The following is a 49,716-nucleotide window of genomic DNA, read 5'->3' on the forward strand; positions in this document are numbered from 1 at the left end:
GTGATTGGTGATTGGTGATTGGTGATTGGTGATTGGTGATTGGTGATTGGTGATTGGTGATTGGTGATTGGTGATTGGTGATTGGTGATTGGTGATTGGTGATTGGTGATTGGTGATTGGTGATTGGGTAAAATTAATTTACTTTTACCTCTTGCCTCTTACCTCTTACCTCTTACCTCTTACCTCTTACCTCTTACCTCTTACCTCTTACCTCTTACCTCTTACCTCTTACCTCTTACCTCTTACCTCTTGCCTTTTGCCTTTTGCCTTTTGCCTCTAATTCTTACCATTACCAGAAGTTTTACCATCATCTTCTTTAGTTACAGATTCAGCAATTAATTCTTGAAACATATCTGTAGAATTAGCTGGATCTACAAACACAATTTTAGCGTTATTACTTTCGCCCAATTTTTGGCTGGCTTGTACATAATCTTGAGCTACAAGATATCTTAAAATATCTTTGCTTTCGGGATGGGAACGTATAGCTTCAGAAATAATTTCCATTGAAGTCTTAGTTCCTTCGGCTTTCTTAATAGCTGCTTGTCTCTCACCTTCAGCAGCAGCGATTACCGCCCGTTTTCTAATTTCTGCTGCTCTTTCCTCTTCCATTGACTTCTGTACACTTTCAGGGGGTGTAATTCGCTGAAAATCCAACCGCAGAATTTCGACTCCCCAAGTCCGTGAAGTTGGATTTAATTGATCTAATATGCTTTTGTCCATATCTGCCCTAGACATATTAGCTTCCTCTACAGTTTTCTGGGCTATAATTTCCCGCACTGTAGTTGTAGCTAAATTTGAAAGTGCCTGTTGCAAATCATCAACTGCATAAAAGCTTTTTTCTATCTCGACAATGCGCCAGTAAACGACTGCATCTATTTCCATGTAAATACCATCTTTAGTAATGACATTCTGGGGCTTAACATCTAAAATCTGTTCCCTGGTGGTATCTTCCATAACAATTTGATCAAGAAAGGGAACAATGAAATTAAGTCCTGGTTTTAGTTTTCGATGATATTTTCCCAAGCGTTCAACTAGAGCTTCATTACCTTGATTAACCAGTTTTGCAGATCCTAAAGCATAACCTATGAGTGCTAAAACTATAGCAATAATTGGCTCCATATATACTCCTATTTAGGGCTGGAGAGAATTGAGTATAAAACAGTATGGTAAGAAGTCAGGAATCAGAATTCAGGAATCCTGTATTCTGTATCCTGAATTCTTACACAGCATGATATTTTACAATATTTGTTGATGCTTGTTGGAACTATTATCCGATGAGTAGCTGCTATATAAAACCTAGACAAAACTAGACTTTACTTTCTACTTCAACGGGAGCATGGGAGCAGTTATCCCTCAGTAGACTTTCACGCCTTAGCCAGACGCGATTGTGTTCCAATTAAGTTTCTGAAAAAGACTACCACCATCATTACTTGGTTTTCGCGTCGGCAATAGTCTCAATTCAATACTTGATATCACCGTATTATATATCAAGTAGTTGATTTTTTCCTAAAAATATATTGATTTTTGTCAATACAAGTATAGTTTTGTCTATGAAATTGTCAACTTAGGACTTGCTCATTTCTCTAATCCCAACCGGGGACGAATCCCATAATTCCGATACCGGAAATAATCCCGCAAAATCCGGTCATGGTCAAAACATAAGTTAATCGGTACACACCAAGGCTCAAAAACACCTACACCCTTAGCATCATCACCCGCAACAGGTTCACCCGTCGCAGTTGCCAAAAATACAATACTAATTGTATGTTGACGAGGATCACGACTAGGATCAGAATAAACCAAAAACTGTTCAATTAACTCTATTTTTAAACCTATTTCTTCCTCGGCTTCCCTGCGTGCTGACACTTCCACAGGTTCACCATAATCTACAAACCCTCCGGGAATAGCCCATCCTAAAGGTTCATTATGTCTTTCAATCAGAATGATCGGGCGATGAGGTCGATCAATTAATTCAATAATAATATCAACGGTAGGAGCAGGATTTCTGTTGTTATTGTTAAGAATCAACATATTTTTAATTTAGTGTCCCTAAAAAATCAATTAAATGTAACATTTGTGTAAGTCCTCATCAACAATCTACTCACATTCACCATTAACTATGCCTTTTCCTAGATCAAGCGGAATTTTACTGCATCCAACTTGTTTCCCCAGTCGTTTCGGCATTGGGGATTTAGGGGATAAAGCTTATCGTTTTATTGATTTTCTCAAAGATAGCTACCAGCAATATTGGCAAGTTTTACCTTTAGGACCTACTGGTTATGGTAATTCTCCTTATATGTGCTACTCAGCAATGGCAGGAAATCACCTGCTGATTAGTCCAGATAAGCTGGTAGATGAGGGTTTGTTATCTGAAGCAGATTTTGCGAATTTACCAGCATTTCCGGCTGATAAAGTGGATTTTGAGCGAGTTATTCCCATTAAAACCAATCTGCTCAAAAAAGCTTGCGAAAATTTTAAACATCACGCCACCGCTATCCAAAGAAAAGCTTTTCACACTTTTTGCAACACCAGAGGCTATTGGCTGGATAACTATGCTTTGTTTATGGCGCTCAAAGATGCCCACAATGGAGCTAGTTGGTACACTTGGGAACTAGAACTGGCAAAAAGAGAACCCGCAGCATTGGCCCGGATGGAACAAGGGTTAACACAAGAAATATTTTATTACAAGTTCATCCAATATGAGTTTTTCCGTCAATGGTCAGAACTCAAGAATTACGCTAATCAAAATGGTGTAGATATTATTGGTGATATCCCCATTTACGTAGCTCATGATAGTGCTGATGTATGGGCAAATCCTGAATTTTTTGCTTTGGATGAAGAAACAGGTGCAGCGGCTTTAATGGCAGGAGTTCCACCAGATTATTTTAGCGCCACTGGTCAATTATGGGGCAACCCGGTTTACAACTGGGAAAAGTTGCAAAAGCAGGACTTTAAATGGTGGGTGCAACGTTTTGAGGCTATGCTGGATTATGTTGATATAATTCGGATTGACCATTTCCGAGGGTTTGAGGCTTATTGGGCTGTACCCCAAGGAGAAGAAACCGCCATCAATGGAGAATGGATCAAAGCGCCAGGGGTAGAATTTTTTGCAGTTATTAAACAAAAACTGGGCAAATTACCGATTTTAGCCGAAGATTTGGGGATTATTACAGAAGAAGTGGAAGCACTACGAGATCAATTTGAGTTTCCGGGGATGAAGGTATTACAATTTGCCTTTGGTTCAGATCCTGGTAATCCGTTTTTACCTTTTAATTACCCACGTAATGCAGTAGTTTACACTGGCACTCACGACAATGATACGACTCTAGGCTGGTTCAATACTACGAATGATTACGAAAAGCAAAATTTATTGTTATATTTGGGAAATATCAGCCCTGATGGTATACACTGGGATTTAATTCGTTTAGCTTTGAGTTCCATCGCTAATCAAGCGATTATTCCTTTACAGGATGTTTTGGGATTGGGAACTCAAGCCAGAATGAATTATCCCAGTACGGCTGAGGGTAATTGGGAATGGCGTTATCAGCAAGAGGTTTTGACCAAGGAATTAAGCGATCGCTTGAAAATTCTCACCAATCTTTATGGACGCGCTCCCATAAGTTGATGATTAACTTTTCCTGATTAACTTTTTCTGGGTGCGTAGTATAAAGCTGAAACCTGCATTCCGTACTCAAAACTTCATAGTTAGTAGGGGTTGGTTTAACCTAATTAGCAGTCTCAAGGAAACATAGCTATTTTTAGTTATGTGTAGTAGATGATATTGGCAGATAACAGCAATGTTTTCTATATTGTGTTGTATGCCACTGATAAATTTAATACTTGGTTAACCTATCCCTACTGGCGCACGACGTTTCAAGACCTGACCTTAGCGGCAATCCTGACTTCCTGAAATTTCCCCGGTTGTCCCATTTGTTTAGGTTGTTGCTGATTAACGCTCATCAACACACCCCCAGCATTGTCAGTTTTTACGGTCAGTTCTTCAGCAGCTTTCCATTTGCGGTGAGATCCTTTTGGTAGAACTCCCTCAAACTCGGTTTTACCATCAGCGACAATACGAACCCAAGATGAGGACTGCAAGGTAACATCAATTTCTACAGTTTCAGTTTCTGAACTGTTGATATCAAATGGAATTGCCTTTAAATCCTGGGCTTGCAGTTTCTGAGGCTTTAAATCGTCATTTTTCTCCGCCTTTAGTTGATTTTGGCTATTGTTTGCTTCTAAAGCGGTTTGATTCAATAACTGAGATAAACTAGTTACAGAGCATACTATGACGACAATGTAAAGCAAGTACAGATGAAAAGGACGCAGTTGAAAAAAGGGTTGGGGTTGCCAATTGCGTTGAAAACTGACTTTTTGAGAACCGAGAGGAAAATGGCTGGCAAATTCAGCACCCTTCACCCCTAGTGCATCAGCAAATTGCCTGATTAAACCCTGAGTGTAAATAGGTTCTGGTAAATCGCTTAAATCACCTACTTCAATGGCGTTTAATAGTCGGCGAGGAATTCTGGTGATTAACACAATTTCATCCATAGATAAACCCTTTTGTTGACGCAAAACCGCGAGTTTAGCGCCCATTTGTGCTAATTTTTCCGCCTGTTGTTCTTCTATTGATGGTTTGCTGGGTTTTTCATCTTTTTTTCTTAGCCATTTCAATTTCATAATTTTTATTCCACTCCTTAACTCAACTTAATCATTAATTAGGTATCCGTTTTATCAATTGATAATTAACAATTGACAATTGATAATTGTGTTATTCAAGGTTGAAAATCCCCGATTTCCAGGTAAAAAAAGCCAAAAATTCCGGTTTTTCAAGATTCTAACTCTTAGGAAGAGGCAATGGTCAATTGTTCATTGTTAGTTGTCTATTACTGAACTGATTCTTTAAAAAAATAATTTCTTCTGGGGTGAGATGACGATAGTCACCAACACCGAGAAAACCAGCTTTTGGTGTTTGTATTTGAATTGAACCGATGGCAGTGCGATGCAGTTGGATCACAGGATATCCTAACTGTTCAGCTACACGGCGAATCTGACGATTTCTGCCCTCCTGTAAAATTATTTCTAATTTGCTTTGGTTGTCCAAACGTTCAATTAAGCGTACTTTAGCAGGTCGTGTTTTTTTACCTTCTAGTACAACACCTTCACGCCACATCTTCAGAACTGTTTCTGGGGGATGTCCTTTAACCACAACATGATATGTCTTAGAGATATTATGGCTGGGATGAGTTAGCGAAAATGTCAAGTCTCCATCATTTGTTAATATTAATGCTCCGGTAGAGTCAGCATCTAAACGCCCCACTGGGTGAATACCAGTACCCTTGTGTAAATTTTCGGGTAATAGATCCAAAACCGTAGTTCTACCGTGGGGATCATCACAAGTAGAAACTACTCCAGCGGGTTTGTTGAGTAACAAATAGATTAAAGCTGGGCGATCGCTGTGAGAAATAGGTTTACCATCAATGCAAATAGTGTCTCGTTGGGGATCGACTTTTTGACCTAAATGTGCCACAATCCCATTTATCTGCACTCGTGATTGCTTAATCATCTCCTCAGCTTCACGACGTGAGGCTATACCCCATTGAGAAATAATTTTTTGTACTCGTGCCTCCATGTATAAATTTTGTATATTTTGTTAATTCAGACTTATTATTAATTGTTCCAAGTTTTGTGGAGTTGATACCTAAAAGTGAATCTTGCCATTTCTCAGTTAATAGCAATCACCATTACAGTTAAGAACTGTTTAATATCTCGTGATTTTTGAGCAAATATCAAATACTAAGCAATAACCTTGTTCAATGACAGATAAAAACCCCCCATCCGCCAATAGTAAGAAAATAAGGTTAATTACTCAAGCACTAACCACGGCAATTAAGCTATGGCTAAAAACACAATTAACTCAAGTATCACAGATTGAGATAGAGATTGGAGCAAGCGATCGCCAACTCCTTTCTGGCTGTATTCCTATGGTATCTATTTTTACTACTAATGCAGTTTATCAGGGTATCCATGTTACACGCATTCAACTTTCAGCTGAAAATATACAGATAAACATTGGTTCCATAGTCAGGGGTAAACCCCTTAAATTATTGGAAATAGTTCCCGTAGTTGGTGAACTGGTGGTAGATGAAGGGGATCTGAATAAATCTCTTTCATCGCAATTATTGTCAACTGGCTTAAATGATGTACTGTTTAAACTATTACCAGAATCATGGGAAAAATACAAGCCTATTTGTTGGCAGAAAATTACACTTGACAATCAGCATTTAATACTGTATGGACTTGTAGCAACTGACAGAGAACCTATATCTTTAGAAATTTCTTTAGGTCTAGAACTGCTGAACAGTCAAGAACTACAATTAACACAGATTAAAATTCTGTATAATCAAGAACCAATTTTAGAAAATAATCCTGGATACAATTTAGACCTTGGTTCAGACGTTGACCTCCAAGAATTAACTTTGGAATCTAGCCAAATCTTATGTCGTGGACGCATCAACGTCAACCCATAATAGATAATTGACAATTGATAATTGACAATTGATAAGTGGTGATTGGTGATTGGTGATTGGTGATTGGTGACTGGTGATTGGTGATTGGTGACTGGTGATTGGTGATTGGTGATTGGTGATTGGGTAATAAATTTGATGTTTCCCTATCAACTATCAACTGTCAACTATCAACTATCACTTTAACAAAGGTAAAATGAGTGTGACAAAATAGTAAACTAAAGGGGCGGTAAAAATATAACTATCAGTCCGGTCTAATATACCACCATGACCGGGTATCAATTGTCCTGAATCTTTTACTCCTGCATCTCGTTTTAACATAGATTCAGTTAAATCGCCTAAAAGACTAGCAACACCTATCAATAAACCCAAAGTTAAACCAGAGATCACAGAGTAAGGAAAATGGAGAAAATAAGCACCGGCTAGTGCTACTATGAGACTGCCGCTAATACCAAAAATTGCCCCTTCTACAGTTTTTTTCGGACTGATATTTGATAAAGGAGTTTTACCGAAAAACTTACCAAAAAAATAAGCACCAATATCAGCAGCCCAAATACATAAAAAAGTTAAAACTGTAAATGTTAAACCTTCGGGTAAACCAGTGATATTTTCTGGGGTAAAAATTTGATTCCAGTTTTCAGGCCAGTAGCCACCAAAGGGAAGATTACTAATAATATTTGTACTATTGAGATTTCGCAAACGTACCCAGTAACTCGGTAAATAACCGACATAAAACAGCCCCATAATAGAAGCGGAAATATCAGCAATGGTAGCAAATTTGGGTTGAAAAAGCAGGTAAAAACAAATAAAAGTTCCTGCTATGGGCATGATAGCATCCGCTAAACTGGCATTGAGAGTACAAATAGCCAGTAAAATTAAACTGACAACTATAGTAGTTTTAGCTGCGGGAGCAATACCTCTGGATCTAACTAAATTAAAATATTCTTGTTGACCTAAAAAGACAACGATCGCCATAGCTATGGTAAAGTACCAACCACCTAATAAGGTTGAAGATAAAGCTAGAGCGATCGCAATAATTCCACTAATAATTCTTGACCAAGGCATAATAATAGTATTTTAGGGGTTGCTGAGAAAGTCTTTCCGTGAGGGCATAGGAGTCAGGAGTCAGGAGTCAGGAGTCAGGAGTCAGGAGGAGATTTGAAAATTTCTTTGCCATCTCTTGAAATCCCAAAAAATGCACACTTTTTCCGGTATACCCTTCAAAACCCTTGCACTAATTTCTGTGTTTATCAGCCTCTAACCTTTGATATATCAAGGTTTTAGGTTTATTCAGCAAACCCTATTTTAGATTTTAGATTTTGGATTTTGGATTGAATCCAAAACCGAAAACCGAATAGATTCAATCTAGTTTTTCACCACTGAGAATAAAAATCGGATCAGCGGCGACAAAGGTTTGGGAAAAACCGCGAGTTTCTAAGCGGTTAACAGCAGACTGTACAACCTCGATATTTCTGGCTCTTAACTGAGAAAAGCTTTGAGAAATAGCATACAGACTTTCTAGATTAGCAGCTGTGGCGACAACTCGACCGGATAAAGGCAAATAAAGCCAGACAGCTTGTAAAATTTCCTGGATAGCTTTTGCCCCTGTTATACAAACACGATCAGGGGTGGGTTGTATATCATGTAAACATTCTGGGGCGCTGCCTTCAATTACTTTGACATTTTTCACATTAAAGCGATGGCAGTTACGTTTAATCAAATTAGCCACTTCTTCATCTCGTTCTACCGCAATAACTCTTCCTTGGGGACACAATAACCCCACCTCTACAGGAATTGTACCTGTTCCTGCACCAATATCCCATAATACCGAATCTGGTTTTAATCGTAGTTGGGAAATTAACAATAATCTTAATTCTCGCTGAGTTAGGGGTATACCTGGTAAGTTCTCAAATAAGTCATCGGGAATACCAGGAGTAACATAAGGCCAAAGTTGGGAAGGCATAAGCAATTAAAAATTCAAAGTTTAAAATTCAAAGTTTAAAATTCAAAGTTTAAAATTCAAAGTTTAAATTCAAACTTAAAAATTACAGCGGATTCCTGTGTTATAAAGTACATAATAGCGCCCTCATCGGTTGCGGGGAGGGGGTTGGGGATGGGGTTTTTGTACCTGATGACACTGGGAAGTGCTGCATCAGCGGAAGTAGGAAGTAGTAACAATTAGTAAAACTATTCACCGAAAACTTTTAAAACATCCTGACAGTCAACAGGAATAAAAATAAAATAGAGAAAGTTTAACAACATAATTTTCTAAGTGATCTAGGTGATGCTGATGAATAGGGAAATATTAGGCGATCGCTACGAAGTTCAACAGCAGTTAGGTAAAAAGTCAGCCCGAAGGACTTTTTTAGCTCGTGACACCATAAACAATAACTTAGTAATTGTCAAGTTACTTGCTTTTAATAGTGACTTTGAATGGGATGATTTGAAACTGTTTGAACGGGAGGCGGAAACCTTACAATCTTTATCCCATCCCTCTATACCCCGCTATCTTGACTATTTTGAAGTAAAAGAATCAAATTATCAAGGATTTGCCCTAGTACAAACTTACATCCCAGCGAAAACCCTAAAACAATACTTACAAACTGGGAGAAAATTTGCAGAAAATGAAGTTCAAGAGATAGCTAAAGCAGTTTTAGAGATATTGGTTTATCTTCATGAGTTACACCCACCTGTGATCCACCGTGATATTAAGCCTAGCAATATTTTATTAGGAGAGCGATCGGGGAATAGTGTGGGAAAAGTTTATTTAGTAGATTTTGGTTCTGTGCAAACTGTTTTAGCCTCAGAAACAGGTACTAGAACCATTGTAGGAAGCTATGGTTATATGCCACAAGAACAATTTGGGGGGCGTACAGTTCCCGCTTCTGACCTTTATAGCTTAGGTGCAACTTTAATTTATTTAATCACAGGTACTCAACCGGCAGATTTACCACAAAAGAATTTTCGCATTCAATTTGAACAAGTGGCAAATCTGAGTCCGGGCTTAACTAACTGGTTAAAAAAGATGATAGAACCAGATTTAGCAAAGCGGTTTACATCTGCAAAAACAGCACTACAAGCTTTAGAAACACCGGAAAAAACTGATATTACAAATTCAACAATTGCTAAACCAGCAGGTAGTCAAATTCGACTAATTAAAAATGAGGAATATTTAAAAACTACCCTTCCTGCTAAGGGATTAACATTAACTTTGAATAGTTTATTGGGAATTTCAGTTATGATATTTTGGAATTCCATGACTTGGTTGTTTATCGTTGGCACGTTTAATACCTTTATTTCTAATCCTTTTGATTGGGGAACAATAATAAATGCTATATTCTTAGCTTTCTTTCTATCACCTTTTCTTTTCACTGGTTTAGCTATGATATATGGTATATTAAGTTCATTTTTTGAATGTAAAATTAGCATAAATCAGCAACAAATATCCCATAGTCTTTATCTTTGGGGACTGAAAATTAAACATACCTCTGCACCGAGAGAAAACATTAATCACTTAGTTTATATACCTCAACATTTGACACAAGATATGAATGGTGAGTCTGTAGTCAACGCAAAGTTAGTAATTTGGATAGGGGTAGAAAAATTGGAAATAAAAGTTGGTGACTATATCATCAAGTCTGAATATGAATTAAAATGGTTAGCTGATGAGTTAAGTAATTGGTTAGGGATAGAACTTGAAATAACCAAAAACTCAAATTAATGCTTCAGATATCTGTTGAAAATGATCCTGGGGACAACCAGAAATAGGTTTAAGTTTTCTCCTTACTAGTCTCTGACTCCGAATGGAGTTGTTGAAGCCCTGATTCCAATACTACTCTATATTCTTATAGACTGATTAACCAATGGCAAATGCAGTCAAGTTGAGTATCATTTGTCATATTAGCAGCATTGCTCAATTTACCACATTCTAAATCATGCCATATTTCTTCAGCCATACGTTTTTCAATAGCAGCACCAATAAAAAATGTATGTGGGGACAAATTAACTTGAGAAAATGCTTTCCATATTCGAGATAAAGCAGTTCTCGCTGTTTTCCAATGTTCATCAGCACCAGCAGGATCAATTCCTCCTTTTAATTCCCCCAGTGCAATATAAAGATTGGGATTTTTATAAATTTTTTTATAAATTTCAGGGGAAATTTGTGGATAATCACAATTAAAGAGGCAAACATCAATATTGCTTTTGACTAAAGAGACTTTCAGATTATAAATGATTGTTCTATTTTTCTTGCCAATAGACCAACTTAAACCTTTAACATATAAATCTATTCCTGCATCTTCTTCTGTCATTGGAATCCACATTTTAGTTGTAGAATGTAACCAATAATAAGGAATATTAGCGAGTGCAAGATTAGCCAAAATTGCGCGAGTAAATTTACGCTGTGCTAACACCCCACCCACATTTCTCATTGAACCACCTAGCGTATCTCCTCTGGTTAACAAAAATCTATAAACTAATTCTTCTACAAAATCTGAACCTGCTGGTTCTAAAAACTCTTTAATTAATCCTTGAATAGCTTGTATTTTATCCTCTAGTTGTAAGTAGGGGTTGCTGAGAAAGTCTTTCCGTGATGGCATAGGAGTCAGGAGTCAGGAGTCAGGAGTCAGGAGGAGATTTGAAAATTTCTTTGCCATCTCTTGAAATCCCAAAAAATGCACACTTTTTCCGGTATACCCTTCAAAACCCTTGCACTAATTTCTGTGTTTATCAGCCTCTAACCTTTGATATATCAAGGTTTTAGGTTTATTCAGCAAACCCTAAGTAACTTGCTGCTTTATCAGAAACTCCAGATGCAGCTAATAAAGCAGGTTGTATTTCTGTCATATTGATTAAATCAGTAGGATTATTAACTTGAGATACAACATTTTTTAAGGCCCTTGCTTGATCGATAAATGGTGTAGCTCGACGGTTTCTTTCAATTGCTAAAGCAACAAAACCAGCCCTAGTTTTTTCATAAGCTGTTACTAAATCAAGACTTGTATTTAAATGATTTTTAGATGCCAATTTTAGTTACCTGAATTTGATTAAATTAATATGATTAAATTACAATTTTCTCCAAACATAAACGCATTTTCGCAGTGCATCGCGTCCATGTATGCCCATTTGTTGACTACTATTACCTTTAGTGTTAGGTAAAACTAAAATATTTTCTACTTTAAATCCAAGATGTTCAGCTATATTCGATAAAATCATATCTACGGAAATGCTCACGCCAGCATAACGCACATTATCATTAATCATAAACATCAGTCCTTGTGGTTTCATGACTCGATAACATTCATAAATTATGCCAGCCATTTCATAAAAATAACCTTTAACCATTCTCGGAATACCATTATTATTTAATTGTTTTTTTGATTTTTGTGCTTCTAAATATTGTAAAATAGCTTGGAGTAATTTATGGTTATCTGTAGCAAAAATAGCATCTGACCATTGAGAATTAATGGCTAATAAATCTTTTGGTCTATTTTCCACTGTACAACTTAACATTTGTTGTCTAAGATTAATTATTCCTTCTTGTCCTATTCCTAACAAAGCCAGTTCTAAAGCATAAGTTCTAGTATAGTCATAGCGATTACAATAAGGAGGAGATGTGAGAATTACATCATAATAAGAATCGGGACATTGTGGCATTATATCTAAGCTAGAACCTGTAAATAAACGAATTTTACCTTGTTTATTTTGGCTGGGGAAAAGTTCACTTTGTTGACTACCAGTTTGAATATCTGTTAAAATTTCCGTAATTTTAAGATTAATTGCTTGTTGAAAATTGAGGATTTTTCCTTTATTAAAAGGTATGTTACCTTGCTGACGACTAGAACGATAATCCCATCGTAAATATTGCCCATCTTTGCGAGTGTAACTAATTGATTCTAAAACACATAATAGGGAAAATTGTAATACTTGCTTAACTTTATAATTTTCATGTTGGTAACTAGCGATATATTTTTGAATTTCTGCTAATGTTTCTGGAGGATATGCACCTTGAGTAATTTTGATTTCGGTAATATTTTGTTGAATTGTTGATTTTTCCCAAGGAGAATTTGTTACCCAGTAAGAAAGTCTTTGAAAATCATCTGTTGTAAATTCTTTTTCTAAGATTAATCTACTATTGATAATTTCCTTACCAATAGATAGTAATTCAATACCATCTGCATTTAATCCCATATTACTAGCTGCAAATAAGGTGGTGCCACTACCTGCAAATGGGTCTAATATTTCTCCAGATTTGATAATATATTTATTTAGTAAATATTCCACTAATGAAGCAGAAAACGCCTCTTTATATTTGTACCATCGGTAAATAGGTTTAAGTTTGTTAGCCTGAAAACTCACAATTTTACGGCTGAGAACATCTTCTATCAAGAATTTATCAGCAAAGTGTTTGTAGAGTTCACCGTCAAGATATTCGATTTCAATATTTTGTGAGTCATTACTGTCTATTTGAGTTTCTAATTGTTGAAAATCAAGCATTATTTAAATGAATAAAAAATAATAAAAATATTGGCAGATATTTTTGATTATAGCCTAAATAAATTACCCCTCTATTTAATGTTAGAACTTACGCAAGATGTGACTGAAAACCTTATTCTTGCGTAGGGGTAATTCATGTAGCTTGCTTCCCGAAGGATATTACCCCTACTTTCGTTCCCTTTTGCGTAAGTCCTGAATGTTAGAGGGGTTAATGTATGGGGTGCTTAATAATAACTCGCTGATTTACGATGATGCACAGCAGTCACACCATCTTGGTTTAACACTTTCCCATCATCCACTGTGGCATAAACTAACCAATGATCGCCTACTTCCATCCGGTTCTTCACCGTACATTCTAGGTAAGCTAAAGCACCATTTAAAATCACGCCACCATTATTAGCTTCAGAGATATCTAAACCTGCAAATCTATCTTGTCCAGGGGCGTAAACCTTCATAAATTGTTTGCGTATTTCTCGCCCCTCTGCTAAGATATTAACAACAAAGTTACTACCTGTATAAGTCATGTTTTCCATTGCCCGATCTTTAGCAACTGCAATGGTTAACCCAGGAGGACTAAAGCTGGCTTGTGCAACCCAAGATGCTAACATTCCGGTTTTTACTTCGCCTTGAGTTGCTGTAACGACACACAAAGATCCGACAATTCGCCCTACTGCTTGTTCAACATTACTTGCAGGTTGTCTAGCAACCACGGCTTTTTTAGCAGCGCGTTTTAATGCTTGAGCAAAATCTGTACCCGCTTCCTCACAGGTTTGTAAGGTGACTTCATTAGGTTTGAACTTAACGCGGATGGTTTCAAAACCAAAACGATAACCTGCATCTTTTAGTTTACCTTCAATTAAATCAACTGCTTCCCCACTCCAGCCAAAAGAACCAAAGACACCAGCTAATTTATTATTAGTTGCAGTTGATAAAACAATACCTAAAGCTGTTTGTACGGGTGTGGGTGCATGACCGCCTAAAGTGGGCGAACCGATTACAAAACCAGCGGATTTTTCGATCGCCGTTTTAATTTCTTCAGGATCAGCAAATTCGCAGTTAATAGATTCTACGCTAACACCTGCTTTAGTAATACCACGAGCGATCGCACTAGCTAAAGTTGCAGTATTTCCATAGGCAGAAGCATAGATCAAAGCTACACTCATTTCCGCGTTAGTTTGTTGCTTGATCCATTCTCGGTAAGAGTGGGTAAGTTCCTGTAAAGCATATCTTACCAAGGGACCATGACCAGTAGCATACAACCTCACTGGCAAATCTGCCAACTTATCCAAAGCTGTTTCTACTTGTTTAGCATGGGGAGCCATAATACAATCGAAATAATAACGGCGATCTTCGTTAAAAACTTCCCAACCTTCATCAAATACTTGATCACCACAAATGTGCGCCCCAAATAACTTATCAGTAAACAAGATATTTGTTTGCGGATCGAAAGTACAAAGTTCATCAGCGTAACGGGGGTTAGGAGTAGGAATAAATTGTAAATGATGTCCTTTACCTAAATCTAAAGTTTCATCACCCCGCATTACCACAATCGGTAAATCTTCATTTTCTAAAGCTGCACGTAAATTTATCGCCCCTGGGTTAGAACAAACAAAAGTAATTTGAGGCGCAATTTCTGTTAATATTTTTAATGTTGCTGCCCGGTTAGGATTGACATGACCAAGAATTACATAATCAATATTTTTGATATCTATTCTTTTTTGTAAAGCCTCTAAATAAATTTCCGTAAAAGTTTCCCCAGGTGGATCAATTAAAGCGATTTTATCACCTTGAATAATAAAAGAATTAGCTGTTGTTCCCTTAGCTAAAGCATATTCAATTTCAAATCTTAACCTTGCCCAACTGCGCGATCTGATGATTGTTGTATCAGTACCAATAGGCAATATTTGGACATCACGGGGTTTAGTATTTGACATAACTGACATAAATTTAAGCTCCTGTTTTTAAATAAATTCTTTTTTGTTCCCCAGGGGAAACGCATCTAAATTTTATTGACAAAACACCATTTTTATGTATAAACGAAGAAATCCTTATTTATCGTTTGATTGATTTTTTCAGAGTCATCGTGATGGTTTAAATTATTGTCAATAAGTAGACGTTAATGCGAATTTTCAGGTCATTATTGAGATTAAATTGTCCTTATTGATAAGATGCGTTTCCCCTGTCTTGTTCCCCTCCTCGCTTGCGGGGAGGGGGAAAAGAGATTTTAATAATGGTTTCCTACTTTGCGATGGTGTACTGCTGTTAATGATTCAGGTTTAGATACTCTACCTGCATAAACCGTACTATACACCGCCCAATGATCGCCGCAGTCCATCCGGCTAACTACTTCACATTCCATGTAAGCTAAAGCATCACCCAAAATAGGCGCTCCATTTTCCGCTGGTTGGGTTTTCACTCCTTCAAAACGATCCGCACCGGGACTAAAACGTTTTAAGAAGTGTTTCATCAATGCTTGATAGTTGCCCTCTTCTAAAACATTGAGAACAAAGCGATCGCCTACTTGCATCAATGATTCTATCGCCCGATCCTTAGCTACTGCAATAGAAAAACCCAAAGGTTTAAAACTCGCTTGACTTACCCAAGACGCTAACATGGCGCTGGAAACATCGCCTTTTTTGGCTGTGATGATATACAAACCGCCGCTAATTCTTCCTAGTGCTTTATCTAAATCAGCACCTAAAGATTTCATAGCTTTGATACTTTTTTCTTTTGTCACCAACTGTCCCAAATCTGTTCCCGCTTCTTCACATTTTTTATAGGTGTTTTCTGTGGGTGTTTCCCGAATCTCAATCACAGGAAAAGCTACAGTTAAACCCGCAGAGCGGAATTTATTTAACAGTGGATAGGTAGGTTCATCATCTCCACCACCGGTTTCAAAAATACCAATGGCTTGTTTTTCCGTAGCAGATCCTAGAACTGTACTCAATGCTGTTTGAATGCTTGTATTACTAGATATGGGATTCATCCCCACTACCAAGCCTTTACAGCGTCCTACAAGCTCCCGTAACTCTTGTAAATCAACTGATCCAGATAAATCAACTACTTCCACAGCTACCCCGGTTTTTACGATACCGTTGGTAATAGATTGAGCTAGGCGATCGCTATAACCATATTCAGAAACGTAAAATATACCCACAGTGGTTTCTGCTTTGGTTTGGTTTTGACTCCAATTGAGGTAACGTCCTGTTAATTCTTGGAGATTGTGGTATAGTAAGGGTCCGTGACCTGTAGCGATCATTTTGATGGTTTTTAATTCTGCCATGCGCTTCATTGCAGAAAGCACAGAACGGGCATTAGGACCCATCAAGCATTCATAGTAATATTGAAAATCTTTTTCAATGGCAGATAAATCATCATCAAAAGTGCTATCTGTACAGTAATGCATTCCAAAAGCATCACAGGTGTAAAGAATTTGGGTTTTGTGGTCAAAACTGAAAATAGTATCAGGCCAGTGTAAATTAGGAGCAATCACAAATTCAAACTCATGGCCATTACCGAGATCCAGGCGATCGCCATTTTTCACAATACGACGTTTAAAAGGCTGATGTACCAAATCTTCTAAAAATTGAATTGCTACCTTAGAACCAACAACGGTAATATCAGGAGCTTTTTGTAGTAAATCTTTAACTAAACCACTGTGGTCTGGTTCTGTGTGGCTAATAATTAAGTAATCTATATCTTGCGGATTAATTAAACCAGTCAGTGTATCAAAATATAGCTGACGGAACTTTTCATGGGAAGTATCAACCAGGGCAGTTTGTTCACCGCGGATCAGAAAGGAGTTGTAAGTTGTACCATTTTGCAAACCAAACTCAATATCAAAGCGATCGCGATTCCAGTCTAAAGAACGAATAGCCGTGGTATCCTGATCAATTTCTACCGTTTGTATAGTCAGCCGTTTTACTGGGGTTGTACCTTCCTGACCTTGATTTTTATCGGTGAGCAATACCATAACTCCCCTCCTTAACTTTTATTGAGTATTTATTCCTCTGCCTTATATTGTGACACGGGTTGAATATAACGTTTTCTTAAAAAACCTATCATTCAATTAAGAAAATTAAAACTGTGAAACAAACTGTGAAACAGAATATCCCACCGCAACAGACAAACAACCCTTGGTTAGCCTTAATGGTTGGTAACTCCCGGCTACATTGGGCTTTATTTATAGATCACACTCTCAACTCTACCTGGGATACACAACATTTATCAGAGTCTGATATAGAACAATTAGCAAAAACAAATTCTTTTCCCCTTCCTCCATCTTATGCTCGTTCTATCTTCCTTTCTCCTAACCTGCCTATCACTCTCGTTTTAGCCTCCGTAGTTCCCAGTCAAACACAACTATGGCAAACTTACCCTAATCATCGTTTAATCACCTTAAATCAAGTCCCTATCCGGGGAATGTATCCCACATTGGGCATTGATCGCGCTTTAGCTTTATTTGGCGCAGGTAAATCCTATGGTTTTCCCATGTTAGTAATTGATGCAGGAACAGCATTAACTTTTACAGGGGCAGACTCCAATCAGCGTCTTATTGGTGGTGCTATTTTACCAGGTTTGGGTTTACAATTTACCAGTTTAGGACAAAAAACCGCACAATTACCATTGTTAAAAATTAGGGAGATCATAGATTTACCGCCACGTTTTGCTATGGATACACCACAAGCAATTCAAAGTGGTATCATTTACACTTTATTGGCGGGAATAAAAGAGTTTATTGATGAGTGGTTATCGTTGTTTCCTGATAGTAAAATTGCTATTACTGGGGGAGATGGTGAGTTATTGATAATTTATTTAAAACAACAGTTTTCAGAAATAGGAGAAAAGATAATTTTAGATAATAATTTGATATTTTGGGGAATGAGAGAAGTTAATATTGTCTGAATCAGGACACCCTTCGGGAAGTCAAAAGTCAAAAGTCAAAAGTCAAAAATTGGATTTTTGTCTGAATCAGGACACCCTTCGGGAAGTCAAAAGTCAAAAGTCAAAAGTCAAAAATTGGATTTTTGTCAGAATCAGGACACCCTTCGGGAAGTCAAAAGTCAAAAGTCAAAAGTCAAAAATTGGATTTTTGTCAGAATCAGGACACCCTTCGGGAAGTCAAAAGTCAAAAGTCAAAAGTCAAAAGTCAAAAGTCAAAAATTGGATTTTTGTCAGAATCAGGATGTCCAGGATTTGAGGATTTACAGGATTTTTTGGTAATTTTAATAATTGGGATTTGGCGATCGCTACTTTTACGAAAGATATCACATGATTTACAAAACCTTTGAAAATGTGATATAATAAGTATACTATTTTCTATACAATGAAATAAACTATGACTAAAATATTAATGATTGATGTTATTCAACATCTAGACTCTCTTTCTGTTGAAGAACTACTGGCAGTTAAAACAAAAGTAGATTTTTTAATTCAAATTAAATCATACTCTCACAGTATCGAAATTCCAATTACAACAGAATCTTTAAGCGAATTAAAACCAGAAAATAATAATTCTTTAGAAAAAATTATCGCACTTGTAGACGAATGGATAGCTGATGAATCAGGCTATGATCAAGAAACTTATCCTCAAATTGAAGCAGCTTTGAATAAAAACAAGTTGTCAATATAAATGAGTAGAGTAATATTGTTAGATTGTTCTATTTTAAAATAAAAATATTGCCAAAAATTGTTTATAATTACATCATAACTATTGGAATATAGGAAAAAAATTAATGATGCACAGTATGAGAGTGCGATCGCGCATTGGTAAAGATGGACTATTGCAGATTCATTTACCCGAAGCACAAGAAGGAACAGAACTAGATATTGTTCTTGTCTATGAAACAACAGCAACAGTTCAAAATAAAACTCAAAACACAATCAAAATCAGTGATTTTTATGGATGTATTCAGGATGAAACATTTATCAGACATCCACAAACAGAACAACCAGAGAGAGAAACATTTTAATGATTTACTTACTAGACACTAATACCTGTATTGTTTATCTCAAAGGTAAAAATCTCTATTTAAAGAAAAAACTTGAGAACATACCACTTTCAGAAATCGCTGTTTGTTCAGTTGTCAAAGGTGAACTATTTTATGGTGCAATGCGTAGTGCTTATCCAGAACGTAATTTGAAATTACAGCAAGATTTTCTCAATCAGTTTGTCTCTTTACCTTTTAAGGATCAAGCTGCCACTATTTTCGGAAACATTCGCGCTCAACTGACTGCACAAGGAACACCTATCGGTGGTTATGATTTACAAATTGCGGCTATTGCTTTAACCAACAATTTAATTTTAGTCACTCACAACACCAGAGAATTTTCACGTATACCCGAATTAAAATTAGAAGATTGGGAAATTGTCTGAATCAGGATGTCCAGGATTTAAGGATTTACAGGATTGTCTTTGAGAGGTTATTTGTGAGATGCAATGATTTTTATTTGTCTGAATCAGGATGTCCAGGATTTAAGGATTTACAGGATTTTTTGGTAATTTTAATAATTGGGATTTGGCGATCGCTACTTTTATGAAAGATATCGCACAATCTACAATCTGCTAAACTGTTCCAAAATCCCTAAATTATCATACTTTTAAATAACCAAACACCAGAAATCACCAATCCCCATCCTGTACATCCTTAAATCCTGGATATCCTGATTCTGACAAAAATCCAATTTTTGACTTTTGACTTTTGACTTTTGACTTCCCGAAGGGTGTCCTGATTCTGACAAAAAAAAGATCAACTAACCCCCTGATTCTCAAAAAAAATAGCTTTTTCTCAATAACTATTGAGAATCATGTCAATAAGCCAAAATCAACCAACGAATTTTCAAGGTTCTTGACATCTCCACAGCTTATGTTATGATAAAAAAGACAGACCCAAGGGATTACTATGTCTTTATATCTCCTATTCCCAACTTAATAAAAAGGGTTTTCTTACTTCCCATAACTAAACCCAAGAAATCAAAAATCCCCATCCTGTAAATCCTCAAATCCTGTACTTTGACTTACTTCGACTGCGCCCTTCGACACCGCCCTTCGACACCGCTCAGGACAGGCTCAGGACAGGCTCAGGACAGGCTCAGGACAGGCTCAGGACAAGTCGCTCAGTAACCAGATATCCTGATTCGGACATATTAAAAACCGTAAAAAAACTTGATCGCCTGACGGCGAGGAAAGAGGGAAAAAAGAAAAAGTGTAGAGGGTAAAAGGGTAAGAGAGTAGAGAACTAAAGAGTCCTTGCGCCGGAAACTACCAACCGAAACCCGTAGCTGCCGTACCTGTCGTCTGGGTCGAGGTTGTTACGATCCGCAGAACGGCAAGCCCTGAGGTGGCTGATCCAAGAACCACCGCGCAGCACTTTATATTCGCTTTGGCTTGTCACAGCACTGCCATCTGTAGGCGTGTTATTATAGTTATCAACATAATCATCCAAACACCACTCCCAAACATTGCCGTGCATATCATACAAACCAAAGGCGTTAGGGGGAAAAGAACCTACATCTGTGGTTCTTTCACGATACTCACCTTTAGGAGCAGAACCATAAGGAAAATTACCATTATAGTTTACCAAATCTGGGGTAATACTTTCACCAAAATAAAATGGTGTGGTAGTTCCGGCTCTACAAGCATACTCCCATTGTGCTTCGCTGGGTAATGTGTAGTTTTTTCCTGTTCTTTGGCTTAACCGTTGACAGAAATTAACCGCATCATTCCAACTAACGGTTTCTACAGGACGTTGGTTGGTGAGCGAAGTCGAACCACGGTTGGTGAGCGAAGTCGAACCACGGTTGGTGAGCGAAGTCGAACCACGGTTGGTGAGCGAAGTCGAACCACGGTTGGTGAGCGAAGTCGAACCACGGTTGGTGAGCGAAGTCGAACCACGGTTGGTGAGCGAAGTCGAACCACGGTTGGTGAGCGAAGTCGAACCACGGTTGGTGAGCGAAGTCGAACCACGGTTGGTGAGCGAAGTCGAACGATTACCTTTAAAATAAGAAGGATTATTCCCCATAATCGCTTGATATTGTTCTTGTGTTACCGGATATTTACCCATGAAGAAACTGGGAACAGTTACTTGATGCTGGGGACTTTCATCTGAATCTCTACCCTCTTCGCTCTCTGGTGAACCCATGAGGAATGTTCCTCCTGGTATTTCCACCATTTCCAAAATTACACCGTTTCCTAAATCCTCTTCATAGTATCTTGCAGAAGCATTGCTTTTATTAATCATGCTTCCTTGTGAGTTGGTTTTCACAACTTCAAAATTAAAGGTTTTCAGGTTGGAATTATTTGATGTTGTAAAAATTGAAGTTATTTTTTCCCCACTCCCAGAAAATAACTTATTACCAATAACAGCTAAACCAAAACTCCCCACAGCAACACTAGCAAGTTGTAAAAAATGACGACGATCTGTTTTTGGAGGAGGAAGTGATGGAGGTGGTGCTGGTGCTGGTGGAGGTGGTGCTGGTGCTGGTGCTGGTGCAGGAGTTAAAGCTGTGAGTGCTTCCTGTGCATCTTGATAACGTTCGCTGAAGTGATAACGCACCATTTTAGTTAAAATCTTGGCAAAATCTTCACTGACATTTGCCCAATTGCGCCAAATTACCTCTTCAGTGGTAGGATCTTTAGGTAATTGGTGGGGTTGTATTCCCGTCAAAGCATAAATTCCCAACATTCCCACCGCATAAATATCACTTGCTAATTTTGGACTTCCTGCGGTTTGTTCACTAGGCATATAACCAGGAGTACCAATAGCAACAGTTAAAATAGTTTGACCTTGGGAGTTTACCGTCATGGTTTCCTTCACTGCACCAAAGTCAATCAACATAATCTTACCATCCCCACTGCGACGCATGATATTTTGAGGTTTCAGATCGCGGTGAATCATATTTTGTTGATGAACAAAATTTAAAACTTCTAAAATTTCGATCAGTAACTTTTTCACCTGATTTTCAGGTAACTTATTTTGAGGATAAACTTCCTTACTTAAATCTTCACCTTTAACAAATTCCTGAACTAAATAAAATTCACCGTTTTCTTCAAAATAAGCAAAGAGTTGCGGAATTTGATCATGAGTTCCCAACTTCTGTAATGTTTCTGCTTCCTGTGTAAATAACCTTCTAGCGATAGGTAAAGCTGCTGCGGTGTTGGGTGGTTTGATTTGTAGATGTTTTACCACACACTGAGGATGGTTAGGTAAATCTAAATCTTGCGCTAGGTAAGTATCACCAAATGCACCGCTACCTAAAACGCGGCTGATTTCATAGCGTTGACGTAGTTTCACACCTATCACCATCTGATTTACAGAGAAAAAACAGATACGGTAATGATTGTGTCACATTTTTTGGATAAAGGCAATATGGTTTAATGGCGAATAGGACATGGTGCTGATTTCACCAAAGTTAAGCTGTTGTGCATTTAATTTGTATAAGTGGAACAGGCATCTTGCCTGTTAAACAAGAGTTCAGAATATTAGGATTATACAATTTAGCTGTGTAACAGCTTATTTCTCCTGACGAAATTTTAGTTACATTTCATTAACGCACCCTACAGAATTGGCGATCGCACTATCATAAATTCTCACCTTTAAGACTCTCATAAATACTAGCCAATAACTTCTCAAACACCACCGCTTTAAATTCTTCGTTATTCATCACCTCCATAAAGATTTTCTCATTCCCGTCCATGCGTTCAATAAACAACGCTTCCAGATGCTTTTCTAGGACAGGGGCGAAGTTTTCTTTGCTGTTGACTTGGGCAGCTTGTTTGATATCATCTTTACTAATAGCTGTTTCGGTGATTTGTTCAAAAAATAACTGATCTGCTAGGGTAAAATTAGTCCCAAACCGTTCATTAAGAGAGTCTATAAGCTGGGATAGGGGAACTTCTCTATCTGGTTGACGAGTTCCGACTGCTGTAGCACCTGTTAATGGTTCTGCTGTACCTGATTTTAAATCAATTTTGCCTTCACTGATTTTTTCTAAGCGATAATATTTAATTTCTATATCCCTAGATAAATCAATTTGGGGAGCGTTTTTACTTTTGGGTAATTTCTTGAGTAAAAATCGTCCGTAAGCATAAAGTTTTTCAAGTTCTGAATCTTGATAAGGAATAATTTGCGCTAGGAATAAATACAAATTACGAAAGCTGGTTAATTGATTTTTAAATTGTTCTTGTTCTGGTTCTGCTAATTCTTGATATTTGTCTACAATTGGATCTAATAAACTATTTAATTTTTGATGTTCACCGCCAGTCAAGGAAGTTTTGGGACGAAACCAAATTTCACACCATTGGTTAACATCATCTAGGCTAAAAAGTTGCCATTGATAAAGTTGATAGGATAAATCATTTAATTGTTGGGGGTCTGCTGTTTCTCCTACGGGGGTTTCTTCGTAGTAAGGTTTAAAAGCTTGGTAAATGTCCTCTGGTTTGTTGACAAAATCCAGTACAAAGGTGTCTTCTTTCCCTGTGGTGGTACGATTGAGGCGAGATAAAGTTTGCACTGCTTGGACTCCATCTAGCCTTTTATCTACAAACATTGTATGTAATAATGGTTGGTCAAATCCAGTTTGAAATTTATTCGCTACTAATAATACTTGGTAAGCATCACTGGTAAATTTATCGGCAATTTCTTGAGATTTAATGCCTCCATTCATGTTGACTTCTGTAAATGTTTCATCTGGTAATTCATCTAAGGTGATAGAACCAGAGAAAGCGACTAAAGATTTAATATCACTATAACCTTTTGCTTTAATATATTTATCAAATTCCCGTTTATATCTCACTGCGTGTTCACGGGAACGGGTGACAACCATTGCTTTAGCTTTACCGCCAATTTTATGACGGGTATGGTTGCGGAAATGTTCGATGATAATTTCTACTTTTTGGGCGATGTTATGGGGGTGAAATTCGATAAATCTGGCAATGGCTTTGGCTGCTTGGCGACGGGGTAAGTCGGGGTTATTTTGGGAAAGCTGCACCAATTCATAATATCTTTCATAGCAGGTATAATTGGCTAGTACATCTTTAATATATCCCTCTTCAATTGCTTGCCGCATGGTGTAAAGATGAAAGGGAGATTGACCGTTTTCTCCTGGTTCATCAAATACCAGCAGGGTTTTTTGTTTGGGTGTAGCTGTAAAGGCGAAATAACTCAAGTTAGGTTGTTTGGTGCGGGCAATTTGTTCTTTTAATAGTTCTTGTTTGGCTTGGTCTGTTAAGTCTTCTTCTGTTTCATCTGCTAAAATTTGGGCAGCAATGGCTGATTCAATGCCATCTTTATTGAGAATTTGCCGCAGTTCATTGGCGGTTTCTCCACTTTGGGAACTATGTGCCTCATCTACTATAATAGCAAAGCGTTTATCTTTGGTGGTGATGTCTATGGTTTTACCTTTTTTAGCTAAGGTTTCGATGGCTTTATTAATAAAGGGGAATTTTTGAATGGTGGAAATAATAATTGGTACACCATCATTTAAAGCTGTGGCTAGTTGTTGGGTGTTTTCATCTATTTTTTGCACCACTCCGGCTTTATGGTCAAATTGATAAATGGTGTTTTGTAATTGTTGGTCTAAGATGGTTCTATCGGTGATAACGACGACGGTATGAAAGATTTTTTCATCTTGGTTATCGTGGAGGTTGGCTAACCGATGTGCCAACCATGCAATAGAGTTTGATTTTCCTGAACCTGCGGAATGTTGAATTAAATAATTATGTCCGGCTTTATATTTTTTGGTATGTGCAATTAATTGACGAACTACATTAAGTTGATGATAGCGGGGGAAAATTAAAGTTTCTTTTTTTTGATAGTTAATTCCTGTGGCTGTGGGTGTTTTGATTTCTTCAATTTTTATGTGTAAAAATCGGGCTAATATATCTAATAAACTATCTTTTTGTAATACTTCTCGCCAAAAGTAACTGGTGCGATATTCGCCATTTTCCCCCGGTGGGTTGCCAGCACCGTGGTTATGGCCTTTGTTGAAGGGGAGGAAGTAAGTATTTTCTCCTGCTAGTTTGGTGGTCATCCATACTTCTTCTGTGTCTAGGGCAAAGTGGACTAAGCACCGTTGTTTAAAGACAAATAGGGGGTCTTTGGGGTCTCTATCCTGTTTGTATTGGTGGATGGCGTTGAGGTAGGTTTGCTGGGTGAGGGGGTTTTTCAGTTCGATGGTGGCGATGGGTAGGCCGTTGAGACTGAGGAGGATATCAGGTATACGTCCGGTTTTAATTGTCACTTGGCGGGTGATGGTGAGGCGATTTTTTTGATACTGTGCCAAGGTGTCCGGGTTCATGGCGGTGTTAGGTTGGAAGTAGGCGACTCGTAAGGTTTTACCGTAGCATTTGAAACCATTACGGAGGACATCTAGCATTCCCCGGCTTTTGAGTTCTTTGGTGAGGCTATCTATGAGGATTTTTTGGGGGTCTTTATTGGTGGCTAGGCGTTGCCATTGTTTAGGTTGGGTGGTTTGGATGAAATTGATGATTTCTGTGGGGAAAAGGGCGGTTTCTGGGTCGTATTCTGCGGGGTTACTTTGGTGGTAGCCACTGTGTTGCAGTAGTTCCCGTTCGATGGTGTGTTCAAATTCTTTTTCTGTGTGCATTGGTGTATGACCAAATATTGTAAATATTTTCAGTATAATTCAGTATAAAAGGTTAGTTGGGTTAAGGAACGCAACCCAACATTTAATTTACATATAAATATTTTAATTTTGTTGAGGTTTACTGTTTTAAAATTATGAATTGGGGTTGAGCCAATTTTCTACTTTTAAATTAGGAACGCGAGCAAATTCACGAACATTGGCGGTAATAACTGTTAGATTTAATGTCAACGCATGGGCAGCAATTAATAAGTCATTACCACCAATAGGAGTTCCTTGTTGTTCTAAATCAGTGCGAATTTCTGCGTAGTATTGTTCTACAGGATGATTAAGGGGTAGGATTTCTATGCTATTTAAGATAATTTCCAGTTTTTCTATCAGTTTTGGTGAGTTCTTTTTTTTCGCTCCAAATCTTGATTCACAAGCGACAATAATACTTGTGCAAACTTTGTCTTCTCCGACTTCTTGAATTTTTGAAAATATCACTCCTCTAGGGTTTTTAATTAGTTCGGAAATGATGTTTGTATCTAACAAGTATAAATAAGTCATTTTTACAATTCAATATCATCTAAGGGTAATAATCCTGCGTCAACATCTGCAAAGTCTTCGTCCAGTGGTTCAAGGGTGGAAAGGGCTTGCAGGAGGGATTTTTTATGGATGGGGGAAATAATGGCCAAGGGGATACCATTTTGGATAATGGTCAGGGGTTCTCCTGTTTTTTGGGCTTGGTTAATTAGGGTTTGTAGGTTTTGAGGAAGTTCTGCAAGGGTGATTTGTGTCATGGTGGTTTCTGGGGTTAGGGAATATCAATTTGGCGTACATCTATTTTACCTGTGACGGCGTTGGTGATCAAGGCTGTGCGGTATTCTTTTAATAGGTCTATGGCTTGTTGAATTTTGGCTTTTTGTTCTTCTATTTCGGCGGTTTTTTGGTCTAGATATTCAGCTATTTTTTGTTGTTCATGTAGTGGTGGATCAGCTAATTTAATACTTCCTAAATTATCTTTTGTAAGTTTTGGTTGTGCTGAACCAGTTATCCAGTAGTCATATTCAATAATACAAAGAAGATTTGCCCAGTATTTAAAATTTCCGGAAAAAGGTTTCAAAATATGAGCATGATTATTAACCCAGTATTTACCTTCTGCGATGAATGCTAAGGGAGTTGATCTAGAAAGTAAATTTGCACCATCTTCAGCAATTAAGATTGTTGGTTCATCAAAAATAAAGTTTTCTACATAATCAATAATTCCTGATGCACCATAATAAGAATATATTTTATCAGACATTGATCCTCTTTCTTCAGAACTTAGAGGAATTCTTCTTTTGTTGAGAAATTCACAAATATAACGAAGATTTTTAACATCCCAATGCTGCGGAATTTCCCCCAACCACTCAATACCAGAATCTTTCATCGGGACATTTACATCTAGTCCTTTGGTGACTGCGTGAGTAATAAGGGCGGTGCGTTTTTCGTCCAGTTTTTCTATCAGGGTTTCTTTCTTCGCTATCAGTTCATCTATTTGTTTGGTTTTATAGTCTAAAAATCGGGCTATCTTTTCTTGTTCATCTAATGGGGGAAAACCTAAAAGGTAGTTAGATAAAAAACTCTCTGGCACTCTTTTTTGTCCTGCAACACCGTAGAGTTCAGCAGTCCCTAAACTACTAAATGTAGTAGATTGAGTTAAATAATATATCAGTTCAGGTAATAATTTTTTAGGAAATGCTCTTAACACATGAAACTCTGTCGATCCAAATCCAATCTTGTTATAAAGATTTTTACATAAAGCACCTTTACCATTTTCAAAACAAGGTGTTATTTTAGCTATAATTACATCTCTATCTTCAAAATAAGTGTATCCCTGCCAAACTTCTTCTATTTTCTTTGTTTCTTCTAAGTTAATATTACCATTATTATCAACATACTCCATTGGTACAAAGGAAACTTCGGTATTTTTAGAAAAATTAGAGATACAAGATTTAGATGGATTAATAACACAAACATATTTTAATCGTTTTACTTCCCAATGATCTGGAATTTCCCCCAACCACTCAACCCCAGAATCTTTATACTTATCATAACCCTGATACTTACCCATTTAACTAACTTCCCAATCTTCAAACTTTAACCCGTCAATTCTGCTAAACTCTCTCACATTATGAGTTACCAATATTAAATTATTCGCTAAAGCAATAGCAGCAATTTGTATATCATTGGAACTAATAGGAGTACCAATTTTAGCTAAATCAGCCCGAATTTGTCCATAAACTTCCGCACAATTATCATCAAAAGGTAAAGATACAAACTGATATAAAAATGATTTTTGAATCTTCAAAGCTTTTTCAGGGTTATTACTTCGCTTTGACCCATAAAATAACTCAGCCTTGACCACAGAACAAACCGCAACTTTTTCAGGTTCTAGATTATCGAGATGATAATTAATACTCAATGACCTCCCCTTGAGATACATAATACAAACATTTGTATCTAATAAATAAACTAAAGAATTTTTATTCATTAAACACCCCAACTAAATCATCATCCCTATCTTCATAAATTCCTAGTTCATCAACATTAAAATCAATATCCGCACAAGCACCAGATAAATTGAGTATTCCTTTAGTATGCAGCATATTCTTTTGTTTTAAAAATTCCTGTAATTCAGCCTCAGAGAAAAAATTAAGCATCTCCTTCATTTCCTGAAAATCAATTAAACCTTCCCGCAAAGCATCTAAGACAAGATTAGCAATGATTTTTTGTGGTAAATTACCCCATTCATTTTGAATCTTATCTGTTAAATTATCTGGTAAATCTATGGTGATTTGCATAATTATAAAATCTCCCTAATCTATTTTTTATTTTACCTGAACAAATACCCTACTTCTTTTTTATTCTTAATCCTGTTCCTGTGCCAAAGTCAAAACTTGTACATAAAGTCTGTCAGAAATTCTCATTCCCTGTGCTTGCATCTCATCTAAAACACCTTGAATACTAGCCAACAAACCCCGACGCTTTGCTAATAATAATACCCCTACAGTACCAATTAAAGGCAACTTGCGAGCTATAGCAACTTTCCGTGCTGCTTTTTCATCTATTAACAACTGAGAAGCTCCTATTTCCTCCGCTAAAGCAATGGCTTCTGACTCCCCTAAATCTAATTTCAACGACTCTTGTAAGCTGTTACACAGCTAAATTGTATAACCCTAATGTTTTGAACTCTTGTTTAACAGGCAAGATGCCTGTTCCACTTGTAAGCTGTTACACAGCTAAATTGTATAATCCTAATATTCTTAACTCTTGTTTAACAGGCAAGATGCCTGTTCCACTTATACACATTAAATGCACAACAGCTTATCAGAAACGATTATCATTTAATAATTATGTTGATTTAAAACTAATTCTGCTTGTTCTACCTCTTGACGTAATTCATCCAAGGTTTGAGAATCATCAAAAAGAGAAATACCCCATTTTTTCATCATTTCTATGACTTCTGAACGAGAAATGCCAAGAATTTTACCAGCCCTACCACTGGTAATTTCTCCTACTTCTAATAATGTCATTACATAACCTTCCTTGGCTTTTTGTAAAGCCTTTTGTCTGACTGCTTCTGAAAGCTGCATACTTTCTAATTGCTCATCTAAAATCACTAATGCCATTACTAAAATCTCCCCAATCTATCTTTTAATTTTACAGCATATTCTAGGGACAAGATGAAAACTTTTATTAACAATCTTGCCATCATACCCAAATCCCCGACTTCTATCATCAATTGATATTTTATTGATAAATTGATTAAAAAGGTAATATTATCAACCAATTTATTAACGTGGTAATAAAAGAAATCGGGGATATTATCATTAAACCACTTCCCCTAACATCGCCATAATATCCGCTTCTAAAGATTTAATATCATCCTCAATTGCATCTAAATTTCTGGGTGGTTGATATACATAAAAATGGCGATTTAAAGGAATTTCATAACCTACCTTAGTTTTATCAAAATCAATCCAAGCATCTGGAACATGGGGTAAAACTTCCTTTTCTAAATATTCTTGACAGTGGTTTTCTACTAACTTAATCAATTCGTTGACACTCGCTTTATCTCCATATTCCAAGGGTAAAGGTAAAGGAATATCATCTGGTAAAGGCACAATTTCTGTATCACGTAAATTACTATCAGGTTCAGGATTTCCTTTAGCATCTGTACAAATTTCTGCTTCTGGGTCAGTTTCTCCTAATGCTGCTAAAATGGCTTTTTTTACAGGTGCTTTTAATGTTAATCCTGCCTTTTTTAACACCTTGTTTAAATCTGTTTCCAACTCTGTACGGGATAAATACAGTTTATCAGCTTGCATATTTTGTAAAGCATCAATAATCTGTGATTGGAGATTTTTACCCTCTAATATTTCTAACTGTTGTACTTTTTCATCTTTGCGCTTTTTAGTAGTAGCTAAATTTTGAAACGCTGTTTGTTCCCATAATCTCCCTAAACGTTCCTCGCTTACCTGAAAATTTAATCTTAATGGACGTTCCACAGTAATCTTTAAAAAGCCAAATTCCCGATTATCAAATATTTTAGAACATACTCGCTGTTCTATTTGTCCATCTGTTTCCACTTCACTAATACCATTGTGGTGAAAATCTCCATATAATCGCACCAGTTCGGTAATATGTGCGGGGGATAATTCATTGCGCTTATTACCAAGACTTTTTTTCATTTTCTGGTAATGTTTTGTACCATCAATAAGCTGTACTTTACCTTTTCTATGATCCGCTTTTTTATTAGTAACTAACCAAATATAAGTGAAAATTCCGGTGTTATAAAACATCTGGTCAGGTAATGCAACTACCGCTTCTAACCAGTCATTTTCAATGATCCACCTTCTAATATTACTTTCACCACTGCCCGCATCTCCTGTAAATAAAGGAGAACCATTAAAGACAATGGCAATTCTTGAACCGTCTCCCTCTTCCTCTGGTGGTTTGTGCATTTTTGATATTTTATGTTGCAGGAACAACAATGAACCATCATTAATGCGTGGTAAACCTGCGCCAAATCTGCCATTAAATCCTAAGCTTTCATATTCATCTTTAACAAAATCTTCCTCTGGTTTCCATTCTACTCCAAAGGGAGGATTGGCAAACATATAATGAAATTTTTTATCAGGGTGTCCGTCATGGGGTACGAAGTTATTACTTTTAGCTTTGGCGTTTTTGACTCCCAATGTATCGCCATAAATAATATTATCAATGGGTTCATCTTTAATCAGTAAATCTGCACAACAAATAGCATAGGATTCGGGGTTATATTCTTGCCCAAATAATCCTAAGTTAGCTTGAGGATTCTGATTTTTAATATGTTCTTCTGCTACTGATAACATTCCCCCTGTTCCGGCTGTGGGGTCATAAATAGAACGATAAATACCTTGTTTAAAGACATCTTGTTCATCACAGAAAACCAGATTTACCATCAAGCGAATTACTTCACGGGGTGTAAAGTGGTCTCCCGCTTCTTCGTTTGCTTGTTCATTAAATTTTCTCACCAATTCTTCAAATAAATAACCCATTTGTAGGTTAGAAAGTTTCTCTGGTGATACATCTATTTCTGGTTTACAAAGTTCTTTAATCACTAAATATAAGCGATTACTTTCATCGAGTTTTTCTATTTCACTTTCAAATTCAAACTTTTCAAAAATTTCTTTGGCTTTCGGGGAAAAACTATGAAGATACTTAATTAAATTACTAGCAATACCATCTGCATCACCTAATAATTTTTTAAGTGTAAATTCGCTTAAATTATATAATTCTTGTGTTCTAGTAATACCAGTTTCTTTTTCTATGTGATCTTTAACATCCTTGGCGATCGCTTTATCTAATGCGTTATCTTTTAATCCTATAGCCTCATATTTCGCTTTAGAATCAATAACGATTTTTTTGCTTGGTTCTAATACCGCATCTAATCGCCGCAACACTATCAAAGGTAACATCACCCGCCGATATTGGGGAGGGCGATAAGGTCCCCGGAGTTTGTCGGCTATACTCCAAATCAAACCGACTAACTCTTGATGATTTGTATTTCCTGTATTTGTCACTATAGTAATTGAGTAATTGAGTAATTGAGTAATTGAGTAATTGAGTAATTGAGCAAGTCCTAAGTTGACAATTTCATAGACAAAACTATACTTATATTGACAAAAATCAATATATTTTTAGGAAAAAATCAACTACTTGATATATAATACAGTGATATCAAGTATTGAATTGAGACTATTGCCGACGCGAAAACCAAGCAATGATGGTGGTAGTCTTTTTCAGAAACTTAATTGGAACACAATCGCGTCTGGCTAAGGCGTGAAAGTCTACTGAGGGATAACTGCTCCCATGCTCCCGTTGAAGTAGAAAGTAAAGTCTAGTTTTGTCTAGGTTTTATATAGCAGTAATAAAATTAGAGCGAAGTTAAGCTGTTGTGCCTTTAACTTGAATAATTAATACAAGCAAGATGCTTGTGCTACTGTAAGTTCAGGTTTTTCGATTATACAGTTTAGCTAGTTTTAGGGATAGTTTGTTGGGTTTTGTTCCTTAACCCAACCTACAAGATCAGCGATCGCATTTCAGATTGAAGTTAAGCTGTCATGCAGCTAAACTGTATAATCTTAATATTCTTAAGTCTTGTGGAACAGGCATCTTGCCTGTTAACCTTATATAAATTAAATGCACAACAGCTTATTTATTAATTGGTGATGGGGGATGGGTGATTGGGTAAAGAAAATTAATGACTAATGACTAATTACCAATTATGCCAAAGTTGTTAAACCTTGTAAATAATCTTCTAACTGTCTAGCGTGATCATGAGACATTTGAGGTTGAGGTAAAGAACTAGGATCAAAAGCTTGAATTTCTAACACTTCTAAATTATCTTCAACTTTCATTTCTCCTTGTACTTCTGCTTCCACCACAACACAAATAGAATGAATTCTCGGATCTCGATCTGGTGCAGAATACACCCCTACCAAACGCCGAATTTTTAATAATTCTAGTCCAGTTTCTTCCTTTAATTCTCGACAAACTGCACTAGCAATATCCTCTCCCCAGTCTATCATTCCTCCCGGTAAAGACCAACAACCATCATCACTGCGACGAATCAAAACAATTCTACCATCAGGTAAAATGGGAATCACGCTAGTACCAGTAATGGGATGGCGGAAAATAATACCCAATACTGTTTTTCCAACGTGCCATAAGCTACCAATAGATTTAATTAATGAACTAAAAAAAGCCAGAATGTTCAATCTTCAAATTCTTATTTTGTAATTGTTAATTGGCGAACACTTGATAGAAATGTAACTCACAAAAGATGATTTTCGTTTTTTTTATACAACTCTATCAAGTATTAGGTTTATTATTCTGCTATATAAAACCTAGACAAAACTAGACTTTACTTTCTACTTCAACGGGAGCATGGGAGCAGTTATCCCTCAGTAGACTTTCACGCCTTAGCCAGACGCGATTGTGTTCCAATTAAGTTTCTGAAAAAGACTACCACCATCATTGCTTGGTTTTCGCGTCGGCAATAGTCTCAATTCAATACTTGATATCACCGTATTATATATCAAGTAGTTGATTTTTTCCTAAAAATATATTGATTTTTGTCAATAAATATAAGTATAGTTTTGTCTATGAAATTGTCAACTTAGGACTTGCTCATGGTCATTCTGAGAATCAGTCAATTTTAACATCTGCTGTCAGTAATTGCCTAACTCCTTAAACTCCTTAAACTCCTTAAACTCCTTAAACTCCTTAAACTCCTAACTCCTTGAACTCCTAACTCCTTGAACTCCTGACTCCTTGAACTCCTGACTCCTTGAACTCCTGACTCCTTAAACTCCTAACTCCTTGAACTCCTGACTCCTTAAACTCCTGACTCCTTAAACTCCTGACTCATAAGAAAAATTATGATCAATCCGGCTTGACATACCTCCATTAAATAAGGTAGACTAGGATACTGTTTCAACTATTTTGATTTCTACACTAGGCTGAAAGTGTATCAATAACATCGGTAACTGGATATTGCCTGAGTGTAGGTTTTTTGTTGTTTATTCATGAGGTGAATATGGCCAAGCGCCGTAACCCGAAAAAAGAAAAGGCGCTACGGAACCAGGCTTATGCCAGGAAGTTTCGTAAACGGACTACGACAGGAAGAATGCAAAGACGGTTCCAACAAAGACCACCTAAGAGTGAAGATGAAGAAACAGGGGCAGCAGCAATGGACGCTGCTGATTAATTTTACTGTTTGAATATTTACTCTTTGAATATTTACTCTGGAATTAATTTGCTATGTTTGGGCGTACATTTATTTTTATCTGTACGCCCTTGTTTTTAGGAGGCAGAAGGCAGAAGGCAGAAGACAGAAGGCAGAAGGCAGAAGGCAGAAGGCAACAGTTTATTTTTTTCCCAATCACCCATCACCAATCACCAATCACCAATTACCTATTTAGGGGTTGCTGAATAAACCTAAAACCTTGATATATCAAAGGTTAGAGGCTGATAAACACAGAAATTAGTGCAAGGGTTTTGAAGGGTATACCGGAAAAAGTGTGCATTTTTTGGGATTTCAAGAGATAGCAAAGAAATTTTCAAATCTCCTCCTGACTCCTGACTCCTGACTCCTGACTCCTATGCCCTCACGGAAAGACTTTCTCAGCAACCCCTATTTATTGTTATACAATTTGAGTACGTGCAGCAATGAGCGCCTGTTTAACTTGCTCAAAGCCTGTACCACCGTAACTATTACGGGCTGCAACTACTTGACGGGGTGATATGGCTTCATAAATATCTTCTGCAAAGGCGGGGTGTATTTGTTGCCATTCTTGCAAGGTTAAATCTTTCAGCAGTTTACCAGCAGCGATACTGGTTTTCACGACTTTACCAACGATATTATAAGCTTCCCTAAAAGGTACTCCCCGCGCTGCTAAATAGTCTGCGACATCGGTAGCATTGGAAAAGTCTTCTGCTACTGCTTCTGCTAGGCGTTGGGGTCGAAATTCTAAACCTTCTTGCATTAAAATAGTCATAGCCTCTAAACAGGCTTTAACTGTGTTCACAGCATCAAAAATACCTTCTTTGTCTTCTTGCAAGTCTTTGTTATATGCCAGGGGTAAACCTTTCATAATTACTAACATGGCCTGAAGATGACCAAAAACCCGCCCGGTTTTCCCTCTTACCAACTCTGGTACGTCGGGGTTTTTCTTTTGGGGCATGATGCTAGAACCTGTAGCACAGCTATCTTTGAGGGTGACAAAGCGAAATTCTTCTGATGCCCACAGGATCACTTCTTCCGAAAGACGGCTGAGGTGAACCATGATCATACTCGCTGCACAGAGAAATTCTATGGCAAAATCGCGATCGCTGACTCCATCTAAGCTATTAGCATAAATATCATCAAAATGCAATAGTTTTGCTGTGTAATGTCTATCAATGGGAAAAGTCGTTCCCGCTAAAGCACCACAACCCAAGGGGGAAATATTCACTCGTTTGTAAACATCTCCTAAACGTTCCCAGTCCCGTTGTGCCATCTGCAAGTATGCTAAGAGGTGATGGGCTAAACTCAGCGGTTGGGCGCGTTGGAGGTGGGTATAGCCAGGAATGAGGGTTTCAACGTTGTTTTCCGCAATATCTAGTAATACTTTTTGAAATTCCCTTAAATACTGACGAATTTGTTGAATTTGGTCGCGCAGATAAAGTCTTGTATCTGTTCCTACTTGGTCATTACGAGAACGGGCGGTATGTAGCTTTTTACCGACATCGCCAATAATTTCTGTAAGTCGCTTTTCTACAGCAAAATGCACATCTTCGGCATCAATACCAGGTTGAAATTTACCTTCTCGGTATTCTTGCCTAATTTGTTCTAAACCTGTAACTAATTTCTCTCCTTCTTCTGGGGAAATAATTCCTGTGTGAGCCAGCATTTGAGCATGAGCTTGAGAACCAGTGATGTCATATTCTATGAGTTCAATGTCAAAACTGATACTGGCATTAAAACGAGCGATCGCTGGATGTAGAGCGGTTTCAAACCGCTGGCTCCAAGTTTGTTTTTCGGTCATAAATTAGAAAGGAGAGGTAATAACAATTTGTGATTTTAGACTTTGAATGAATATCAATTCCAAATTTAAAATCTAAAATCTAAAATTTAAAATCTAAAATCTAAAATCTAAAATCTAAAATCTAAAATCTAAAATCTAAAATTCATTCAACCGTAACTTGTTAAACTCTTAAACATATAGCCGATAACCATCCCAATTAACATTGCCCAAACTTGACCTGTTTTAACAAAGTTATTCCAAGCATTTTGCATCTATCCTAAAACATCTGGGTCTTGTATCTTAGTAGCTACAAAGTAGCTACAAGGTTAATATCAATGTGTATATTTCCCAAAAGGGAAAACAGTGTATCATGAAAATGCAAATATTCCATAATCTCTTTACCAAACGGGTGATCAGCTTATTGAATTAGCAGTAATTGATCCAATCAGCAGTTACCGAAATTATACGCAGTTTTCACTGTATTAACCTAACTCTTGATCCGATGCCAAGCGTAATTTCTCGGAAGTTCGCAAAATTTGTCCTGCTAACACCGCTGCACCAAAGCCATTATCAATATTAACCACACCAATACCTGCTGCACAAGAATTAAGCATTGTTAACAAAGGAGCTAAACCGCCAAAACTTGCACCATAACCGATGCTAGTAGGAACAGCAATCACTGGACAATCTGCTAAACCTGCAACCACACTTGGTAAAGCGCCTTCCATACCTGCCACAACAATTAATACAGATGCAGAATTAAGCAAATGACGATTATTTAATAAACGGTGAATACCTGCCACCCCCACATCCCAAAGACGCTGCACACGGAAACCATACAATTGGGCAGTCATAGCAGCTTCTTCAGCGACGGGTAAATCAGCAGTACCAGCAGAAACTATACCTATTTCTCCGGGAAAACGCGGTTGAATTTCATGGGGAATAATCGCACAAATCCTTGCTAATTCAAAGTATTGTAAACCTCTGACTTTTTTTTGCAGGATAGAATATACATCTGGTTGAATACGAGTGGCCATGACTACGGAAGTACGATGACGCATCACTTCCATAATTTGAGCAATTTGCTCAGGAGTTTTACCAGGACCCCAAATAACTTCGGGGAAACCGGTTCTTAAATGACGATGATGATCGATTTTGGCAAACTCACCCACAGATTCATAAGCTAAATCTTTGAGAGATTCAAAAGCTGTATCTGGGGAAATTGTACCATTAGCAACAGATTCTAATAGAGATTTTAAATTTTCAGGTTGACTCACAGCAGTTTTTTGGGGAATGGGGAATAGGGAATAGGGAATGGGGAATGGGGAATAGGGAATAGGGAATAGGGAATAGGGAATAGGGAATAGGGAATAGGGAATGGGATAATAGATAATTATTTATCACCAATCACCAATCACCCATCACCCATCACCCATCACCTACTTTGTAATTTTAATTTCATGAATGTTCCAGAAAGCACCACCCAAAGCAGAATATTTAATTCCTGCAAACTTATTTCTTACCGCTCCTAGAGAATAGGGATTTACCAAATAAATAAAGGGTAAATTCTCCTGTGTTATTTTTTGACTTTCAGCATAAATTTCTTTCACCTTCGCTTCATCAAATTCTTGAGCGCCTTGAATATAAAGTTGATGTATTTTTGCTTCCCAAGGTGCAACTTCCCAACCTTGAATTGGTTTTTGTCCTGGTTGGGGTTTTTGATTAAACATATGTAAAGCACCTTCAGGAGACCAAACACTTGCACCTTCATTGGGTTCTAAACCACCTGTTAAACCTAACAACGATGCTTCCCAATCTAAAGTATTAGAAAGTTTATCTAAAAAAGTATTCCATGCTAAAGGTGTGAAATCAACTTGGATACCTATTTTACTCAAATCTTGTTTAATTTGTGAACCCATTGCTTCACGGATTTTATTACCTGCATTGGTAAGTAAAGCAAATCTCACCCGGTTTCCTTGTGCATCTTCTAATTGATTTTGTGCATTGTATTTAAAACCAGCTTTGAGTAGTAATTCCTTAGCTTTTTCAGGATTGTAATTATAAACTTTTAATCCTTGTTCTGGAGTGAGATAATAAGGACTTTGGACAGAAATCGGTGAATTTTGCATTTGTCCCAAACCACGAAAAGTATTGTTAATCATGGTTTTTCGATCAATTGCGTAAGCTATAGCTTGACGAAATTCCACACTATTAAACCAACGTGATTTAATCGGATTAACAAGGGGTTTACCATTTCTTTTACCTTTATTCAAATTGAAAGAAATGAAACTTGTACTTGATGAAAGACCTCCATTATAAATTTGGAAATTACCTTGTTTTTCTTGTGCTTTGAGCAAAGAAAAATAATCAGGTGTCACTCCTACAAAGTCTAACCCACCAGAACGAAATTGCAGTAAAGATGTATCTGTAGATTCAACAATTTGCCAAATAATACGCTCAATATAAGGTTGGGGTTGACCTTGTGCATCTTTACGCCAATAATAGGGATTACGACGGAAAATTATCCGTTGACTGGTATCGTAACGTTCTAGTTTATAAGGTCCATTAACAATAATTTGCTCAGGTGGAGTATCTACACCCCACATTGTTAGAAATTTCGGTTTACCATCTTGATCTTTTGTTTTTACCGATTCTCTTAATACATGAGCAGGTAAAATAGCAGCACCAGCACTTTGTAAGAATGGTCTAAAAGGTTCGGGTACACTAAATTCTACTCTTTTCTTATCAACTTTTCTCACGGTTGGTAATTTGCGATCTTTTCCAATTCTCAAAATATCTCTCACATTAGTGGGGATGTCTTTATTCAGATAAATATCGTTATAGGTAAAGACGACATCATCAACGGTTAATGGTTTACCATCTGACCATTTTAAATTATCCTTTAAAGTGAAGGTAATTTTGAGTTTATCTTCGGAAACTTCCCAGGATTCAGCTAAATTTGGTTCTAGTTCACCCGTAATAGGATTTTGGCTAATTAGTCCCTCATAAGTATAACCGAAAATATTAGGTGATTCGGAACTGAGGGCATAGTTAAAGGTTTTGGGATCGCTGAGAATGCTAGTTACTAATTGTGGTACTTGCTGACTTGCATTACTTTTGAAGTTGCTGGGGTTACAACCTGTGATTGATAATGCTGTAAATGACAGGATGGTGATGAGTAATAAAAGGCGTGTTGTGTGATTGAGAATGTTTTTATTGAATTTCATAATTTTTTTCACAAAATATAACCACAAAATCTAAATACTATTTAGGTTGATGAACGGGAATTATTAAACGAGTCGAGAAAATGCTGTGTCATTGTCAAATATCTGATTCCTGCTGGTTCTAAAGCATTTTTTACTTCTGATGTACCAAAGTCTTTACTATTATTACTAATAAATTCTTTATTTTCTTGAGGATATAATTGATCATGATCTAGGATAGATTGTAATATTAAATTATCCATAATGTCATTTTTAATTAGTAATGTTTCTGGCTGTATCAATATTGATTGACAAATATTCTTAAGGTTATTAAAATTTACATTGATGATTTTTCAGAATTTCTTGCGTTGTGATATCTACTAATAATGCAATTTGCTGATTTTGATCTAAGACAATAATATCTGGAGAAGGTAGTTGAAATAAACTTTCTATTTTTTCTGGTGAATCAACTTGATTATTCCAAATATTAGAAATTAGTCTGATTTTAACTAATTCTTCAGGTTTATCTAAACTAAACATTTTCTCATCCTCCTATTAACTAATCACCAGCCACTAACAAAACTACAGCATAGGCACAAATACCTTCTTCTCTGCCAGTGGGACCCAATTTTTCATTAGTAGTAGCTTTGACACCAACTTGATTTGGTTCTAGTTGTAAAACTGCTGCTAATTTATCTCGCATTGTAGCAATATGGGGTTTTAATTTGGGACGTTCTGCAACAACAACAGAATCAATATTGCCAATTTTCCAACCTTGCTCAATAATTAACTGATTTACCTGTTTTAATAACACAAGACTATCAGCGCCTTTCCATTGGGGATCACTGGGGGGGAAATAATGGCCAATATCTCCTAAAGATAAAGCGCCTAACATAGCGTCCATAATGGCGTGAGTGAGAACATCAGCATCACTGTGTCCTAACAAACCGAGTTCATGGGGAATGTGAACACCACCCAAAATTAAAGGGCGATCGCTCACCAATCTGTGAATATCGTAGCCGTTACCAATTCTGATGTTCATAAAAAATAGAAGTTCAGGAGTTCAGGAGTCAGGAGTCAGGAGTCAGAAGATCAAGGAGTCAGGAGTCAGGAGTCAGGAGTCAGGAGTCAGGAGTCAGGAGTCAGGAGTCAGGAGTCAGGAGTCAGGAGTCAGGAGTCAGGAGTCAGAAGATCAAGGAGTCAGGAGTCAGAAGGTAAATATTTCTCCCCAGTCACCAGTCACCAGTCCCCAGTCACCAGTCCCCAGTCACCAGTCCCCAGTCCCCAGTCCCCAGTCACCAGTCCCCAGTCCCCAGTCACCAGTCCCCAGTCACCAGTCCCCAGTCACCAGTCCCCAGTCACCAGTCACCAGTCACCAGTCCCCAGTCACCAGTCACCAGTCACCAGTCACCAGTCACCAGTCACCAGTCACCAGTCCCCAGTCCCCAGTCCCCAGTCACCAGTCCCCAGTCCCCAGTCCCCAGTCACCAATCACCAGTCCCCTGTTCCCTCTCTTGTTGCCATTTTTGCAGCAAATCGGGACGACGGGAAGCGGTGCGTTGAATTTGTTGTTGAAAACGCCATTTGGCAATTTCCCTATGATTACCACTGAGTAGCACATTTGGGACTTTCCAACCGCGAAAATTGGCAGGACGGGTATACTGGGGAAAATCTAATAAACCTTCCTCAAAACTTTCAGCCTTGAGAGATTCTACCTTACCCACCGTCCCTGGTAGTAAGCGTACAACGCCATTTAATAACGCCATCGCCGGAATTTCGCCACCGGTGAGGATAAAATCACCCAAAGACACTTCACGAGTGACTAAATTTAGCACTCTTTCATCTACCCCTTCATAATGTCCACAAATCACCACCAATTGGTCATAATTTGTTGCTAATTCTCGCAGCAGGGGCTGATTTATTGTTTCACCTTGGGGACTCATCAAAATTACCTCTCGACGCGGTAAAATCGGCAAAGATTCCACAGATGCAAAAATCGGTTCAGGCTTCATCAGCATCCCCACACCACCGCCGTAGGGTTCATCATCTACCTTACGATGTTTATCTGTGGTAAAATCCCTGGGATTAACCAGATGTACTTCAGCAATCTGCTTGGCTAGGGCTTTGCCTAAAAGACCAGATCCCAGAACTGAACTAAAACTATCAGGAAAAAGTGTAACTATATCAAAACGCACAATAATTCGTATTTAATGACACTAAGATGAGATTGGGACATTTAACGTAAATTACCAATGAGGCACAAGGCACAAGACAGAAGGCACAAGACAGAAGGCAGAAGGCACAAGGCACAAGGCAGAACGTAAATATTTCTCCCCATATTCCCATCTTTCTATCTTCCCCTCTTTATCCCATTAAGAGTTCCTGTGAAGTCAGGAGGAGGTAATACTAGAGATAAACCGTAGCTATAGTATCTAAAAGTACCAGAATTCTTATCTTTTTAGTGGGAGCAAAAGTTTTTCTAATTACTTAATTTATGTTTAAATATTGTCACAACTAAATTTAAATTAATAATCCCACCAAAGTTAACAACTTCCAGGATGTATCGAGCCAGCTTCAGAAAAAAGAGTGTCAAGACCTGCTTTCGCCCCCAAAACTAAAGGGTAAACCCAGCCTGAAAGCACTATTTATTCTACCACTCTGGAATCAGCAGAAAGGTGAAAAACAAGGCGCTGGTGATGAGGAACAGTAACGGACATGACAGAACTTAAACTTCATCTGCGTTTAAGGAAAAGTTGGAGAGTCAAATTTAGCAACTCTGAAACTGATCAAAAGTGTCCTCTTAAAAAAGCAAAGGGCGAAAAGAAACAGGCGACTAAACCTGATTAAATTCACAAGCCATTCGCCACAAGCCTGGGAAACCTTTAAAGGCGATGGTTCCTGAAGTTGTTGACCACAGAAACACAATGCAGCAATTAAAAGCTAAATCGCTGGAAATGAGGACACCCCAAGCAACTAAAACCGCCGTTCTAGTTATCGGAGGCGCAGAAGACAAAGTTCACGGACGCGAAATCTTGCGGACTTTTGTTGCTCGTGCTGGTGCTAGTAAGGCATATATTACAATTGTTCCATCTGCCTCCCGCGAACCAGCCATCATTGGTGGTCGGTATATTCGCATTTTTGAAGAAATGGGTGCGGAAAAGGTTGAGATTTTAGACATTCGTGAACGCGAACAATGCGAAAACTCTCAAATTCAGGCATCCTTAGAAGCCTGTACTGGGGTCTTTTTAACAGGGGGAGATCAATTGCGCCTCTGTGGAGTTCTGTCAGATACACCGGCAATGGATATTATCCGCCAGCGGGTGCGAGCAGGACAACTGACTTTAGCAGGAACGAGTGCGGGGGCAGCAGTCATGGGACATCACATGATTGCAGGTGGAGGTAGTGGGGAAACGCCCAATCGTTCCCTGGTTGATATGGCCACAGGTTTAGGATTTATTCCTGAAGTTATCGTCGATCAACACTTTCACAACCGCAATCGGATGGGAAGATTGATTAGTGCGATCGCTGCCCATCCAGATCGTCTTGGTATTGGCATTGATGAAGATACTTGTGCTGTGTTTGAACGTGATGGTTGGTTGCAAGTATTAGGTAAAGGTAGCGTCACAATTGTTGACCCTACAGAACTTACCCATACTAACGAACACCATGTCAGTGCCAACGAACCATTGACTGTACATAATTTACGTCTACATATCCTCAGTTACGGAGATCGCTTTCATCTTTACCAACGTACTGTTTTACCCGCTGTGCATCGGATCTCCAGCTGACGGGATAGAGTATCTGAGGTTACACTGGTTGACCGCGCATTTATTTGTTGTTGCCAAAAAAATAGACAAATACTATCTAAAAAGAAAAAACTGTTTATAGTGAACAGTTTAGCGGTCAATTTCAGTAAGAAACTAGAATTTTGGTTCCGAATCTCCATCTACCTATTCCCATGAGAATCCTCAAGATCCAGACCTTACGCGGCCCAAACTATTGGAGCATTCGACGCCATAAACTAATCGTCATGCGCCTTGATTTGGAAAACCTTGCCGAAACACCCTCAAATCAAATCCCAGGCTTTTATGAAGGATTAGTTGAAGCCCTACCAAGTCTGGAGGGTCACTATTGTTCACCGGGCTGTCGTGGTGGTTTTCTGATGCGTGTACGAGAAGGCACCATGATGGGTCATATCGTAGAACACGTAGCTTTAGAACTCCAGGAACTAGCTGGAATGCACGTAGGTTTCGGCCGTACCCGTGAGACTGCCACTCCTGGAGTTTACCAGGTAGTGATTGAGTACCTAAATGAAGAAGCGGGACGTTATGCGGGACGTGCAGCAGTGCGGCTTTGTCAAAGCATTGTTGATCGGGGTCGTTATCCTAAAGCCGAGTTAGAGCAGGATATTCAAGACCTTAAAGACTTTTGGCGTGATGCTTCCCTTGGTCCTTCTACAGAAGCAATAGTCAAAGAAGCAGAAAAAAGAGGTATTCCTTGGATGCCTCTAGCCGCCAGGTTTCTGATTCAACTCGGCTATGGTGTGAATCAAAAACGGATGCAGGCCACAATGACCGATAAAACAGGCATTCTCGGTGTAGAATTAGCTTGTGATAAAGAAGCCACCAAACGCATCCTCGCTACCAATGGTGTACCAGTACCCAGAGGTACGGTGATTAACTTCTTGGATGATTTGGAAGAAGCCATTGAATATGTTGGCGGTTATCCTATAGTCATCAAACCTCTAGATGGCAATCATGGACGTGGTATCACCATTGATATCAGGAATTGGGATGAAGCTGAAGCAGGCTATGACGCGGCTAGACAGGTTTCCCGTTCTATTATTGTGGAACGGTATTATGTTGGGCGTGACCATCGGGTGTTAGTGGTAGATGGTAAAGTTGTAGCTGTAGCGGAACGAGTTCCCGCCCATGTAGTTGGTGATGGTAAATCCACTATTGCTGAATTGGTTGATGAAACCAACAAAGACCCGAATCGCGGTGAAGGTCATGATAATGTCCTGACTAAAATTGAGTTAGATCGTACCAGCTACCAGCTATTAGAAAGACAAGGTTACACCGTTAATAGTGTGCCTCCCAAGGGGCAAATTTGTTATCTGCGGGCAACGGCTAACCTGAGTACAGGTGGTATTGCTGTGGATCGTACCGACGAAATTCACCCGGAAAATGTCTGGTTAGCACAACGGGTAGTGAAAATTATCGGTTTGGATATTGCAGGTTTGGATGTCGTCACTACGGATATTAGCCGTCCGCTGAGAGAGATGGATGGTGTGATCGTGGAAGTTAACGCCGCCCCTGGTTTTCGGATGCACGTTGCTCCCAGTGTGGGTACTCCCCGCAATGTTGCCGGCGCAGTCATGGATATGCTGTTCCCCAACGAAAAACCGAGCCGTCTTCCTATCCTCAGTGTCACTGGTACTAATGGTAAAACTACTACAACTCGTCTGTTAGCACACATTTATAAGCAAACAGGTAAAGTTGTCGGTTATACCACAACAGATGGTACTTATATCGGTGATTTCTTGGTGGAAGCTGGAGATAACACTGGTCCTCAAAGCGCCCATGTGATCCTGCAAGATCCAACTGTGGAGGTGGCTGTATTAGAATCGGCACGGGGTGGTATTCTCCGTTCTGGGTTAGGTTTTGATGCGGCTAATGTGGGTGTGGTGTTAAATGTAGCTGCTGACCATTTAGGTATCGGTGATATTGATACCATTGAACAGTTAGCAAACCTGAAAAGTGTAGTTGCTGAAGCGGTGTTTCCTGATGGTTATGCAGTTCTCAATGCTGATGATCATCGTGTAGCAGCGATGGCAGAAAAAACAAAAGCCAATATTGCTTACTTCACCATGAATCCTGACTCGGAACTGGTGCGAAAGCACATCCAGAAGGGAGGAGTAGCGGCAGTATATGAAAATGGTTATCTGTCAATTGTTAAAGGCGATTGGACACATCGGATAGAAAGAGCAGAAAATATACCCTTAACAATGGGCGGAAAAGCGCCGTTTATGATTGCCAATGCTTTAGCAGCAAGTTTGGCAGCTTTTGTACAGAATGTGAGTATTGAACAAATTCGTTCTGGTTTGAGGACTTTCCGCGCTTCAGTGAGTCAAACACCAGGACGGATGAATTTGTTTAATTTGGGTAAATACCATGCTTTGGTAGATTATGCCCACAACCCTGCTAGTTATGAAGCTGTGGGATCTTTTGTTCGTAACTGGACAAGTGGACAGCGCATAGGTATAGTCGGGGGACCGGGCGATCGCCGGGATGAAGATTTTGTCATTCTGGGTAAATTAGCAGCTGATATTTTTGACTACATCATTGTTAAAGAAGATGATGACACTAGAGGTAGACCACGGGGATCAGCCGCAGATTTGATTATTCAAGGCATTAATCAGGCTAAACCTAATTGCCGTTATGAATCAATTCTGGATGAAACCCAAGCCATTAATAAAGGTTTGGATATGGCTCCTGATGGTAGTCTGGTGGTGATTTTACCGGAAAGTGTGAGTCGTGCTATTCGGTTGATTAAGGTGCGGGGTGTACAGGAAGAAATTCAGCCACAAAGCGCAAATACTACGATTAATGATTCCCAAAATGGGGTAGCACCTTCTTCCGTGGTTAATACCCTACTCTAATTTCCGGTAGGGATAATTTATGAATTGTCCCTACTGTTGATTTTTTTGTGTTATTAGTTCGTTGGGTTGTCGGTTTTTTTGTCTGAATCAGGATGTCTGGTTACTGAGCGACTTGTACTGAGCGGTTAGTGAGCGGAGTCGAACTACGGTTAGTGAGCGGAGTCGAACTACGGTTAGTGAGCGGAGTCGAACTACGGTTAGTGAGCGGAGTCGAACTACGGTTAGTGAGCGGAGTCGAACTACGGTTAGTGAGCGGAGTCGAACTACGGTTAGTGAGCGGAGTCGAACTATGTCGAAGTAAGTCGAAGTACAGGATTTCAGGATTTACAGGATGGGAAAGCATATAAATTATGCTATTGATCGTAATGAATAGCAATCAGCATTACAAGAAGTTGAACGGCTTTTATTTAATAAAAATAGAACCACAGAAGAAGATGCTTTATATGATTTATTAGTAATCAGGACTTACGCAAAATATCACGAAAGTAGGGGTAATTCATGAATTACCCCTACAGAAAAATCAGGTTTTGAGCCATGTATTGCGTAAGTCCTAGTAATATTGGTAGAAAAATATGAAACTGAAAATCATCCTTTAGAACCTGCAAAACCTCTACAAGTTTTACAACATTTGATGGAAGAAAGGGGAATGGATGAAGCAGATTTATTAAATATTTTAGGTCTTAAAGAAGGTGATCAGGAAGTCAATGCTATTCTTCAAGGTGATTGTAATATCAATGCAGAACAAGCTGAAGTTTTAGGTAAATATTTTCATGTTCCGTCTAAGTTATTTGTTTGATTACTGATAATTGGCGTTTATTTTCCATACGTTCACGCAGATAAAGATGAATTAATTTTACATAGGGTTTGCTGAATAAACCTAAAACCTTGATATATCAAAGGTTAGAGGCTGATAAACACAGAAATTAGTGCAAGGGTTTTGAAGGGTATACCGGAAAAAGTGTGCATTTTTGGGGATTTCAAGAGATGGCAAAGAAATTTTCAAATCTCCTCCTGACTCCTGACTCCTGACTCCTGACTCCTATGCCCTCACGGAAAGACTTTCTCAGCAACCCCTACATAAGAAATGCCAGTTTCTTGAGCTATTTCTTCAAAGTATTCAATTACATCCTGTTCTAAATCAATTGTGACCTGTTTTTTCAACTGTTTAGAATAGGGATTTTTAATAGATTGAGAAAAATCATAATTTTCTCTTATATTATATCAACTCTTGATATTGTTTTTGTTCTGATTTAAACAAAATTCTACTGTTTCTGAAATATCAAGAGACTTTGAGGTATTACCCGCACGAATATAGAGTTCTGATTTTTTATCTTTACCTTGCATCACAGCTATTATATCTGATTTTCTGACATCAATTGCACATACTGTTTTACTTTGTATTGTCTCAAATCTAACTGTAACTAATGACATAAAGCCAGGACCAATGCGATCGCAAATCAGATTTACAATTGTTTGTTCAAATTGATCTAGAGAACCTTTGGAAAGTGTAGCCAAATCTTGCTCTAATCCAAAAATATTACCATCATCTTCAACTCCAATAATTAGCGTTCCACCTTCAGAATTGAGAAAAGCAGCAATAGTTTTAAGGACACTAAATTTTAAATCCTCATTTTTACGATTTTGTCTAACATCCCATTGCAAAGTGCTTTTATATTCTAGTTTCGGACTTTCTGGTAATTTTATCAGTTGAGAAATTGGTTGTAAATCACCTATTTTTCTAATAGTAGTTAAAAACCGTCTTAATTTTCGTTCCTCAAGTAATTTGTTGAGGGTATCTTCATTATCTGCTGTTTCAATCACAGTTTTATTAATGACTGCAATATATTTACCCCAATAGTCTTTTTCTAAAAGTTCCAGATTTTCAGTTATCCATTGTTCATTGTGAACATTACCCCACCGATTAAAATATGTAATAGCTTCTTGGATAGAATCGTGGAGAGCATCAAAAACATTACCCCGCATGGTTTTAGAAATATAGTCCCATGCTTGCAATTTAAAAGCATTTCGACAATCTATCACATTATCATTAGCAGTGAGGATAATCACCACTGATGAAAGATTACGTGCTTTTACCTCTTCCAAAATCACAAATCCACTGTTATCTTGCTCCATTCGCATATCAGCAATTATGACATCAAAAGGATCACATAACTTTTCTGTTGCTTCAACTACACTAGAAGCAGTCTGAATCTGACGATAACCATAATCATTTAACCACTCTATAAGTTGAGTGAGGTAGCCAGAATTATCTTCCACCAATAGCAAATGAATATTTTTAGTCTGCATAATTCTATAATTTTCAGAGATTTAAAAATGACACAAAGCAAATTATACTATATTCCTAGTATAACCTGATAGTGTGACTTATATCAAATTTAACACAATTAAGTATTTTCGCTTTTTGTATAAGGAATATAGATTTTAAATCTAGCTCCTTTCCATCCAGTTTCTTGGATGTGTCCGTTCATCTGTGTTAATGTTTTGCGGATAATGAATAATCCTAAACCACTACCATGACCTTCACTAGCGGTAGTTTTTAAAGGTTGAAATATCCAATCTTTTTTATCTGGGGGAACTCCTTGACCATTATCATTAAACTCAATTAATAGATATTTTTGCTCACCCGGAATATTAGCACCACGGATTCCCGGAGGATTGATAATATCCTCTGTAGATATAGAGATGTTTAAATCTAGTTTTTTAGCATTGTGTTTGAGGGAATTTTCTACTAATTCATTTAAAATACTTTTGATCTTTTCTTCATCACCATTAAACTCTGAATCACCATTTTTAATATCCAGAGTAATAGAAGCATTATCAATATGAGGGTTAGCTTCCCATTTTTCAAATAGTTTTTTGATTTTAAAATGATGATTTTTAATTTTAATCCCTTCATTAATGGCTTTGAGATCATTAAGAGCAATTTGAGTAAATTCTAGTTGTGTTAATAGTTTCTCAAATTGCTTATAGTGAGGGTCATCAACAGCAAGTTTTCTCATTGCACGTCTAGTTTTAGACTCAATAATTGCTAACTGATTATTAACAAAATCAGAAATATCGTGAGCAGTTTTGGAAATAATTGCTATAATTTGCTCGTATTCATCATTAGCAATAGTGGAAATTTGGGATTTTTCTAATGCTCGACGACGGTTAACTTCTTCAAATACATCCTCAATATCATTAATAATACCTGTAAGTAAGGGATCTTCTGTTTGAGAAAAACGCAAAATCCGGTAAGCAATGCCTTTGAGAATACTGATTTCATTAGCAATTTTATGATAAATTGCTCGATTTAGTATTTCGGTGTCATTCACACCACTTTGATAATCAGATTTGACCATTTTAAAATATTCTTCTTCACTTAAATTTAGTGTCAACATTTCCATTGCTTGAGAATAGCGTGGTGATTCCTCAGCAATTTGTTGTAACATCTTCACAGCAGTTTCATTATAAGGATTATGAGCGAGAATACTTCTAGCACTGGATAGTATTGACTTCTCTTTATCATCTGAGTTAGCAAGTGCTAAGTTAAAATACTTATTTCCTTGTTCGTAAGATTGAAGACAATAATAAAGTCTTCCTAAAGTAATATGAATAACATTTATATGATATTGGGGGAGACTATCAAAATCTATCGCTTGCAGTTGAGATATGGCATCTGTGTATTTACCCAAATGTTCTAGACATCTAGCGTATATAAAAGATATGTAATTATTAGATTTTATTTGTAAAAATCTCTCAAAAATATCACAAGCCTTTTCATAATTTCCCGACTCAGCTAAGGCTTTACCATAGCTAGTTAATGCTATTATATTATCAGGATTAATTTTTAAAGACCTCTCAAAAATATCACAAGCTTTTTCATAATTTCCCGACTCAGCTAAGGCTTTACCATAGCTAGTTAATGCTATTATATTATCAGGATTAATTTTTAAAGACCTCTCAAAAATATCACAAGCCTTTTCATAATTTCCCGACTCAGCTAAGGCTTTACCATAGCTATTTAATGCTATTATATCATCAGGATTAATTTTTAAAGACCTCTCAAAAATATCACAAGCTTTTTCATAATTTCCCGACTCAGCTAAGGCTTTACCATAGCTATTTAATGCTATTATATCATCAGGATT

Annotated in this window: 44 protein-coding genes; 12 read left to right on the forward strand and 32 right to left on the reverse strand. The window is 37.7% G+C overall.

Annotation, left to right across the window (positions count from 1 at the left end):
• Window positions 1–276: 276 nt before the first annotated feature.
• On the reverse strand, window positions 277–1,119 hold the full coding sequence (locus H6F45_RS20415) for an SPFH domain-containing protein (RefSeq protein ID WP_190348234.1): 843 nt from the start codon (window positions 1,117–1,119) through the stop codon (window positions 277–279).
• Between the two features lie 456 nt (window positions 1,120–1,575).
• The gene (locus H6F45_RS20420) at window positions 1,576–2,031 is read right to left on the reverse strand and encodes an NUDIX hydrolase (protein WP_096566894.1); all 456 of its coding nucleotides are present in this window, start codon (window positions 2,029–2,031) and stop codon (window positions 1,576–1,578) included.
• Between the two features lie 88 nt (window positions 2,032–2,119).
• Between H6F45_RS20420 and malQ the strand changes: the two genes are divergently transcribed.
• The gene (malQ, locus tag H6F45_RS20425) at window positions 2,120–3,625 is read left to right on the forward strand and encodes a 4-alpha-glucanotransferase (protein ID WP_190348235.1); all 1,506 of its coding nucleotides are present in this window, start codon (window positions 2,120–2,122) and stop codon (window positions 3,623–3,625) included.
• A 248-nt stretch (window positions 3,626–3,873) separates the two neighbouring features.
• On the opposite strand, the gene H6F45_RS20430 is transcribed toward malQ, so the two are convergent.
• Both H6F45_RS20430 and H6F45_RS20435 read right to left on the reverse strand, forming a co-directional pair.
• On the reverse strand, window positions 3,874–4,674 hold the full coding sequence (locus tag H6F45_RS20430) for a RodZ domain-containing protein (protein WP_190348257.1): 801 nt from the start codon (window positions 4,672–4,674) through the stop codon (window positions 3,874–3,876).
• A gap of 187 nt (window positions 4,675–4,861) precedes the next feature.
• On the reverse strand, window positions 4,862–5,632 hold the full coding sequence (locus H6F45_RS20435) for a pseudouridine synthase (protein ID WP_137669013.1): 771 nt from the start codon (window positions 5,630–5,632) through the stop codon (window positions 4,862–4,864).
• 184 nt (window positions 5,633–5,816) lie between these two features.
• Here H6F45_RS20435 and H6F45_RS20440 point away from each other — a divergent pair, with 184 nt between their 5' ends.
• A complete protein-coding gene (locus H6F45_RS20440) occupies window positions 5,817–6,530 on the forward strand; it encodes a DUF2993 domain-containing protein (protein ID WP_190348236.1) in 714 nt (237 codons plus the stop codon).
• Here the strand turns inward: H6F45_RS20440 and H6F45_RS20445 are convergent.
• The 3 genes from H6F45_RS20445 to cbiT form a co-directional block, all read right to left on the reverse strand.
• A complete protein-coding gene (locus H6F45_RS20445; protein ID WP_190348237.1) occupies window positions 6,520–6,687 on the reverse strand; it encodes a hypothetical protein in 168 nt (55 codons plus the stop codon). The genes H6F45_RS20440 and H6F45_RS20445 overlap by 11 nt on opposite strands.
• A gap of 17 nt (window positions 6,688–6,704) precedes the next feature.
• Window positions 6,705–7,592, reverse strand: coding sequence for a phosphatidate cytidylyltransferase (locus tag H6F45_RS20450; protein ID WP_096566886.1), 888 nt, complete (start codon window positions 7,590–7,592; stop codon window positions 6,705–6,707).
• A gap of 295 nt (window positions 7,593–7,887) precedes the next feature.
• Window positions 7,888–8,490, reverse strand: coding sequence for a precorrin-6Y C5,15-methyltransferase subunit CbiT (gene cbiT, locus H6F45_RS20455; RefSeq protein WP_137669316.1), 603 nt, complete (start codon window positions 8,488–8,490; stop codon window positions 7,888–7,890).
• 327 nt (window positions 8,491–8,817) lie between these two features.
• Here cbiT and H6F45_RS20460 point away from each other — a divergent pair, with 327 nt between their 5' ends.
• A complete protein-coding gene (locus H6F45_RS20460; protein ID WP_190348238.1) occupies window positions 8,818–10,248 on the forward strand; it encodes a serine/threonine-protein kinase in 1,431 nt (476 codons plus the stop codon).
• Window positions 10,249–10,372: 124 nt separating this feature from the next.
• Here the strand turns inward: H6F45_RS20460 and H6F45_RS20465 are convergent, their stop codons facing one another.
• The 5 genes from H6F45_RS20465 to H6F45_RS20485 form a co-directional block, all read right to left on the reverse strand.
• Window positions 10,373–11,125, reverse strand: a complete 753-nt coding sequence (locus H6F45_RS20465) for an AvaI/BsoBI family type II restriction endonuclease (protein ID WP_190348239.1) — start codon at window positions 11,123–11,125, stop codon at window positions 10,373–10,375.
• Between the two features lie 166 nt (window positions 11,126–11,291).
• The gene (locus tag H6F45_RS20470) at window positions 11,292–11,552 is read right to left on the reverse strand and encodes an AvaI/BsoBI family type II restriction endonuclease (RefSeq protein WP_190348240.1); all 261 of its coding nucleotides are present in this window, start codon (window positions 11,550–11,552) and stop codon (window positions 11,292–11,294) included.
• A gap of 39 nt (window positions 11,553–11,591) precedes the next feature.
• A complete protein-coding gene (locus tag H6F45_RS20475; protein WP_190348241.1) occupies window positions 11,592–13,022 on the reverse strand; it encodes a DNA methyltransferase in 1,431 nt (476 codons plus the stop codon).
• Between the two features lie 224 nt (window positions 13,023–13,246).
• Window positions 13,247–14,956, reverse strand: a complete 1,710-nt coding sequence (locus tag H6F45_RS20480; RefSeq protein WP_190348258.1) for a diflavin flavoprotein — start codon at window positions 14,954–14,956, stop codon at window positions 13,247–13,249.
• Between the two features lie 290 nt (window positions 14,957–15,246).
• Window positions 15,247–16,995 (reverse strand): diflavin flavoprotein, encoded by a 1,749-nt coding sequence (locus H6F45_RS20485; RefSeq protein WP_137669437.1) that lies wholly within the window; start codon window positions 16,993–16,995, stop codon window positions 15,247–15,249.
• A 125-nt stretch (window positions 16,996–17,120) separates the two neighbouring features.
• Here H6F45_RS20485 and H6F45_RS20490 point away from each other — a divergent pair, with 125 nt between their 5' ends.
• The 4 genes from H6F45_RS20490 (at window position 17,121) to H6F45_RS20505 (ending at window position 19,398) form a co-directional block, all read left to right on the forward strand.
• Window positions 17,121–17,927: a pantothenate kinase gene (locus H6F45_RS20490; RefSeq protein ID WP_190348259.1), complete on the forward strand. Its 807-nt coding sequence runs from the start codon at window positions 17,121–17,123 to the stop codon at window positions 17,925–17,927.
• Window positions 17,928–18,360: 433 nt separating this feature from the next.
• Window positions 18,361–18,654 carry a hypothetical protein gene (locus H6F45_RS20495; RefSeq protein ID WP_137668970.1) on the forward strand — a complete coding sequence of 98 codons (294 nt, stop codon included), beginning with the start codon at window positions 18,361–18,363 and terminating at the stop codon, window positions 18,652–18,654.
• A gap of 103 nt (window positions 18,655–18,757) precedes the next feature.
• Complete coding sequence (locus H6F45_RS20500) at window positions 18,758–18,994, forward strand: hypothetical protein (RefSeq protein ID WP_236104157.1); 237 nt, start codon at window positions 18,758–18,760, stop codon at window positions 18,992–18,994.
• On the forward strand, window positions 18,994–19,398 hold the full coding sequence (locus H6F45_RS20505; RefSeq protein ID WP_190348242.1) for a type II toxin-antitoxin system VapC family toxin: 405 nt from the start codon (window positions 18,994–18,996) through the stop codon (window positions 19,396–19,398). Before H6F45_RS20500 ends, H6F45_RS20505 begins: the two co-directional genes overlap by 1 nt.
• Window positions 19,399–20,260: 862 nt before the next feature.
• On the opposite strand, the gene H6F45_RS20510 is transcribed toward H6F45_RS20505, so the two are convergent.
• The 11 genes from H6F45_RS20510 to H6F45_RS20560 form a co-directional block, all read right to left on the reverse strand.
• Window positions 20,261–22,327, reverse strand: a complete 2,067-nt coding sequence (locus H6F45_RS20510) for a bifunctional serine/threonine-protein kinase/formylglycine-generating enzyme family protein (RefSeq protein WP_190348243.1) — start codon at window positions 22,325–22,327, stop codon at window positions 20,261–20,263.
• Between the two features lie 274 nt (window positions 22,328–22,601).
• A complete protein-coding gene (locus H6F45_RS20515) occupies window positions 22,602–25,628 on the reverse strand; it encodes a type I restriction endonuclease (protein WP_190348244.1) in 3,027 nt (1,008 codons plus the stop codon).
• A 132-nt stretch (window positions 25,629–25,760) separates the two neighbouring features.
• The gene (locus tag H6F45_RS20520; protein WP_190348245.1) at window positions 25,761–26,174 is read right to left on the reverse strand and encodes a type II toxin-antitoxin system VapC family toxin; all 414 of its coding nucleotides are present in this window, start codon (window positions 26,172–26,174) and stop codon (window positions 25,761–25,763) included.
• 2 nt (window positions 26,175–26,176) lie between these two features.
• A complete protein-coding gene (locus tag H6F45_RS20525) occupies window positions 26,177–26,407 on the reverse strand; it encodes a type II toxin-antitoxin system Phd/YefM family antitoxin (protein WP_190348246.1) in 231 nt (76 codons plus the stop codon).
• Between the two features lie 14 nt (window positions 26,408–26,421).
• Window positions 26,422–27,720, reverse strand: coding sequence for a restriction endonuclease subunit S (locus tag H6F45_RS20530; RefSeq protein ID WP_190348247.1), 1,299 nt, complete (start codon window positions 27,718–27,720; stop codon window positions 26,422–26,424).
• On the reverse strand, window positions 27,721–28,140 hold the full coding sequence (locus H6F45_RS20535) for a type II toxin-antitoxin system VapC family toxin (RefSeq protein ID WP_190348248.1): 420 nt from the start codon (window positions 28,138–28,140) through the stop codon (window positions 27,721–27,723).
• Window positions 28,133–28,450 carry a hypothetical protein gene (locus H6F45_RS20540; protein WP_190348249.1) on the reverse strand — a complete coding sequence of 106 codons (318 nt, stop codon included), beginning with the start codon at window positions 28,448–28,450 and terminating at the stop codon, window positions 28,133–28,135. The genes H6F45_RS20535 and H6F45_RS20540 overlap by 8 nt, the downstream gene beginning before the upstream one ends.
• Before the next feature lie 66 nt (window positions 28,451–28,516).
• Entirely contained in the window at window positions 28,517–28,786 is a 270-nt protein-coding gene (locus H6F45_RS20545) for a DUF3368 domain-containing protein (protein WP_236104196.1), read from the reverse strand.
• Window positions 28,787–28,993: 207 nt separating this feature from the next.
• A complete protein-coding gene (locus H6F45_RS20550) occupies window positions 28,994–29,278 on the reverse strand; it encodes a UPF0175 family protein (RefSeq protein ID WP_190348250.1) in 285 nt (94 codons plus the stop codon).
• Between the two features lie 201 nt (window positions 29,279–29,479).
• Window positions 29,480–31,714 (reverse strand): class I SAM-dependent DNA methyltransferase, encoded by a 2,235-nt coding sequence (locus tag H6F45_RS20555; protein WP_347237759.1) that lies wholly within the window; start codon window positions 31,712–31,714, stop codon window positions 29,480–29,482.
• A 702-nt stretch (window positions 31,715–32,416) separates the two neighbouring features.
• Window positions 32,417–32,911: an NUDIX hydrolase gene (locus tag H6F45_RS20560; protein WP_190348251.1), complete on the reverse strand. Its 495-nt coding sequence runs from the start codon at window positions 32,909–32,911 to the stop codon at window positions 32,417–32,419.
• Window positions 32,912–33,732: 821 nt separating this feature from the next.
• Here H6F45_RS20560 and H6F45_RS20565 point away from each other — a divergent pair.
• Both H6F45_RS20565 and H6F45_RS20570 read left to right on the forward strand, forming a co-directional pair.
• The gene (locus H6F45_RS20565; RefSeq protein ID WP_187039505.1) at window positions 33,733–33,903 is read left to right on the forward strand and encodes a hypothetical protein; all 171 of its coding nucleotides are present in this window, start codon (window positions 33,733–33,735) and stop codon (window positions 33,901–33,903) included.
• 53 nt (window positions 33,904–33,956) lie between these two features.
• Window positions 33,957–34,127: a hypothetical protein gene (locus tag H6F45_RS20570; protein ID WP_190348252.1), complete on the forward strand. Its 171-nt coding sequence runs from the start codon at window positions 33,957–33,959 to the stop codon at window positions 34,125–34,127.
• 212 nt (window positions 34,128–34,339) lie between these two features.
• On the opposite strand, the gene argH is transcribed toward H6F45_RS20570, so the two are convergent.
• The 7 genes from argH to trmD form a co-directional block, all read right to left on the reverse strand.
• On the reverse strand, window positions 34,340–35,722 hold the full coding sequence (gene argH / locus H6F45_RS20575) for an argininosuccinate lyase (protein WP_190348253.1): 1,383 nt from the start codon (window positions 35,720–35,722) through the stop codon (window positions 34,340–34,342).
• A gap of 461 nt (window positions 35,723–36,183) precedes the next feature.
• Window positions 36,184–36,978, reverse strand: a complete 795-nt coding sequence (gene larB / locus H6F45_RS20585; protein WP_096566856.1) for a nickel pincer cofactor biosynthesis protein LarB — start codon at window positions 36,976–36,978, stop codon at window positions 36,184–36,186.
• A gap of 162 nt (window positions 36,979–37,140) precedes the next feature.
• Window positions 37,141–38,928 carry an ABC transporter substrate-binding protein gene (locus H6F45_RS20590; protein WP_190348254.1) on the reverse strand — a complete coding sequence of 596 codons (1,788 nt, stop codon included), beginning with the start codon at window positions 38,926–38,928 and terminating at the stop codon, window positions 37,141–37,143.
• Window positions 38,929–38,969: 41 nt separating this feature from the next.
• Entirely contained in the window at window positions 38,970–39,167 is a 198-nt protein-coding gene (locus tag H6F45_RS20595; RefSeq protein WP_137669075.1) for a hypothetical protein, read from the reverse strand.
• Between the two features lie 67 nt (window positions 39,168–39,234).
• Entirely contained in the window at window positions 39,235–39,444 is a 210-nt protein-coding gene (locus tag H6F45_RS20600) for a hypothetical protein (protein ID WP_137669076.1), read from the reverse strand.
• Between the two features lie 19 nt (window positions 39,445–39,463).
• Window positions 39,464–39,946, reverse strand: coding sequence for a 2-C-methyl-D-erythritol 2,4-cyclodiphosphate synthase (ispF, locus tag H6F45_RS20605; protein ID WP_096566848.1), 483 nt, complete (start codon window positions 39,944–39,946; stop codon window positions 39,464–39,466).
• A gap of 442 nt (window positions 39,947–40,388) precedes the next feature.
• Complete coding sequence (gene trmD / locus H6F45_RS20610) at window positions 40,389–41,099, reverse strand: tRNA (guanosine(37)-N1)-methyltransferase TrmD (protein ID WP_137668551.1); 711 nt, start codon at window positions 41,097–41,099, stop codon at window positions 40,389–40,391.
• A 729-nt stretch (window positions 41,100–41,828) separates the two neighbouring features.
• Here trmD and H6F45_RS20615 point away from each other — a divergent pair.
• The 3 genes from H6F45_RS20615 to H6F45_RS20625 all read left to right on the forward strand — a co-directional run bounded on the left by H6F45_RS20615 (window position 41,829) and on the right by H6F45_RS20625 (window position 46,361).
• On the forward strand, window positions 41,829–42,692 hold the full coding sequence (locus H6F45_RS20615; protein ID WP_137668552.1) for a cyanophycinase: 864 nt from the start codon (window positions 41,829–41,831) through the stop codon (window positions 42,690–42,692).
• 170 nt (window positions 42,693–42,862) lie between these two features.
• Window positions 42,863–45,565, forward strand: a complete 2,703-nt coding sequence (gene cphA, locus H6F45_RS20620) for a cyanophycin synthetase (protein ID WP_096566844.1) — start codon at window positions 42,863–42,865, stop codon at window positions 45,563–45,565.
• A 559-nt stretch (window positions 45,566–46,124) separates the two neighbouring features.
• Window positions 46,125–46,361, forward strand: a complete 237-nt coding sequence (locus H6F45_RS20625; protein WP_190348255.1) for a hypothetical protein — start codon at window positions 46,125–46,127, stop codon at window positions 46,359–46,361.
• Between the two features lie 425 nt (window positions 46,362–46,786).
• Here the strand turns inward: H6F45_RS20625 and H6F45_RS20630 are convergent, their stop codons facing one another.
• Together H6F45_RS20630 and H6F45_RS20635 are read right to left on the reverse strand one after the other, a co-directional pair.
• Window positions 46,787–47,872, reverse strand: coding sequence for an RNA-binding domain-containing protein (locus H6F45_RS20630; RefSeq protein WP_096566838.1), 1,086 nt, complete (start codon window positions 47,870–47,872; stop codon window positions 46,787–46,789).
• A 98-nt stretch (window positions 47,873–47,970) separates the two neighbouring features.
• Window positions 47,971–49,716, reverse strand: a 1,746-nt coding sequence (locus tag H6F45_RS20635; RefSeq protein WP_190348256.1) for a tetratricopeptide repeat protein, incomplete at its 5' end; no start/stop codon positions are given.

Source organism: Sphaerospermopsis sp. FACHB-1194, from assembly GCF_014696235.1.
GTDB lineage: Bacteria > Cyanobacteriota > Cyanobacteriia > Cyanobacteriales > Nostocaceae > Sphaerospermopsis > Sphaerospermopsis kisseleviana.

What these genes read in the sequence shown, in the direction of transcription:
- H6F45_RS20415 (WP_190348234.1), bottom strand. Translation starts at nt 1,119, where the DNA reads ATGGAGCCAATTATTGCTATAGTTTTAGCACTCATAGGTTATGCTTTA.
- H6F45_RS20420 (WP_096566894.1), bottom strand. Translation starts at nt 2,031, where the DNA reads ATGTTGATTCTTAACAATAACAACAGAAATCCTGCTCCTACCGTTGAT.
- malQ (WP_190348235.1), top strand. Translation starts at nt 2,120, where the DNA reads ATGCCTTTTCCTAGATCAAGCGGAATTTTACTGCATCCAACTTGTTTC.
- H6F45_RS20435 (WP_137669013.1), bottom strand. Translation starts at nt 5,632, where the DNA reads ATGGAGGCACGAGTACAAAAAATTATTTCTCAATGGGGTATAGCCTCA.
- H6F45_RS20440 (WP_190348236.1), top strand. Translation starts at nt 5,817, where the DNA reads ATGACAGATAAAAACCCCCCATCCGCCAATAGTAAGAAAATAAGGTTA.
- H6F45_RS20450 (WP_096566886.1), bottom strand. Translation starts at nt 7,592, where the DNA reads ATGCCTTGGTCAAGAATTATTAGTGGAATTATTGCGATCGCTCTAGCT.
- cbiT (WP_137669316.1), bottom strand. Translation starts at nt 8,490, where the DNA reads ATGCCTTCCCAACTTTGGCCTTATGTTACTCCTGGTATTCCCGATGAC.
- H6F45_RS20460 (WP_190348238.1), top strand. Translation starts at nt 8,818, where the DNA reads ATGAATAGGGAAATATTAGGCGATCGCTACGAAGTTCAACAGCAGTTA.
- H6F45_RS20465 (WP_190348239.1), bottom strand. Translation starts at nt 11,125, where the DNA reads ATGCCATCACGGAAAGACTTTCTCAGCAACCCCTACTTACAACTAGAG.
- H6F45_RS20475 (WP_190348241.1), bottom strand. Translation starts at nt 13,022, where the DNA reads ATGCTTGATTTTCAACAATTAGAAACTCAAATAGACAGTAATGACTCA.
- H6F45_RS20480 (WP_190348258.1), bottom strand. Translation starts at nt 14,956, where the DNA reads ATGTCAAATACTAAACCCCGTGATGTCCAAATATTGCCTATTGGTACT.
- H6F45_RS20485 (WP_137669437.1), bottom strand. Translation starts at nt 16,995, where the DNA reads ATGGTATTGCTCACCGATAAAAATCAAGGTCAGGAAGGTACAACCCCA.
- H6F45_RS20495 (WP_137668970.1), top strand. Translation starts at nt 18,361, where the DNA reads ATGACTAAAATATTAATGATTGATGTTATTCAACATCTAGACTCTCTT.
- H6F45_RS20500 (WP_236104157.1), top strand. Translation starts at nt 18,758, where the DNA reads ATGATGCACAGTATGAGAGTGCGATCGCGCATTGGTAAAGATGGACTA.
- H6F45_RS20505 (WP_190348242.1), top strand. Translation starts at nt 18,994, where the DNA reads ATGATTTACTTACTAGACACTAATACCTGTATTGTTTATCTCAAAGGT.
- H6F45_RS20510 (WP_190348243.1), bottom strand. Translation starts at nt 22,327, where the DNA reads ATGGTGATAGGTGTGAAACTACGTCAACGCTATGAAATCAGCCGCGTT.
- H6F45_RS20515 (WP_190348244.1), bottom strand. Translation starts at nt 25,628, where the DNA reads ATGCACACAGAAAAAGAATTTGAACACACCATCGAACGGGAACTACTG.
- H6F45_RS20520 (WP_190348245.1), bottom strand. Translation starts at nt 26,174, where the DNA reads ATGACTTATTTATACTTGTTAGATACAAACATCATTTCCGAACTAATT.
- H6F45_RS20525 (WP_190348246.1), bottom strand. Translation starts at nt 26,407, where the DNA reads ATGACACAAATCACCCTTGCAGAACTTCCTCAAAACCTACAAACCCTA.
- H6F45_RS20530 (WP_190348247.1), bottom strand. Translation starts at nt 27,720, where the DNA reads ATGGGTAAGTATCAGGGTTATGATAAGTATAAAGATTCTGGGGTTGAG.
- H6F45_RS20535 (WP_190348248.1), bottom strand. Translation starts at nt 28,140, where the DNA reads ATGAATAAAAATTCTTTAGTTTATTTATTAGATACAAATGTTTGTATT.
- H6F45_RS20540 (WP_190348249.1), bottom strand. Translation starts at nt 28,450, where the DNA reads ATGCAAATCACCATAGATTTACCAGATAATTTAACAGATAAGATTCAA.
- H6F45_RS20550 (WP_190348250.1), bottom strand. Translation starts at nt 29,278, where the DNA reads ATGGCATTAGTGATTTTAGATGAGCAATTAGAAAGTATGCAGCTTTCA.
- H6F45_RS20565 (WP_187039505.1), top strand. Translation starts at nt 33,733, where the DNA reads ATGGCCAAGCGCCGTAACCCGAAAAAAGAAAAGGCGCTACGGAACCAG.
- H6F45_RS20570 (WP_190348252.1), top strand. Translation starts at nt 33,957, where the DNA reads ATGTTTGGGCGTACATTTATTTTTATCTGTACGCCCTTGTTTTTAGGA.
- argH (WP_190348253.1), bottom strand. Translation starts at nt 35,722, where the DNA reads ATGACCGAAAAACAAACTTGGAGCCAGCGGTTTGAAACCGCTCTACAT.
- H6F45_RS20590 (WP_190348254.1), bottom strand. Translation starts at nt 38,928, where the DNA reads ATGAAATTCAATAAAAACATTCTCAATCACACAACACGCCTTTTATTA.
- H6F45_RS20595 (WP_137669075.1), bottom strand. Translation starts at nt 39,167, where the DNA reads ATGGATAATTTAATATTACAATCTATCCTAGATCATGATCAATTATAT.
- H6F45_RS20600 (WP_137669076.1), bottom strand. Translation starts at nt 39,444, where the DNA reads ATGTTTAGTTTAGATAAACCTGAAGAATTAGTTAAAATCAGACTAATT.
- ispF (WP_096566848.1), bottom strand. Translation starts at nt 39,946, where the DNA reads ATGAACATCAGAATTGGTAACGGCTACGATATTCACAGATTGGTGAGC.
- H6F45_RS20615 (WP_137668552.1), top strand. Translation starts at nt 41,829, where the DNA reads ATGCAGCAATTAAAAGCTAAATCGCTGGAAATGAGGACACCCCAAGCA.
- cphA (WP_096566844.1), top strand. Translation starts at nt 42,863, where the DNA reads ATGAGAATCCTCAAGATCCAGACCTTACGCGGCCCAAACTATTGGAGC.
- H6F45_RS20630 (WP_096566838.1), bottom strand. Translation starts at nt 47,872, where the DNA reads ATGCAGACTAAAAATATTCATTTGCTATTGGTGGAAGATAATTCTGGC.